This is a genomic window from Pseudomonas siliginis, assembly GCF_024072275.1.
Classification (GTDB): domain Bacteria; phylum Pseudomonadota; class Gammaproteobacteria; order Pseudomonadales; family Pseudomonadaceae; genus Aquipseudomonas; species Aquipseudomonas siliginis.
Genome location: NZ_CP099598.1, coordinates 4814272 through 4871165, shown reverse-complemented (window position 1 = coordinate 4871165; position 56894 = coordinate 4814272). Strand labels below are relative to the sequence as shown.

Below are 56894 nucleotides of genomic sequence, written 5' to 3'. Positions count from 1 at the left end.
GGGCTACGCAGAAAATTCCTACCGTTCGCTGTTCGCCGGCTTCGGCCCGATGAGCGATCCGCGTTACGCCATTGTTGTGGTGATTGATGAGCCAACCAAGGCCGGTTACTTCGGTGGTCTGGTGTCCGCGCCGGTATTCAGCCGTGTGATGTCCGGCACCCTGCGCCTGATGAACGTGACCCCGGACAACTTGCCGACCACGCAACAGGCCAACGCCACCCCGGTCGTTCCGCTGAAAGCCAATGGAGGGCGCGGCTGATGTCATTAAGTCTGAACAAGATATTCCCCCACGCCGGCCACGATCTGTTGATCCGTGAACTGGCGCTGGACAGCCGCAACGTGCGCGCCGGCGATCTGTTTCTCGCCGTGCCCGGCGGCCGTTTCGATGGCCGTGCGCACATCGCCGATGCCTTGCAACGCGGCGCAGCTGCCGTGGCGTATGAGGTCGAAGGCGCCACCGTATTGCCGATCACTGACGTGCCGCTGATCCCGGTCAAGGGTCTGGCGGCGCAACTTTCGGACATTGCCGGGCGTTTTTACGGTGAGCCGAGTCATCACCTGAACCTGATCGGTGTCACCGGCACCAATGGCAAGACCAGCGTGACCCAATTGGTCGCGCAGGCGCTGGATCTGCTCGGCCAGCATTGCGGCATCGTCGGTACGCTGGGTTCCGGTTTCTACGGCGCGCTGGAAAGCGGCCTGCACACCACGCCGAACCCGATTGCCGTGCAAGCGACCCTGGGTGACCTGAAAAAGGCCGGCGCGAAAGCCGTGGCCATGGAAGTGTCGTCCCACGGTCTGGATCAGGGCCGGGTCACCGCGCTGGCCTTCGACGTGGCGGTGATGACCAACCTGTCCCGCGATCACCTGGATTATCACGGCACCATGCAGGCGTACGCCGAGGCCAAGGCCCGGCTGTTCGCCTGGAATGACCTGAAGTGCCGCGTGGTCAACCTCGACGACGATTTCGGCCGGCAACTGGCGGCGGAAAAACGCGAGTCGCGTTTGATCACCTACAGCCTGCTCGACAGCAGTGCCTACCTGTTCTGCCGCGAAGCGCAGTTCGACGACCATGGTGTACGCGCCACGCTGGTCACGCCGCAGGGCGAGCATCACCTGCGCAGTACGCTGCTTGGTCGTTTCAACCTGAGTAACGTGCTGGCCGCAGTCGGCGCCTTGCTCGGTCTGGATTACGCCCTCGACGAAATTCTCAAAGTGCTGCCGAAGCTCGAAGGCCCGGCCGGTCGCATGCAGCGTCTGGGTGGTGGTACGCAGCCGTTGGTGGTGGTCGATTACGCCCACACCCCGGATGCACTGGAAAAAGTTCTCACAGCACTGCGCCCGCACGTAAAAGGCCAACTGCTGTGCCTGTTCGGCTGCGGCGGTGATCGCGATCGCGGCAAACGTCCGTTGATGGCCGAAGTGGTCGAGCGTCTGGCTGACCAAGTGTTAGTCACCGACGACAACCCGCGCACTGAAGATCCGGCAGTGATCTTCGACGACATCCGCGCCGGTTTCACCGCTGTGGATAAAGTCACTTTCGTCGCCGGTCGCGGCCAGGCCATCGCGCAACTTATCGCTGGCGCGACCGCTGACGACGTGATTGTTCTCGCCGGCAAAGGTCACGAGGACTATCAGGAAATCAACGGCGTGCGCCATGCCTTTTCCGATCTGGTCGAGGCCGATCATGCCCTGACCGCGTGGGAGGTGGCCCATGCTTAAGGCCCTGACACTCAGTGAACTGACCAACGCCCTCGAAGCCCGTTTGATCGGCGCTGACGCGAGTTTCGACGGCGTCAGTATCGACAGTCGTGCGATCCAGCCCGGCCAGTTGTTCATCGCCCTGACCGGCCCGCGTTTCGACGGTCATGATTATCTGAACGACGTTGCCGGCAAAGGCGCCGTCGCTGTATTGGTCGAGCGTGAAGTCGCCGACAGCGCGTTGCCGCAATTGCTGGTCAAGGACACCCGTCAGGCGCTGGGCCAACTCGGCGCGTTGAACCGTGCTGCGTTCACCCAGCCAGTGGCGGCGGTGACCGGTTCCAGTGGCAAGACCACGGTCAAGGAAATGCTCGCGAGCATCCTGCGCACGCGCGGTCCGGTGCTGGCGACCCGTGGCAACCTGAACAACGACCTCGGCGTACCGCTGACCCTGATCGAACTGGCGCCGGAACACACCTCGGCTGTCATCGAACTGGGCGCTTCGCGTCTCGGTGAAATCGCCTACACCGTCGGCCTGACCAAGCCGCACGTAGCGATTCTGAACAACGCCGGCACCGCTCACGTCGGTGAGTTCGGCGGTCCGGAAAAAATCGTCGAAGCCAAAGGCGAAATCATCGAGGGTCTGGCCGCCGATGGCATCGCCGTGCTCAACCTCGATGACAAGGCCTTCGGTATCTGGAGGGCCCGCGCTGCCGGTCGTCAGGTGCTGACCTTCGCTCTCAGCAACAGCGAGGCGAATTTCCACGCCAGCGATCTGGCCACCGATGCCCGTGGTTGCCCGGCGTTCAATCTGCACACGCCTGAAGGTAGCGAGCGCGTGCAACTGAACCTGCTCGGTACTCATAACGTCGCCAATGCCCTGGCTGCCGCCGCTGCTGCTCACGCCTTGGGCGTGTCGCTGTTCGGCATCGCCACCGGCCTCGGTGCGGTGCAACCGGTCAAGGGGCGCACCGTCGCGCAACTGGCGAAAAACGGCATGCGCGTGATCGATGACACCTACAACGCAAACCCCACCTCGATGTGCGCGGCCGTTGATATACTCGCCGGCTTTTCCGGCCGCACCGTCCTGGTGCTCGGCGATATCGGCGAGTTGGGCGACTGGGCGGAGCAGGGGCACCGCGACGTGGGCGAGTACGCCCGAGGCAAGGTTTCCGCGCTTTACGCGGTCGGGCCGAACATGGTCCACGCGGTAAACGCTTTCGGTGAGCAGGCGCAGCACTTCGGCACACAGGCCGAGCTGATCCAGGCCCTCGCCGCCGAGCAGGACACAAACACCACCATTTTGATCAAGGGTTCGCGCAGCGCAGCGATGGAAAACATCGTTGCGGCTCTGTGCGGGTCCAGTCTGGAGAAACATTAATGCTGCTGCTGCTAGCGGAGTATCTGCAACAGTTCTACAAAGGCTTCGCGGTCTTCCAGTACCTGACCCTGCGCGGGATTCTCGGTGTGCTGACCGCGCTGGTCTTGTCGCTGTGCTATGGCCCGTGGATGATCCGTACTCTGCAGAACCGTCAGATCGGCCAATCGGTGCGCAACGACGGTCCGCAATCGCACCTGTCCAAATCCGGTACGCCGACCATGGGTGGCGCGCTGATTCTGTCTTCGATCGGCGTCAGCACCTTGCTCTGGGCTGACCTGAGCAACCGCTACGTCTGGGTGGTGCTGCTGGTGACCCTGCTGTTCGGCGCCATCGGCTGGGTCGACGATTACCGCAAAGTCATCGAGAAGAACTCCCGTGGCCTGCCGAGCCGCTGGAAGTATTTCTGGCAGTCGGTGTTCGGCCTCGGCGCTGCGATCTTCCTTTATATGACTGCCGCGACGCCGGTGGAAACCACGCTGATTCTGCCGATGCTCAAGGACTACAGCATCCCGCTGGGCGCCGGTTTCATCGTGCTGACCTACTTCGTCATTGTCGGTTCGAGCAACGCGGTCAACCTGACTGACGGCCTCGACGGCCTGGCGATCATGCCGACGGTGATGGTCGGCGGCGGCCTGGGGATTTTCTGCTACCTGTCGGGTAACGTGAAATTCGCCGAATACCTGCTGATTCCTTACGTGCCGGGCGCGGGCGAATTGATCGTCTTCTGCGGCGCGCTGATCGGCGCTGGTCTGGGCTTCCTGTGGTTCAACACTTATCCGGCGCAAGTGTTCATGGGCGATGTCGGTGCACTGGCACTCGGCGCGGCACTGGGCACCATCGCGGTGATCGTTCGTCAGGAAATCGTCCTGTTCATCATGGGCGGCGTGTTCGTGATGGAAACCCTGTCAGTGGTCATTCAGGTTGCCTCCTTTAAGCTGACCGGTCGCCGCGTGTTCCGCATGGCGCCGATCCACCACCACTTTGAACTCAAGGGCTGGCCCGAGCCGCGCGTGATCGTCCGTTTCTGGATCATCACCGTGATTCTCGTCCTGGTCGGCCTTGCCACCCTGAAGCTGAGGTAGAACGAGTGTCTCTGATCGCTTCTGACCACTTCCGCATCGTTGTCGGCCTCGGCAAGAGCGGCATGTCCCTGGTTCGCTTCCTGGCGAACCGGGGCACGTCGTTTGCTGTGGCCGACACGCGGGAAAATCCACCGGAACTGGCCACGCTCAAGCGTGACTATCCGCACGTGGAAGTGCGTTGTGGCGAGCTGGACGTCGAATTCCTCTGCCGTGCCGACGAGCTCTACGTGAGCCCCGGCCTGGCGCTGGCGACCCCGGCCCTGCAAGCCGCAGCAGCCCGTGGCGTGAAAATGTCCGGCGACATCGAGTTGTTCGCGCGTAACGCGCGGGCGCCGATCGTCGCGATCACCGGTTCCAACGCGAAAAGCACCGTCACTACTCTGGTCGGCGAGATGGCGGCTGCGGCCGGCAAGCGCGTCGCCGTTGGCGGCAACCTAGGCACGCCGGCGCTGGATCTGCTCAGCGACGATGTCGAGTTGTACGTCATGGAGTTGTCGAGTTTCCAGCTGGAAACCACCGACCAGCTCAACGCCGAAGTCGCCACCGTACTGAACATCAGCGAAGACCACATGGATCGCTACAGCGGTCTGCCAGCCTATCACCTGGCCAAGCACCGGATCTTCCGGGGCGCGAAGCAGTTTGTGGTCAACCGTCAGGACGCCCTAAGCCGTCCATTGATCGGCGAAGGCCAGCCATGCTGGACCTTTGGCCTGAGCAAACCGGATTTCAAAGCGTTCGGCATTCGCGAAGAAGACGGCGAGAAGTACCTCGCCTTCGAATTCCAGAACCTGATGCCCGTGCGTGAACTGAAGATTCGCGGTGCGCATAACCAGTCCAACGCGCTCGCCGCATTGACACTGGGTCACGCGGTGGGCCTGCCGTTCGACGCCATGCTCGCGGCGCTGCGCACGTTTGCCGGGCTCGAACACCGCTGCCAGTGGGTGCGCGATCTCGACGGCGTGGCTTATTACAACGACTCCAAAGCCACCAACGTTGGCGCCGCTCTGGCCGCGATCGAAGGCCTCGGTGCGGACATCGACGGCAAGGTCATTCTGATCGCCGGCGGTGACGGCAAAGGCGCCGAATTCAACGATCTGCGCGATCCGGTGGCGGCCAACTGCCGCGCTGTGGTCCTGATGGGCCGCGACTCCGACAAGATCGGCGCAGCCCTTGGCGATGCCGTGCCGCTGATCCGCGCGACCTCGCTGGTCGACGCCGTCGCGCAATGCCGCGCAGCTGCCCAGCCGGGTGACGTGGTGCTGCTGTCTCCGGCCTGCGCCAGTTTCGACATGTTCAAGAATTACGAAGACCGTGGTCACCAGTTCGTCCGCGCTGTGGAGGAACTGGCATGAACTTGAGAAACATCATCAAGCCGTACCCGTCGCCGCTGATCACCGGGCGTGGCATCGACCTCGACTTCCCGATGCTCGCCGGTTGCCTGGCGCTGCTCGGCCTGGGCCTGATCATGATCGCTTCGGCGTCCACCGAAGTGGCGGCGGCGCAGTCGGGCAGTCCGCTGTATTACATGATTCGCCACCTTATCTATGTGGTGCTGGGCCTGGGTGCGTGCATTGTCACCATGATGATCCCGATCGCCACTTGGCAGCGCCTCGGCTGGATGATGCTGATCGGTGCGTTCGGCCTGTTGGTGATGGTGATCATCCCCGGCATCGGCCGCGAAGTGAACGGTTCGATGCGCTGGATCGGTTTCAGCTTCTTCAACGTGCAGCCGTCGGAAATCGCCAAGGTGTTCGTGGTGATCTACCTCGCCGGTTATCTGGTGCGCCGGCAGAAAGAAGTGCGCGAGAGCTGGATGGGCTTCTTCAAGCCGTTCATCGTGCTGCTGCCGATGGCGGGTCTGTTGCTGATGGAACCGGACTTCGGTGCCACCGTAGTCATGATGGGCGCGGCGGCGGCGATGCTGTTTCTTGGCGGGGTCGGACTGTTCCGCTTCTCGCTGATGGTAGTGCTGGCGGTTGGCGCGGTGGTTTTGCTGATCCAGATGCAGCCGTATCGAATGGCGCGTCTGACCAACTTCGCCGACCCGTGGGCCGACCAGTTCGGTGCCGGCTATCAGTTGTCGCAGGCCTTGATCGCTTTCGGTCGCGGCGAGTGGCTGGGCGTCGGCCTGGGCAACAGCGTGCAGAAGCAGTTCTACCTGCCGGAAGCGCATACCGACTTCGTGTTCTCGGTACTCGCCGAAGAGCTCGGTGCGGTCGGTTCGTTGTGCACCGTCGCGCTGTTCGTGTTCGTGTGTATTCGCGGCATGTACATCGGCCTGTGGGCGGAGAAGGCCAAGCAGTTCTTCGCCGCTTACGTGGCTTACGGCTTGTCGTTCCTGTGGATTGGTCAGTTCCTGATCAACATCGGTGTGAACGTCGGCCTGCTGCCAACCAAGGGTCTGACTTTGCCCTTCCTCAGTTACGGCGGCAGCTCGCTGGTGATCTGCTGCGCCTGTCTGGGCCTGTTGCTGCGCATCGAGTGGGAGAGTCGGACCCACCTGGGCAGCGAAGAGATGGAATTCCAGGAGAGCGACTTCGCCGAGGAGCCGACTCATGGGCGCTAACGTATTGATCATGGCCGGCGGTACCGGCGGCCACGTGTTCCCGGCGCTGGCCTGTGCCCGCGAGTTTCAGGCGCGCGGCTACACCGTGCACTGGCTCGGCACGCCACGGGGGATCGAAAACGAACTGGTCCCGGCGGCTGGGCTTGAACTGCACCGGATCAACGCCAGCGGTCTGCGTGGCAAGGGCAAGCTGTCGCTGCTCAAGGCGCCGCTGATGCTGCTGAAATCGGTGTGGCAGGCGCGGGCGATCATGCGCCGTCTGAAGCCGGTGTGCGTGGTTGGCTTCGGCGGTTATGTGACCGGCCCTGGTGGTCTTGCCGCGAAACTGGCTGGCGTGCCGGTGATCGTTCACGAGCAGAACGCTGTCGCCGGCACCGCCAATCGGTTGCTGGTGCCGTTCGCCGCCCGAGTGTGTGAAGCGTTCCCCGACACCTTTACTCTGTCGGACAGCCGCCGTACCACCGGTAATCCGGTGCGCAGCGAGCTGTTCCTCGACACATCGCGACCGGCGCTGGCCGGGCGCAAAGCGCGTTTGCTGATCCTTGGCGGCAGCCTGGGCGCAGAACCGTTGAACAAATTGCTGCCTGAAGCCCTGGCCCAAGTCGCTGCCGACCTGCGCCCGGAAGTGTTTCATCAGGCCGGTAAAAACCACGATGAAGTGACTGCCGAGCGTTACCGCGCCGTGGGCGTGGAGGCGCAGGTGCAGCCGTTCATCAAAGACATGGCCCAGGCCTATGGCTGGGCTGACCTGGTGGTGTGCCGCGCTGGCGCGTTGACCATCAGTGAGCTGGCGGCCGCCGGTCTGCCCTCGATGCTGGTGCCCTTGCCCCACGCGATCGACGATCACCAGACCCGCAACGCCGATTATTTGGCCCGCGAAGGCGCTGCCTTCCTGATGCCGCAAAGAACGACTGGTGCCGCGGATCTTGCCGCGCGCCTGACAGAGGTCTTGATGCAACCGCAACGACTCGAAGCAATGGCCCAAGCGGCCCGCCGACTGGCCAAACCCGATGCCACCCGTAGCGTGGTCGATACCTGTCTGGAGGTGGCCCATGGTTGAGAATCAGAAAGCCATGCCACAACCGGAAATGCGCCGCATCCGTCGCATCCACTTCGTCGGCATCGGCGGCGTGGGCATGTGCGGTATCGCTGAAGTGTTGTTGAACCTGGGCTATCAAGTCTCCGGTTCCGACCTGAAAGCCTCGCCGGTCACCGAGCGCCTGGAATCCTTTGGCGCGCAGATCTTCATCGGTCACCGTGCCGAGAACGCCGCTACCGCCGACGTGCTGGTGGTGTCGAGCGCAGTGAACACGTCCAACCCGGAAGTGGCGACTGCCCTTGAACGCCGCATTCCAGTGGTGCCGCGTGCAGAAATGCTCGCCGAGCTGATGCGCTATCGCCACGGCATCGCCGTCGCCGGTACCCATGGCAAAACCACCACCACCAGCCTGATCGCTTCGGTGTTCGCGGCCGGTGGTCTGGACCCGACATTCGTGATTGGTGGTCGTCTGAACGCAGCGGGCACCAATGCCCAGCTCGGCACCAGCCGTTACCTGATCGCCGAAGCCGACGAAAGCGATGCGAGCTTCCTGCATCTGCAGCCGCTGGTGGCCGTGGTCACCAACATCGACGCCGACCACATGGCGACCTACGACGGTGACTTCAACAAACTGAAGAAAACCTTCGTCGAATTCCTGCACAACCTGCCGTTCTACGGTTTGGCGGTGATGTGCCTGGACGATCCGGTGGTGCGCGAAATCCTGCCGCTGGTCAAGCGTCCGACCGTGACCTACGGCTTCAGCGAAGACGCCGATGTGCGCGCGATCAATGTCCGTCAGCAGGGCATGCAGACCTTCTTCACCGTCCTGCGCCCGGATCGCGAGCCGCTGGACGTGTCGGTGAACATGCCCGGCAACCACAACGTGCTCAACTCGCTGGCGACCATCTGCATCGCCACCGACGAAGGCGTCAGCGATGAAGCCATCGTTCAGGGCCTGTCAGGCTTCCAGGGCGTCGGTCGACGCTTTCAGGTCTACGGCGAGCTGCCGGTGGACGGCGGCAACGTGATGCTGGTCGACGACTACGGTCACCACCCGACCGAAGTCGCTGCCGTGATCAAAGCCGTGCGCGGTGGCTGGCCGGAGCGTCGTCTGGTGATGGTCTACCAGCCGCACCGCTACAGCCGCACCCGTGATCTGTACGACGACTTCGTCAATGTACTGGCCGACGCCAACGTGCTGCTGCTGATGGAAGTCTATCCGGCCGGCGAAGAGCCGATCCCTGGCGCCGACAGCCGCAAGCTGTGCAACAGCATCCGTCAGCGCGGTCAGCTCGACCCGATCTACATCGAGCGGGGCGTCGACCTGGCGCCGCTGGTCAAGCCGCTGCTGCGCGCCGGCGACATTCTGTTGTGCCAGGGCGCTGGTGACATCGGCGGTCTCGCGCCGAAGCTGTTGAAAAGTGAATTGTTCGCCGGCGCCGTGGCGGCGCCGGTCGAGGGGAAGTTGAAATGACTGCTGCCTACGCCAAGCTGTTCTCCACCATCGCGCCGAAAGACTTCGGCCGCGTCGCCGTGCTCTTCGGTGGCCTGAGTGCCGAGCGTGAGGTTTCGCTGAAATCCGGCAACGCCGTGCTCGAGGCGCTGCAAAGCGCTGGCGTCGATGCGTTCGGCATCGATGTCGGTGAAGACTTCCTGCAGCGTCTGCTCAGCGAAAAGATCGACCGCGCGTTCATCATTCTCCACGGTCGCGGCGGTGAAGACGGGAGCATGCAGGGCCTGCTCGAGTGCGCCGGCATCCCTTACACCGGCAGCGGCATTCTTGCTTCCGCACTGGCGATGGACAAACTGCGCACCAAGCAGGTCTGGCACAGTCTCGGGATTCCGACGCCGCGTCACGCCGTGCTGTGCAGCGAAGCCGATTGTATTTCCGCAGCGACGGAACTGGGCCTGCCTTTGATCGTCAAACCGGCGCATGAAGGTTCAAGTATCGGGATGGCCAAAGTGAATTCTGCGTCCGAGTTGATCGACGCATGGAAAGCGGCCAGTACCTACGATTCGCAAGTGTTGGTCGAGCAATGGATTCAAGGTCCGGAGTTCACCATCGCCACCCTGCGTGACCAGGTGTTGCCTCCAATCGCCCTGGGTACACCGCACACATTTTACGACTACGACGCCAAGTACATCGCCAACGATACCCAGTACCGCATTCCGTGCGGGCTGGATGCGGCCAAGGAACAGGAACTTATGGAACTCACGGCCAAGGCCTGTGAGGCGCTGGGTATCGCCGGTTGGGGCCGGGCGGACGTGATGCAGGACGCCGACGGGCAGTTCTGGTTCCTCGAAGTCAATACCGCACCGGGCATGACCGATCACAGCCTGGTGCCGATGGCGGCGCGGGCTGCCGGTCTGGATTTCCAGCAACTGGTTCTGGCCATTCTGGCCGCCAGCGTTGAAGACGCAGGCGCAACAGAGGCGCGAGGTTAAGACCATGCAAGGCGCTCATCTCAGACATCAGCCACCCGCACCCGGCCGCAAGCCGGTGCCGCGGGGTGCCAGCCGAATGGTGGCGAAAGAGCCGATGTCCGCGCGCCTGCCGAAAGCCAATTTCAGCTTTCTGAAAAGCCTGTTCTGGCCAGTGCTGCTGGTGGCGCTGGGGTTTGGCACCTACGAAGGCGCGCAGCGTCTGCTGCCGTACGCGGACCGGCCGATCAGCAAGATCGCGGTGCAGGGCGACTTGAGCTACATCAGCCAGCAGGCGGTGCAGCAGCGGATCGCGCCGTTCGTGGCGTCGAGCTTCTTCACCATCGACCTCGCCGGTATGCGTACCGAGCTCGAGCAGATGCCGTGGATCGCCCATGCCGAAGTGCGTCGGGTGTGGCCGGATCAGGTGGTGATCCGCCTGGAAGAGCAATTGCCGGTGGCGCGTTGGGGCGACGAGTCGTTGCTCAACAACCAGGGCCAGGCGTTCACGCCCAAGGAACTGGCGAACTACGAACACCTGCCGCAGCTGTTCGGCCCACAACGGGCTCAGCAGCAGGTGATGCAGCAGTATCAGGTGCTGAGCCAGATGCTGCGCCCGCTGGGTTTTTCGATTGCACGCCTGGAATTGCGTGAACGCGGCAGCTGGTTCCTGACCACCGGTGCCGGCAGTTCCGGCCCCGGCATCGAGTTGCTGCTGGGACGCGGCAACCTGGTGGAAAAGATGCGCCGCTTTATCGCCATCTATGACAAGACGCTGAAAGAGCAGATTACGAACATTGCGCGCATCGATCTGCGCTACGCCAACGGCCTCGCTGTTGGCTGGCGGGAACCCGTAGCGCCGACGACAGCCCAACCCGCTGTCGCAAAGAATTAAGAAGAGGCAGGACCCATGGCAAACGTGCAAAGCGGCAAAATGATCGTCGGTCTGGATATCGGCACCTCCAAAGTGGTGGCGCTGGTAGGCGAGGTCGCGGACGACGGCCAGCTGGAAATCGTCGGGATCGGCACGCATCCGTCCCGCGGCCTGAAGAAGGGCGTGGTGGTCAACATCGAATCCACCGTGCAGTCGATCCAGCGCGCGATCGAAGAAGCCCAACTGATGGCCGGCTGCCGCATTCACTCGGCGTTCGTCGGCGTTGCGGGCAATCACATCCGCAGCCTGAACTCCCACGGCATCGTCGCGATCCGTGATCGCGAAGTCAGCTCGGCTGACCTTGAGCGTGTGCTCGACGCCGCTCAGGCCGTGGCGATCCCGGCTGACCAGCGCGTGCTGCACACCCTGCCGCAGGATTACGTGATCGATAACCAGGAAGGCGTGCGCGAGCCTCTGGGCATGTCCGGCGTGCGTCTGGAAGCCAAGGTTCACGTGGTCACCTGCGCCGTCAACGCTGCACAGAACATTGAAAAATGCGTGCGTCGCTGCGGTCTGGAAATCGACGACATCATCCTCGAGCAACTGGCCTCGGCCTACTCGGTGCTGACCGACGACGAGAAAGAACTGGGCGTGTGCCTGGTCGACATCGGCGGCGGCACCACCGACATCGCGATCTTCACCGAAGGCGCGATCCGTCACACCGCCGTGATCCCGATTGCCGGTGATCAAGTGACCAACGACATCGCCATGGCGTTGCGCACCCCGACCCAGTACGCCGAAGAGATCAAGATCCGTTACGCCTGCGCCCTGGCCAAACTGGCCGGTGCCGGTGAAACCATCAAGGTGCCGAGCGTTGGCGACCGTCCACCGCGTGAGCTGTCGCGTCAGGCCTTGGCCGAAGTGGTCGAGCCGCGTTACGACGAACTGTTCACCCTGATCCAGGCCGAGCTGCGTCGCAGCGGCTACGAAGACCTGATCCCGGCGGGCATCGTGCTCACCGGCGGTACGTCGAAAATGGAAGGCGCCACTGAACTGGCCGAAGAAATCTTCCACATGCCGGTGCGCCTCGGTGTACCGCATGGCGTGAAAGGTCTGGATGACGTGGTGCGCAACCCGATTTATTCCACTGGCGTCGGTTTGTTGATGTACGGCCTGCAAAAGCAGTCCGACGGAGTTTCGTTCTCCGGCATCGGCAGCCGCGACAGCTACAGCAGCGAAGAGCCTCAGGCGCCGCTGCTGGACCGCTTGAAAAAGTGGGTTCAGGGCAATTTTTAAAAGCAGCTCGAAGCGACAAGCTTCAAGCGGCAAGCAACTGCAGCAGATACACCGCTACAAACAGCAGTAGGCGAAAAAACTAGAGAATGTAAGGAGAGGGAAAATGTTCGAACTCGTAGACAACATCCCCGCAAGCCCGGTAATCAAAGTTATCGGTGTCGGCGGTGGCGGCGGCAACGCTGTCAATCACATGGTCAAGAGCAACATCGAAGGCGTTGAGTTCATCTGCGCCAACACCGATGCTCAAGCGCTGAAAAACATCGGCGCGCGGACCATCCTGCAACTGGGCACCGGCGTGACCAAGGGCCTGGGTGCCGGCGCCAATCCTGAAGTCGGCCGTCAAGCCGCTCTGGAAGACCGTGAGCGCATCGCTGAAGTCCTGGCTGGCACCAACATGGTGTTCATCACCACCGGCATGGGCGGCGGTACCGGTACCGGTGCAGCGCCGATCATCGCCGAAGTGGCCAAGGAAATGGGCATCCTGACCGTTGCGGTCGTGACCCGTCCGTTCCCGTTCGAAGGCCGCAAGCGTATGCAGATCGCCGACGAAGGCATTCGCATGCTTTCCGAAAGCGTCGACTCGCTGATCACCATTCCGAACGAAAAACTGCTGACCATTCTCGGCAAAGACGCAAGCCTGTTGTCGGCTTTCGCCAAGGCTGACGATGTACTGGCCGGTGCCGTTCGCGGTATCTCCGACATCATCAAGCGTCCGGGCATGATCAACGTCGACTTCGCCGACGTACGCACCGTGATGAGCGAAATGGGCATGGCGATGATGGGCACTGGCTGCGCCAGCGGTCCGAACCGTGCACGTGAAGCTACCGAAGCGGCAATCCGCAACCCGCTGCTGGAAGACGTCAACCTGCAAGGCGCGCGCGGCATTCTGGTGAACATCACCGCCGGTCCTGACCTGTCCCTGGGTGAGTACTCCGACGTGGGTTCGATCATCGAAGCCTTCGCTTCCGAGCACGCGATGGTCAAAGTCGGTACCGTTATCGATCCGGACATGCGCGACGAGCTGCACGTGACTGTGGTTGCCACCGGTCTGGGCGCGAAAATCGAGAAGCCTGTAAAGGTCATCGACAACACCGTTCACACCTCGATGGCTTCGGCGCAGGTGCAACAACCGGCTCCGGCCCGTCAGGAGCAGCCAGCGGTGAACTACCGTGATCTGGACCGTCCGACCGTCATGCGCAACCAGGCTCAGGCCGGTGCTGCGGCTGCCGCGAAGATGAATCCGCAGGATGACCTGGATTACCTGGACATTCCGGCATTCCTGCGTCGTCAGGCCGATTGATGGAATGTATCAGGGCTATGAAGGTGATTGGTGTTCAGCAAAGGCATGGTCTGCTATCATCGCCAGCCTTTGTTGATACCAGTTCGCAATTTGCGCTGAAGCGGCCCAAGCCATGATTAAACAACGCACACTGAAAAATATTATCCGTGCCACAGGTGTAGGCCTGCATTCCGGCGAGAAGGTCTATCTGACCCTCAAGCCTGCGCCTGTCGACACTGGCATTGTGTTTTGTCGCGCTGACCTCGACCCTGTGGTGCAGATTCCTGCCCGCGCGGAAAACGTCGGTGAAACCACTATGTCGACGACGCTGATCAATGGCGACGTCAAAGTGGACACGGTAGAGCACTTGCTCTCGGCCATGGCTGGCCTGGGCATCGATAACGCCTACGTCGAGCTCTCCGCGTCCGAAGTCCCGATCATGGATGGCAGCGCTGGACCCTTCGTATTCCTGATTCAATCGGCAGGCCTGGAAGAACAGGACGCCGCCAAGAAATTCATCCGCATCCTGCGTGAAGTGACAGTGGAAGACGGCGACAAGCGCGCCACTTTCGTCCCTTTCGAAGGCTTCAAGGTGAGCTTCGAGATCGATTTCGATCACCCGGTATTCCGGGACCGCACCCAGAGTGCAAGCGTGGATTTTTCCAGCACTTCGTTCGTAAAAGAAGTCAGCCGCGCCCGTACCTTTGGTTTCATGAGTGACATCGAGTACCTGCGCAAGCACAACCTCGCACTCGGCGGCAGCGTGGAAAACGCGATCGTGGTCGACGCTGATGGCGTGTTGAACGAAGACGGTCTTCGTTATGAAGACGAATTCGTCAAACACAAGATCCTCGACGCGATTGGCGACCTGTACCTGCTGGGCAACAGCCTGATTGGTGAGTTCAAAGGCTTCAAGTCCGGTCATGCACTGAACAACCAGCTGCTGCGCAAATTGATTGAGCAGACAGATGCTTGGGAAGTGGTGACGTTCGAAGACGCCAGCACAGCACCGATCTCTTACATGCGCCCGGTTGCGGCGGTGTAAGTAAAAAACCTCTCTAGTTTTTTGAAGGCCATCCTCGGATGGCCTTTTTTTATGCCCTTTAAAAGATCAAAAGATCGCAGCCTTCGGCAGCTCCTTGTATCTCGACTAACGCTCCGTCAGGAGCGATAGTTCTCGACTGATCATCGAGGGAGGGACTTGGAAGCCGCGCAGCTCCTTAGGCTTTTTGCCTGTGACGTAGATCGTGCTCCAGCCCTCCACACTCACTCGTACAGTTCGCACGGTATCTTGGGCCCGCCTGCGGCGAGAGCCCGCATTCGCAAGGTTGGACAGAGTGACGTGATGATCGCAACAGGGAACAAGTGGAGAAACGATCATGTCCGGTTTCGTTGGCGTCGACATCGCAAAGAACACCTTTGATATCGCTACACACCAGCCCAACGGCAAGCACAAAACCAAGGCCAAGCTGGCCAACGATCCAAAGGGCTTTAAAGAGTTTGAGGCGTGGCTAGAAAAAAACGCCGAGCGTTCGGCCCTGATCGTGATGGAAGCCACCAGCGTCTACCACTTGGAGCTCGCGGAATTCGTTTACAACAAAGGCTTCCGGGTCTGCGTCGTGAACCCGGCTACGACCAAAGCGTACGCTGACAGCGAACTGCGCCGCATCAAGACCGATAAAAGCGATGCCAAACTGATCGCCGACTTTGCCCGGGAAAAGGATCAAAAACTTCACCCATGGGCGCCTGAGCCGCTGAAATACCGCCAGTTAAAAGCAATGGTGCGCCGCCTGGATGACCTTCAGGAAATGGAACAAATGGAGCTTAATCGTCTGGACGTTTCCGACGAAAAGGTCAAAGACTCGATCAACTCCGTTCTGCGCCATATCGAAAAAGAGATCGTAGAAACGCATAAGGCGATCAAAAAACACATCGATGACGACCCGGATATGCGTCAGATGCGGGATCTCATCGTAACCATCGACGGCATCGGACAAAAAACGCTTGAACGATTGCTCGCCGAACTGGGTGACCTGCGCAAATACAGTGATCCTCGCCAACTGGTCGCTGCCGCAGGGCTCAATCCAAAGCTGCAGGAATCAGGAAAGCTCAAAGGTCACACCCTGATCTCAAGAGTAGGGTCAGCACGGCTGCGTGCAGGCCTTTACATGCCTGGCATGGTGGCGCTGAAACACAATAAGGCGATCAAGGCGATGAAAGAACGCCTGGAAGCCAATGGCAAGGCCCCCAAGCAGATCATCTGCGCAGCAATGCGCAAGCTGCTGCACTTCATTTACGGAGTGCTCAAGTCAGGACTGCCATATGACCCGAAACTTGCGCTTGCCCGGTGAGGCTCAAGACGGTATCTACAGGGATACCGCATTCCAGATGTAGGAGCTGCCGAAGGCTGCGATCTTTTGACTTTAAATTGACACTACAACGCGATTGCGCCCGCCTTCCTTGGCCTGATACAGCGCCTTGTCCGCTGCAAACAGCAGCTGCTCAAGTGTCATCTCGCTCGCCGATGTCCATGTCGCGATGCCGATACTCACCGTCATCGCCCGCTCAGCGCCTTCAACCCATGGCAAGTTTTCCACAGCCCGGCGAATCTGCTCGGCGATCTGCTGCGCCCCGGCGCTGTCGGTCTCGGCAAGAATCACCGAAAACTCTTCACCGCCATACCTCGCGACCAGATCCGCCGGGCGCCGCACGTTCGCGGTGATTACCTTGGCCAGTTCGCGCAACACCTGATCCCCGGCCTGATGGCCATGGCGATCATTGAAGGCCTTGAAGTGGTCAGCATCGATCATCATCACCGACAGCGGCTGGCCGGAGCGCTGCGCGCGGAACCATTCGTGGCGCAGGGTCTGGTCGAGCATGCGTCGGTTGGCAACGCCGGTCAGATCATCGGTGGCAGCCAGTTGCGCCAGTTCGCGTTCGGCGCGATGGCGCAAACGCAGTTCCCGAGCGAGCAGCCAGGTCAGCCACAACAGCCCCAGGCACAACACGCCGGTGGCGCCGCTGATCAGAATCGCTGTGCGGCGCCAGGTGCCGAACACCTCCTCGCTGGACAGCGCGACCATCACCGTCAACGGCAGATTGCCGACCCGCGAGTAGGTATAGAGCCGGCGTTGTTTATCCATGCTCGAGGTACTGGTGAAACTGCCGCTGCCATCGCGATCGTTGAGAATCCGCACGACGTTGGGCCGGTTGCCGAAACTCTTGCCGACCGAATCGCTTTGCAAATAGGGCTTCTGCGCGAGCAGCACGCCATCGCTGTTGATGATGTTCAATGTGCTGTCGGTGCCGATGTCGAGGCTTTTGAACAGGTCGTCGAAGTAGTCGAGTTTCAGCGACGCCACCGCTACGCCGAGGAATTCACCGGTCTGCGAGGAGATGCGCCGGCTGAAGCTGATGCGCCACTGATCGGCTTCTTCACAATCGCAACGGGTCTTGAACGGGCGGCTGATGAACATGCCCATGTCACGGTTGAACGCATGGGCGAGGAAATAATCGCGGTCGGCGAAATTGCCCGGTTTCGGTTCGATGCGCGAGGAGTCGGCGATCACCTCGCCATGCTTGTCGAGCAGCAGGATGTCGCCTTTGAAACGCGCGGTGGCAGAGCGATCGAACAGGGCCAGATGACGGATCTGCGGCGAGACGTTCTGCAGGTCGTCACGCTGGGCGGCGGCGATCAGCCCTTGCAGCGTCAGGTCGTACAGCTCGACGGTGCGCAGCACATCGGCGTCGATCAATTGCGCGATGGTCGTGGCGCGGCGCGTGGCGACTTCCTGCGCACTGGCGTACTCGCGGATCAGCAGAAATGTGACGATGCACACCATCGCAATCACCGTCAGCAGGCTGCCGAGGATCAGCAGGCGCTCGGGGCGACCGGTAAGGCCTGTGATGGAAGGCGTGCGGCTGGTGATCATGATGGGCTGTCGGTAGGAGTGGTTTCGTAAGCTTAGTAGGGCTGACGCCGGACAAACCTGTGGGAGCGAGCCTGCTCGCGAAAGCGGTGTGTCATTCAACACAGATGTTGACTGACAATCAGCTTTCGCGAGCAGGCTCGCTCCCACAGGGTAGATCACAGGATCTGAAAAACGCAGCGCCGATCTTAGAAGACGTTGACCGGGTAGTCGATGATCACGCGGTATTCATCTGTATCCGAATCAATCGCGCCGTAGCCGTTGCCGCCACGGTTGGTCGCCCATTGCAGGCGTACCGCGAGATCCTTGGCCTGGCCGCTTTGCACGACGTACTGCAAATCGATGTCGCGTTCCCAATGCTTGGCGTTATGGCCGTCGGCGCTGTACCAGCTGGAATAGCCTGCGCTGTTCGGGTCGGCTTTGGTCAGGTCCACCGTGCCGCGTGAATAGGACAGCGCCGAGGTCAATCCGGGCATGCCGAGGCCAGTGAAGTCGTAAGCGTACTTGAGCTTCCAGGAGCGTTCGTTCGGACCGTTGAAGTCCGAATACTGCTGCGAGTTGTCTAGATAAACGCTGTCGCCCTGGCTGATGTAGTCGAACGGCGTATTACCGTTGACCCGCTGAAAGGCGGCGGTAACGCTGTGATGACCGACGCCAACGGTGAAGTGCAGGCTGTAGGTGTTGTTGTCGATATCGCCGAGCAGCGCATCACCGGTGTCTTGCGTGTGATAGAAGTGCAGGCCCGGGTTGAGGCTGACCAGATCGTTCAGTTGCCAGGTGTAGTCGAGGTCGTAGTAGTACTGGTTCCAGATGTCCTTGAGCTCGGACGCGTAAAGGCTGCTGGTCAGGCCCTCAACGCCGCTCCAGGCCACACCGGCCCAGTTCAGGTGGCGGCTTTCGTCACCGTCGCTGAGGGTGCCGTACGACGTACCAATTCGCGTATGACCGCTCTGGTTATAGGGCTTGGTGAAACGGGCCTGGCCACCTTCGATCAGCCAGCCGTCGAAGCTGCGGTTACTCAGGCTGATGCCACGAAAGGTCTGCGGCAGCATCCGCGTGTCGCCGCCGGCAATCACCGGGTTGGTGAGGAACAGGTCACCGGCCTTCAGTTCGGTATCGAATGCTCGCAGCTTCAGGGTCCCGCCGGCGGTTGAAAACGAGCCCGGCGCTTTGCCGTTGCCGTCGCTGATCGGCAGGATGCTCGAACCGTCGGTACCGCCTCCGCCATCGAGTTTCAAGCCGAGCATGGCATGAGCATCGACGCCGAAGCCGACCGTGCCTTCGGTATAACCCGATTCGAAAACCCCGAGAAAACCTTGCCCCCATTCAATGTTGTCGTCCGCTTTCTGCAAGCGGTTGCGATTCATGTAGTAGTTGCGGGCATTGAGGCTGAGGCTTGAGCCTTCGACGAAACCTTGTTCAGCGGGCTCGTCGGCGTGGGCGGCGGGAGCAATCGTTGCGGCAATTGCAATGAACAGCGGGGTGAGGCAGGCAGGGTAAAACACGTGCGGTGGAGCTCCTTGGGTCAGCGGGCCGCTCTGGTTCATGAGCGGCTTGATGTTTCTTGTTTTTTCAGACGCGCCAGACGGCTTTCAGACCACAACGAAAAAAGGCCGCTGAATGGCAGCGGCCTGGAGTGACGACGGTTGAACGGGAAGAGCCAAACAACCGCGTCGAGGGAAACCTTTCGCGGTGAGACTCAGCTGTCTTTCTCGAGCGCTTGAGCCTGGGAAGTAGCGGCCTGCGGGGATTGCGTCGCGTCTTGAGCCTTGGCCATCACTTCGGCCTGATGCTGATCGAATGCCTGTGCGCGCGCGACGTTGTGCGCCACGAACGCTTGCGATTCTTCAGCCATCGCCATCGGCGACAGGATCAATGAGGACAAAACGAATGCGCTGGCAATACCCATACTGTTGGACATCTTGAAAACCTTCTCGCTTGGCGAGTGCTGTTTGGTGCGGGCAAAGATAAGGTTGCCGAGGGTTGGGAAACAGCGCGATTTTCATAAATGACTGTTACAGCAAAAGCAAAGATCGGCACGGGTAACAACCCGGTCTGTGCGTGATGGTGGCCTGTGGCGAGGGGATTTATCCCCGTTGGGCTGCGAAGCGGCCCCAAGAATTCCAGCCTCAAAGATTCTTAGAGCTTGTGCACAGGATTTGCGACTGCTGCGCAGCCGAGCGGGGATAAATCCCCTCGCCACAGGGCTTGGCTGAGCATTCAGACCGGGAGATGGATGCCAAAGGTGTTCATGCCCCGATCACTGCGCACAAACACATCCCCGCCATGCATCAGCGCAATCGCCTTGACGATCGCCAGCCCCAGGCCGTGGTTATTGCCGCTGTTGCTACGCGAGGCATCGACCCGATAAAACCGTTCGAACAACCTCGGCAGATGCTCGCTGGCAATCGGCGTCCCGGGATTGGCCACGCCAATGCTCACCTGGTGTTCTTCAACCTCGATGCGCACCTCGATCACCTGGCCCGGATCGGTATGCTGCACCGCGTTGCTGAGCAAGTTGATCAACGCCCGGCGCAGGTGCGCGACCTCGATTTGCACTTGCGCATCGCCGCTGACCTGCACTTCAACCTGCGCGTCCTCAAGAATGAAATCCAGATAGTCCAGTGTCGTCGCCACCTCATCAGCCAGTGACGTCGAGGTCAGTTTGGTCGCCTTGTTGCCCTGATCGGCGCTGGCCAGAAACAGCATGTCGTTGATGATCGAGCGCAGTCGCTCAAGCTCTTCGAGATTGGATTGCAGCACTTCGAAATAGTGTTCGGCGGAGCGCCCGCGAGTCAGTGCGACCTGGGTCTGGCCGATCAGGTTGGTCAGCGGCGAACGCAGTTCATGGGCGACGTCGGCGTTGAACGATTCCAGCCGCGAATAGGCCAGTTCAACCCGTTCCAGAGTTGAGTTGAACGATTCGACAAACTGCTCCAGTTCCGGCGGCAGCGGCGACAGGCGCAAGCGTCCGGCGCGCAGTGGTGGGGCCAGACGCTGGGCTTCCTGCGACAGCTTGATCAACGGCTTCAGACCGATTCTTGCGACCCAATAGCCCAATGCCGAGGCCAGCAGCACCCCGACAATCGCCAGACTGATCAGGGCGATGAGCAAGTGATGCTGGGTCTGATGCAATGTCTCGGTGTCGATGCCGATCATGAAGCGCAGCGGCGGGCGCTGGTCCTTGGCCGGGAACTGACTGACCAGCACTTTCAGCGGGTAGGGCTGATCGGGCAGTTGCAGATCGTGCATGCCCAACGGGCCGTTGATGGCCGCGCGAATCTGCGGCGTAAGGTTGCCGTACTCGTAGCGCGGATCACCGCTGCTGATCCAGAAACTGATGCGCTTGTCTTCCTCACCGAGCAGTTTGAGCTTGTTGTTGATCTTCACCCAATGCTCCGGCGTGCCGTAACGGCCAACGGTGGATTCGAGCACGCTGTACCGCGCATCCAGCTCGGCTTCGGGCAACAATCCCAAGCCCTTGTCGACCTGTTGATACAGCGCGCCGCCAATCAACAGAAACACCACCAGCGCCACCAGCGTGAACATGCCGCTCAGGCGCAAGGCAATCGAGTTACTGGACACCACGGCTCTCCAGCACATAACCCATGCCGCGAATGGTGTGCAGCAGTTTTTCGTTGAACGGCCCGTCGAGCTTGGCGCGCAGGCGTTTGATCGCGACTTCGACGACGTTGGCGTCACTGTCGAAATTGATGTCCCAGACCATTTCCGCGATGGCGGTTTTCGAAAGGATTTCGCCCTGGCGACGGGCCAGCACGCTGAGCAGGGAGAACTCTTTCGCCGTCAGGTCCAGGCGCGTGCCGGCGCGGGTGGCCTTGCGGCTGATCAAATCGATCCACAGGTCGGCGATGGTCACTTGCACCGGTTCGTGGCCGCCGCTGCGCCGGGTCAGCGCTTGCAGGCGGGCGACCAGTTCGAGAAAGGAAAACGGTTTGCCGAGGTAATCGTCGGCGCCGTCGCGCAGGCCCTTGATGCGATCTTCGACGCGCTCGCGGGCGGTGAGCATGATCACCGGGGTCTGCTTGCGCGCACGCAATGCGCGCAGTACGCCGAAGCCATCGAGCCCCGGCAGCATGACGTCGAGGACGATCACGGCGTGGTCGCATTCCAGCGCCAGATGCAGGCCTTCGACACCGTCGCGGGCAAGGTCGACGGTGTAGCCCTGTTCGGTCAGGCCACGGTGCAGATAGTCCGCGGTTTTTTCTTCGTCTTCGATAATCAGAACGCGCATGACCGCCTCAGTCTGTGGTCGCCAGTGCCGTTGCGGGCGTTGGGGCTGGTGGGTGTGAGTGCCGGTGAAACAGCCGCTCGAGCCATAAGTATATGACCGGCGTGGTGAACAGCGTCAGCATCTGGCTGACCAGCAAACCACCGACCACGGCAATGCCCAACGGCTGGCGCAATTCGGCGCCGGTGCCGTAGCCGAGCATCAGCGGCAACGCACCGAGCAGGGCGGCGAGGGTGGTCATGATGATCGGCCGGAACCGGGTGATGCACGCCTCGAAAATCGCCTCCTGCGGCGGCAGGCCACGCTGGCGCTGCGCCTCGAGCGCAAAGTCGATCATCAGGATGCCGTTCTTTTTGACGATGCCGATCAGCAGCACCAGACCGATCAACGCCATGATCGAAAAGTCCTGGCCGCAGATCCACAGCATGATCACCGCGCCGAGGCCTGCTGCCGGCAGGGTCGAAATGATCGTCAGCGGATGCACGAAGCTTTCATAAAGCACGCCGAGAATGATGTACACCGCCACCAGCGCCGCCAGAATCAGCCATGGCTGGCTGGCCAGCGAACTCTGGAACGCCTGCGCCGCGCCCTGGAAATTGCCGCTGATCGCGGTGGGCATGCCGATCTCGGCCTTGGCCTGATTGAGCTGAATCACCGCATCGCCCAATGCCACGCCGGGGGCGAGGTTGAATGACATGTTGGCGGCGGGGAACATGCCGTCATGGGCAATCGACAGCGGGCCGATGGTCGGCGCGTCGAATCGGGCCAGAGCCGAGAGCGGCACCATTTCCCCACTGAGTGGTGAGCGCAGGTAAAAATAGTTGAGGCTTTCGGCCTTGCCGCGTTGTTTGGTATCCAGTTCCAGAATCACGTTGTACTGATTGACCTGGGTCTGGAATTCATTGATCTGCCGTTGGCCGAACGCATCGTACAGCGCCTCGTCGACATCGCTTGCCGTCAAGCCGAAACGCGCCGCTGCGCTGCGATCGATGCTGATGTGGGTGATGCTGCCGCCCAGTTGCAGGTCATTGGAAATGTCGCGGAATGCCGGGTTGCTGCGCAGTTTCTCGGTCAGGCGCTGGGTCCAGGTGGCGAGGGTCGCGCCGTCATTGCTCTTCAGTACGTATTGGTACTGCGCACGGCTGGGGCCGGAGCTTAGGTTGATGTCCTGCCCGGCGCGCAGATACAGGACGATGCCGGGGACTTTCATCAGTTGCGGGCGGATGCGATCGATGAACTGGCTGGCGCTGACATCGCGATCGCCACGTTTTTTCAGGGCGATCCAGAAGCGCCCGTTGGCGATGGTCTGGTTGCTGCCGGAAACCCCGACCGAGTGCGAAAACGCCTGCACCGCCGGATCGGCTGCAACGATTTCGGCCATCGCCAAGTGTTTTTTCACCATGTCGCCGTAGGAGATATCCGCAGCGGCTTCGGTGGTGCCGAGGACAAATCCGGTGTCCTGCACCGGAAAGAAACCCTTGGGAATAAAGATGTAACCGGCAACAGCCAGCGCCAGCGAAAGACCGAACACACCAATCATCAATTTCTGATGATCAAGGGCGCGGCGCAGGCCTTTTTCGTACCAGCCGAGCAAGCGCTCGCTGAAACCCGGTTTGGCGCTGGCGTGATGCACCGGTTTGCGCATGTACAGCGCAGCAAGGGTTGGCGCCAGCGTCAGCGAGACCACCACGGAAATCATGATGGTCGATGTCGCGGTCAGGGCGAATTCCTTGAAAAGGCGCCCGACCACACCGCCCATGAACAGCAGCGGAATGAATGCCGCCACCAGCGAGAAACTGATCGAAACGACGGTGAAGCCAATCTCGCCGGCTCCCTTGATCGCCGCCTCGCGCATATCGTCACCGGCCTCGAGATGCCGATGAATGTTTTCCACCACCACGATCGCATCGTCCACAACGAAGCCGACCGCGACGACGATCGCCACCAGCGTCAGGTTGTTCAGGCTGAAGCCGAGGACGTACATCAGGGCGAAACTGGCGATCAGCGAGACACCGAGCACCGCCGAGACAATCAGCGTCGCCGACAACTGGCGCAGGAACAGCGCCATGACCGCGACCACCAGCAGGATCGCGATCAGCAAAGTGATTTCCACTTCATGCAGCGAGGCGCGAATGGTCTGCGTGCGGTCGATCAGGGTTTTCACCTGCACCGAGGCCGGCAGCATCGCTTCGAGGCCGGGCAGGGCGGCTTGAATGCGGTCGACGGTTTCAACGATGTTGGCGCCGGGCTGGCGGAAAATCACCAGATTCACACCAGGTCGATCTCCGGCCCAGGCCTGCACGTAGGCATCTTCCGCACCGTTGACGACTTTGGCGACATCGCGCAGGTGAACCGGGGCGCCATCCTTGTAGGAAACGATGAGTTGGCTGTAGTCCTCGGGGTGGAACAACTGATCGTTGGTCGACAGCGTCGAGATGCTCGATTCGCCGTACAACGCACCTTTGGCCAGGTTGAGGCTGGTCTGCTGAATCGCCAGCCGAATGTCGGCCAGCGTCAGGCCAATCGCCGCGAGTTTGTCCGCCGAAGCTTGTACGCGAATCGCCGGGCGTTGCTGACCGGTGATGTTGATCTGGCCGACGCCGTCGATCTGACTGATCTGACGCGAGAGCAGGGTTTCCACCAGGTCGCTGAGTTCGGTGCCGGGCATTTGCGTCGAGCTGACGCTGAGGATCAGCACCGGGCTATCGGCCGGGTTGACCTTTTTCCATGTGGGCAGCGTCGGCATGTCTTTGGGCAACTTGCCGGCGGCGGTATTGATCGCCGCCTGCACTTCCTGGGCGGCGGTGTCGATGCTTTTGTCGAGAGTGAACTGCAAGGTCAGCAGGGTTGAGCCCAGCGCGCTGCTCGAGGTCATCTGGGTCATGCCGGGGATGGCGCTGAATTGCACCTCCAGCGGCGTCGCCACCGAGGAAGCCATGGTGTCGGGGCTGGCGCCGGGCAACTGCGCCGACACTTGAATTGTAGGAAACTCCGCTTCCGGCAGTGGCGCAATCGGCAAACGCGGGAAGGCAATTACGCCGACCAGTACCAGAGCGAACGTCAGCAAAATCGTCGCTACCGGGTGATCGATGCACCAGGTCGAGATGCCTTTATGCGAGTTCATGGCTTGGGCTCCGCCTGCACCACTTGCGGCGGCTCGCTCATGATTTGCACGCTCGACCCCGGCTTGAGCCGCGACTGCCCGTCGGTCACCAGTACGTCACCGGCGTTGACGCCTTTGATGATGTCCTGGCCGCTGCCCTGATAAACCATTTGCACCGGCACTGCCTCGACCTTGTCGTCCTTCACGCGGTAAACGAAGTGTTGTTCGAGGCCTCGCTGTACGACGGTGGGCGGAACCACCAGCGCGTCTTTATCCACAGCGGTCTGAATTTTTACCGTCACCAGCAAACCCGGCCAGAGCTTCTGGCTGGCATTGGCGAATTCGGCCTTGGCGCGGATGGTGCCGGTGTTGGCGTTGATCTGGTTGTCGATCAGGGTCAGCTGACCTTCGCCGAGCAAATTGCCGGTTTCGCCATCGGTGTCGGCGCCGATGTAAGCCTTGACCGGGGCGCGTTGCGGGTCGCTGATCAGGCTTTGCAGGGTCGGCAGCATCTGCTGCGGCAGGGAGAACTCGACGGCGATCGGGTCGATCTGCGTGACGGTGAACAGGCCCTGGGTGTCGGTCATGCGCAGGAAGTTGCCTTCATCGACCGTACGAATACCGACGCGCCCAGTAACCGGAGAGCGAATCTGCGTGTAGGACAGTTGCACCTGCGCCGCATCGATCGAGGCCTGATTGCCTTGCGCAGTGGCTTTGAGCTGATTGACCAAGGCCTGTTGCTGGTCGAAGGTCTGTTTCGATACGCCGTCGTCGACGCTGAGCAGTTTGTAGCGCTTGAGATTGACCAGCGCGACCTGCAACTGCGCCTGACTCTCGCCCAACTGCGCCCGGGCCTGGTCGAGGCTGGCGCGGATCGAGCGGTCGTCAATGGTCGCGAGCAGGTCGCCTGCTTTGACCCGTTGGCCTTCCTTGACCAGAATTTTCGTCAGAATGCCGTCGATCTGCGAACGCACCACCACGCTGTGCAGCGAAAGCACCGAGCCGATGCCGCTGGTGTAGCGCGGCACGTCTTTGGCGCTGACCGTTACGACGCGTACCGGGATGGCGGTCGGTGTAGCCAGTTTGGCCGGCGCCGGTTTCAGCGCGAACCACAGGCCGGCGGCTGCCAGCAGAATCAGGAGAGTGGCCAGCAGGATTTTGTTTTTCTGGATGGACATGCGCGGCGCCGAAGTCTGGAGTTTGGGCAGATTGACCAGTTATAAACCGGTCAGGCGGTCGGCAGGGTGACGGCTGGCTGTCAGGATTGTCAGTTTCGTTTGTATAGATGGGGAGTAGCAGTGTGCGGCGATGGTCTTGTGTTGGATTCGCCCCTCACCCCAGCCCTCTCCCCAAGGAGAGGGAGCCGATTTGTGGGCTTTTCGAACCTGAGTTCGACTCGGTATCCCATGTCGGCGGACCTCGAGTAAACACCTCGGTCTGTCCCCTCCCCAGGGCGAGGGTTACGGTGAGGGGAAACCATTCAGCGCACCGTGCAAATCTTCAGATGCCGAGCCACAGCGCACAGGTATACTGCGCGCCTTTGCGGCTCACTGATCGGGCCGACTTTATGTTCCCGGAGCTTTTATGACTTCCCCGACCCAACCGCCGGTTGACGACGCTGTGAGCGACGTCCCGGCTGAAGTGGCTGACGCCAGCGAAACCAAGGCCGAGATCCCGGCGTTCAAGTTCCCGTTCAAGCCGGGCGAGCTTGCCTCGGCGAAAGGCTCGAATCAGCCGTGGTACAAGAATGGCGCGAAGAATGGCCACACCAAAACCCCGGGCATGGCGCCGCCGGGGACGCGTCGGTCGATGGGTAAGCGCTGACATCGGAAAGTGATGGTGCTTGTGCTGGCCTCTTCGCGAGCAGGCTCGCTCCCACAGGTTTTGTGTTTGGCGCAGATCCAATGTGGGAGCGAGCCTGCTCGCGAATGCGACAGCCGCTACAGCACAAATGTCAGATCAAGCCGCGCGCAATGAAATGAACGCATAAGTCTGCGCCGGTTCAGTCACCACCAGCCCACCCGCAGCCAGCACCTGTCCGGCCACGTCATCGCCGGACAAATGAAACAGCCATTCACTGGTTTGCGCCGCTAGCGGTTGCGCGCTCACTTGGTCGATCACTGCCGCAAAGGCATCCATGTTCGGCAAGTACGCGGTGAACCCGTCGCCCTTGAGCGCCGTGGTGCGAATTCCCAGGGTTGCGCAGATCGCATCCTTGAGTTTGATCTCATCCCGATCCGCCTGACGCGAACGCTGAATCAACTCAACCAGTTCCCGATCAACCAACTCGCCCCCCACAATCAGCTCCGGTCCCTGTTCCCAGGACTCCGGTGGGCAATCCTTGGCAGCAGGATTGAGCGGGATGTGCGGATTGATTTCCGCCGGGTAAATCCGGCACACCAGCGGGCGACGCTCGTAGATCCGGCAGCGCTTTTCGTCGTCAAGATTCCGGCAGGGGCCGACGTTGTAGGCGGCAAAGGTGATCGCCACGTGAGCATCAGTAGTGCCACTGCGGACCACCGCCGAACGGCGCTCGGCATGTTCGCGCTGTTGCGCTGGCAGCCCCAGGCCATTGCCGAGAAAAGCCTCGGCCAGCACGATCACCTGACCGCCATCCGCCGCCCACATGCGGGCTTCGGCGAGCGTCAGCGGGACATGGTGATCGGTGCAGCATTTGCCGCAACCTACGCAGGAAAACGTCGTATTCATTGAGCGATCTGTCTTCAATCAGGGTGTGAAACGGTGGCGGAAAACCACCGCACAGGGCCGGGTCGAAGCAAGTTGTGCGCCATTCACTGAGGTTTGGCGGTCGGGCGAATCGAATCCCACTCGGTGACGTACGCGGTTTTCGACTGTTTGTTGTACAGGCACAGCTCGCTGCCTTGCTGGCCTTTCATGTGTTTTTGCGGGTATTGGCCTTGCAGCAGAACGGCGGTGTAACCGACGCGGTCGTCGAATTGCGCCGGTGTGCCGACCGGTTTGACGTTTTTCAGGCCGCTGGCCTTGGTGCAGCTGGCGAGGACGGTCTTGTCATAGGCAGCCCAGGCGTCGGGGCTGGAGGCATGGGCCTGGGAGGCGAGGGCGATGAGGCTGAGCAGCGCCAGGGTGATGGCTTTCATGGTTGGGGCATCCTTGGTTATGGCCAAGGTTGGAGTCTGTCGGATAGCGGAAGTTGCCAGTGCTGCCCTTCGCGAGCAGGCTCGCTCCCACAGTTTGAAATGCAATCCACCTGTGGGAGCGAGCCTGCTCGCGAAAGCGGTAGATCAGTCGGGCACAGGCTCGCGCCGAACCACAACCATCCCGGCATTTTCATACAACCGCCGCGCCCGCAGGTTGTCCTCCAGAACCCTTAAATCGACAAATCCCTCGCGCCGCTGTTGAAAGACGCTGAAGGCATGCAGCAACAACGCGCGTCCAAGCCCCCGGCCCTGCATTCGCGGGTGCACCACCAGATTCTTGATATACGCACTGGTCCAGCACTGCGCCACGCCCACCACACCCTCGGCATCGCGGGCGACGAAACACAGCGCTGGATCGTATTCAGGGTCGCTGGCAAAGCGCCGCTGCCAATCGTCCAGTGACGGCACTCGACCGCCACCTTCCAGATGTCCGAGGTACATCAACTGATGCACCGCCGGCGCCAGTTCCTCGCGGTAGACGGACAGCTCAATCCCGTCCGGCCACTGAGCATCCGGCAGAGGTCCACTCAAGTCGCGGCGCAGCAGAAAGCAAAACGTCTCGGCCAAGACTCAGTGCCCGTTGGCCGCGACGTGCTTGGCGGCTTCGATCAGGCGTTGGGTCAGCTCCGGCGAGGAGAACTTGGTCAGCACCGCGTTGGCACCGGCCAGGCGAGCTTTTTCACTGTTCATCGCGCTGTCGAGCGAGGTATGCAGCAAGACGTACAAGTGAGCGAAATCCGGGGTTTCGCGCAGGGTACGGGTGAAGGCGTAGCCGTCCATTTCCGACATTTCGATGTCGGAGACGATCAGATTGATCTGCTGCGCGGTGCCTTGCAGGTCGAGCAGGCAGTCGATGGCTTCCTTGGCACTGCGCGCGGTGTGGCATTGCAGGCCGAGGTTGCGCAGGGTGTGCACCGATTGCTGCAGGGCCACCTGGCTGTCATCGACCACCAGAATGCGCGCGTTGCCGAGCACTTCGGCGTCTTCCATGGTCAGGTCGGTCGGCGCCATTTCGATCTGCGCCGGGGCGATGCTGTGGATGACTTTTTCGATATCCAGCACCTGCACCAGCGTGCCGTCCACCGAGGTCACGCCGGTGATGTAGGCGCGCGAGCCGCCGGAGCCGAAAGGTGGTGGCTTGATGTCGGTGGTCAGGCAATGGACGATCTTGCTCACCGCCTGCACATGCAGACCCTGCTTGGAACGGCTGACATCGGTGACGATCAGGCAGCCACCGTTGGGATCCTCCAGCGGCCGTTCGCCGATCGCGCGGCTGAGGTCGATCACCGACAAAGAGGCACCGCGCAGGGAGGCGATGCCTTTGACGTGCGGGTGCGACTCCGGCAGCTTGGTCAGCGGCGGGCAGGGGATGATTTCACTGACTTTCAGCAGGTTGATCGCCATCAGCTTGCCGCTGCGCAAGGTAAACAGCAGAAGCGAAAGTGAATCTGCGCGGGCTTTGGTGGAGGACATAAGAACCTTCTGTGGGGCGAGAGTGGAAATCGCCAGAAACCTTTGATGCCGTGTTATCGGCGTTAAAGGGGTGGGCTTTAGGTTAGTTGTCGGGTAGTCGGCTTGAGTTGATCGCTGTTCTCTCTATCACTGCCCCTCACCCCAGCCCTCTCCCAGAGGTAGAGGGGGCCGACGCAGGTGTCTGGCGTTTTACACCGACCTGAACGACCGAGTCGATTATGGATTCGGAAGAAATCTTTTACGTCAGTGGAGTTCTTCAATATCCCCCAATCAGTCCCCTCACCCAGTGGTAGAGGGGGCCGACGGAGGTGTCTGGCGTTTTACACCGACCTGAACGACCGAGTCGATTATGGATTCGGAAGAAATCTTTCACGTCAGTGGAATTCTTCAATATCCCCCGATCAGTCCCCTCTCCCAGAGGTAGAGGGGGCCGACGGAGGTGTCTGGCGTTTTACACCGACCTGAACGACCGAGTCGATTATGGATTCGGCAGAAATCTTTCACGTCAGTGGAATTCTTCAATATCCCCCCATCAGTCCCCTCTCCCTCTGGGAGAGGGCTAGGGTGAGGGTGTGCTTTTAGCTCTTCATGCCTAGTCGTTTGGCCATGCGCCCCAGATTCGCCCGATCCACCCCCAACTCCCGCGCCGCACTTGCCCAGTTATCCTGATGACGCTCCAGCGCTGCACCGATCAACCGCCGCTGAAACTCATCGGTGGCACTGCGCAAATCACCACCGATCATCGGCATCACGTTGACCAAGTCTGCATTGGCAGGCGCAACCACGTTATCCACAACCTCACGGGGCAAATCCAGATCCGCCGCGCTCAGACTCAGAATCTTCGGCCGCACTTTGCAGTTACCCAGCGCCTTCAGCGCACTGCGCCCGATCAAATGCTCCAGCTCCCGGACATTCCCCGGCCAGGTGTAGGCCAGCAGCGCCTCCTGAGCATCACTGTTCAAGCGCAGGCTGTTGAGGCCCATGCGCGAGCGGTTCTGCTCGAGAAAGAAACCACTGAGCAACAACACATCACGCCCACGATCGCGTAGCGCCGGCACTCGCAGCGGATACACGCTCAAACGGTGATAGAAGTCGGCGCGGTAGCGACCGCTGCGCACTTCTTCGGCCAGATCGCGATTGGTCGCGGCAATCAGACGCACGTCGACCTGGTGCTCCTTGTCCGAGCCCAAGCGCTGCAATTGACCGCTCTGCAATACGCGCAGCAACTTGGCCTGGACCGTCAGCGACAGCTCGCCAACTTCATCAAGAAACAGCGTGCCGCCATTGGCCAGTTCGAACTTGCCACGCCGATCGCTGGTGGCGCCGGTGAAGGCGCCGCGCACGTGGCCGAACAGTTCGCTTTCGACCAGCGTGTCGGGCAGGGCGGCGCAGTTGAGGCTGATGATCGGTTTGTCGGCGCGCGCGGAGGCGGCGTGGATCGCTTGGGCCACGAGCTCTTTGCCGACCCCGGTTTCGCCGGTGATAAGAACAGTCAGATCGCTGCCACCGACAAGATTGATTTCTTCCACCAGACGTTTGTGCGCCTTGCTCTGGCCGATCATTTCGCGGTGCTGCTGGCCGCTGGCCTGGCGGTAGACCTCGGCGCGCTGATGCTCGTCTTCGGCGCGGTTGGCCAGACGTTCGATGCGTTCGGCCGCATTGACCGTGGCCGAGGCTAGGCTGGCGAAGGCTTGCAGGGCGTCGAGTTCGATCGGCTCGAAACGCTCCGGGTCCAGCGCGTCGAGGGTGATCAGGCCCCAGAGTTTTTCATCGACGAATAAAGGACAGCCGAGGCAGTCGTGAACTTCAAGATGATCGTCGAGGCCATCGACCAAACCGTCATAAGGATCGGGCAGGTCGCTGTCGGCAGCGAAGCGCGTCGGCCCGGCGCCGGCCAGCAGGATTTCAAAACGCGGATGCTCGCTGACCTTGAAGCGGCGGCCGAGGGTATCCGTACTCAAACCATCCACCGCCAGCGGCACCAATGATTCGCCATCCAGACGCAACAACGCGGCGGCATCGCAAGGCAGCAAAGCGCGCATGGCTTCGAGCAGGCGCCGATAGCGCTCGCCCTCGGGCAGTTCGCGGGAGAGGTCAGCGACCAGAGGCAGCAGGGCGGTAAGCAGGGATTTAGCGGTCATGGTTACGTAGTCAAAGAGACAAGGTGTAGTCGCGATGACTATACGTTCATTTGTGTCGAAATGACTATGAAGGTTTCAAGCTATTGAATTTAATAGATTAATTAGTTGGCATGAAAGCTGATATCCCTAAGGCAATCTTTCCAGAAAGCCCAGGAGTCACCTTATGCTTAGCGTCCAGGATCGTGCCATCATCAAATCCACCGTGCCTCTGCTGGAAAGCGGCGGCGAGGCGTTGATCACGCATTTCTACCGCATGATGCTCTCCGAATACCCGCAGGTGCGCCCGCTGTTCAACCAGGCGCATCAGGCCAGTGGCGATCAGCCGCGTGCCTTGGCCAACGGCGTGCTGATGTACGCCCGGCACATCGATCAGCTCGACCAGTTGGGCGATCTGGTGGCGAAGATCATCAACAAACACGTCGCCCTGCAGATTCTGCCGGAGCATTACCCGATCGTCGGCAGCTGCCTGCTGCGCGCCATTTCCGAAGTGCTCGGCGAAGAGATCGCCACGCCTGAGGTGATGAGTGCCTGGGGCGCTGCGTACGGGCAACTGGCCGACATCCTGATCGGCGCGGAAACCGCGATCTATGACCAGAAGGAACAAGCGGTCGGCGGCTGGCGCGGTGCGCGTGAATTCATCGTCGCGGCGAAGGTGCAAGAGAGCGCGGAAATCACCTCGTTCTACTTCGAACCGGCGGACAAAGGGCCGATTCTTGCGGCCGAACCGGGTCAGTACATCGGCATGAAGCTGATGCTCGACGGCGAAGAAATCCGTCGCAACTATTCGCTGTCGGCACTGGCCAACAATGGTCAGTACCGCATCAGCGTCAAGCGTGAACCGAACGGTCGCGCGTCAAACTACCTGCATGATCAACTGCACGTCGGCGCGAGCATCCAACTGTTCCCGCCGTCGGGCGAATTCACCCTGGCGGCCAGTGACAAGCCGCTGGTGCTGATCAGCGGCGGCGTCGGCATCACCCCGACGCTGGCGATGCTGGAAGCAGCGCTGGCAACCGAGCGTCCGGTGCACTTTATCCACTGCGCGCGCAATGGCAGCGTCCACGCATTCCGTGACTGGGTCGATGGGCTGGCGGCGCGTCATCCGCAGCTCAAACGCTTCTATTGCTACGCCGAAGAAGATGGCGTCAGCCCGGCGGCGGACAAGGTTGGGATGCTCAACCAGGAGCTGCTCGGCGAGTGGCTGCCGGCGCAGCGTGATGTCGATGCTTACTTCCTGGGGCCGAAAGGGTTCATGGGCGCGATCAAACGGCACCTGAAAGCGTTGGGCGTGCCGGAGAAGCAGAGCCGTTACGAGTTCTTCGGCCCGGCTGCTGCTCTGGAGTGATCCGAGACCGAGTTGTCTCGTTCGCGAGCAGGCTCGCTCCCACAGGAATTGCGTGCGACGCAGATCCATTGTGGGAGCGAGCCTGCTCGCGAATCTTCTGCGCGCCGCAAAGCCATGTTGGTTAATCATTCCTTAACCGCTCTATCGTTTATTGCCCCGGTGTAGACTTGCGACAATTTCAGCCGCCGGCCGGCTGGACCATGGACTTACAAAGGAAAGGCAATGAGCGAGGAAACGATGCGGTTGGGGCGTGAGCGGCGCTATCTGGTGTTGCTGGGGATCATCTGCCTGGCGTTGATCGGCGGCGCACTTTACATGCAGGTCGTGCTCGGCGAAGCACCTTGCCCACTGTGCATTCTGCAGCGCTATGCACTGTTGCTGATTGCAGTGTTCGCCTTCATCGGTGCGGGCATGCGCAGCCGTCGCAGCATCACCGTGTTCGAGACACTGGTAGTGATCTGTGCGATCGCCGGGGCCGGTGTGGCCGGGCATCACGTCTATACGCAGTTCTATCCGGCGGTGAGTTGTGGCGTCGATGTGCTGCAACCGATTGTCGATGATCTGCCGTTGGCGAAAATTTTCCCGCTGGGCTTCCAGGTCGACGGTTTCTGCTCGACGCCGTATCCGCCGATCCTCGGCCTGTCGCTGGCACAGTGGGCGCTGGTGGCGTTCGTGCTGGTGGTGATTCTGGTGCCGTTGCTGACCTCGCGTAATCGAAAAGCGCTGCGCTGAGTCAACTTCTCGGCAGAGCTGCCGATAAACAAAACGCCCCGATTTTCGTTGATGAAAATCGGGGCGTTTTGCATTTCAGAGCGTTTGTGAAAACACCGTGACGAACGGCAATGAAGCGTGCGGCAAATGTGCGACATGTTGTCACACAGGGGCTGTCGCAGGGACTCGGGATGCGGCGGATTGGCCGCCTGTTACATAAAAACATTGGCCAGTTTTAGTGTTTTCGGGCTTGAGCACGGACGTACCAGAGCAGGCAGTTTTAACAGGCGCCGGCAGATGGACGAAGCCCTTGGAACATCGGGCTTTGCGCCGCTCCAGCGCTTGTAGATCGGGTGCAGAGCTGTCTGATTTGAGGCGGTTACGCTGGCAGATTTTGCCGCTTTTATTGAGAAACGCTTTCGATAACTTGCGCAACTTTTGCAAAAATGGCGATGGATTGTTGCTCTGAGTGATAAAAATTATTTCGGGATAAGACATGGTGTATAGGGCGCTACCTATCTACAATCGCCCGCACTGAATTCCCGACGCTGTTCAGCCTTTATCAAGGAACTGATCAGGAGGTCGGGTGTCGAGCGAGCCGCGAGGCTTTCGAGACACCCTGGTGTCGGTGCCTTTCCAATTTTCCGCACCAAATGGAATTGGTCTGTAACAAGGCCTTTGACCACGAATTCGAATAAGAACTGAACGCTGTCCCAAGGTTTTGTCGAGCGTGAGACGCGCGACGGGCGGTCCTTATTCAATCCAAAGAAAATGCCAACCCTTGGCAGGGTGAAGTGTTGGCGATCAAAACCCAACTGCATTGCGCAAGCTGCTTTAGAGGTCGTGAGATGAGTAAAAACAGGTACCCCAGATTACTAGGCCTAGTGCCGCTGCTCGGCACGTTGCTGCTGGGAGGCTGCAACATGACCTTGCTCAATCCAACGGGCCAGGTCGGCCTGGAACAGCGCAACCTGATCATCACCGCCACGCTGCTGATGCTGTTGGTCGTCGTGCCGGTCATCGTCATGACCTTCCTGTTTGCCTGGAAGTACCGCGCTTCGAACAAGAACGCCGTCTACACGCCGAAGTGGTCGCACTCGACCAAGATCGAAGTGGCCGTCTGGACCATCCCGGTGCTGATCATCATCGCCCTGGGCTACATCACTTACATCTCGACTCACGAGCTGGACCCGTATCGTCCGATCGAGTCTGACGTCAAGCCGGTGACCATCGAAGTCGTCGCGCTGGACTGGAAGTGGCTGTTCATCTACCCGGAACAAGGCATTGCCACGGTCAACAAGATCGTGTTCCCGGCGCACACGCCAATCAACTTCAAGATCACCTCCGACGCCGTGATGAACTCGTTCTTCATCCCGGGCCTGGGCGGCCAGATCTACGCGATGGCGGGCATGCAGACCAAGCTGCACCTGATCGCTGACCGCAACGCTGAAATGGACGGTATCTCCGCCAACTACAGCGGTGCCGGTTTCACCGGTATGAAATTCAAGGCCATCTCCACCACTCAGGAAGATTTCGACGCCTGGGTAAGTGAAGTCAAGAAGTCGCCTAAACAGCTTGATCAGGCTGAATACGCGGCCCTGGCCAAACCGAGCCAGAACAACCCAGTCGAACTCTACTCGTCGGTCACGCCGAACCAGTTCCAGATCATCGTCGACAAGTACGAAGGTATGAAGCCGGGCAAGCCGCTGAAGCACGAGAAGAAAGAGAAAGAAGTGGCGGCCACGGATATTGACGCGGGTTCGCATTCAGCTGCCGGGGCAGAGGAGTAAACGATGTTTGGTAAATTAAGTTGGGAAGCAGTCCCATTCCACGAGCCGATCGTGATGGTGACCATCGCCATGATCGCCCTCGGTGGTCTGGCGCTGTTCGCTGCGATCACTTACTTCAAGAAGTGGACGTACCTGTGGACCGAGTGGCTGACTTCGGTCGACCACAAGAAAATCGGCGTGATGTACATCATCGTCGCCATGGTCATGCTGCTGCGCGGCTTTGCCGACGCGATCATGATGCGTACCCAGCTGGCCATGGCCACCGAGGGTTCGCCTGGCTACCTGCCACCTGAACACTATGACCAGATCTTCACCGCTCACGGTGTGATCATGATCATCTTCATGGCGATGCCATTCTTCACCGGCCTGATGAACCTTGCAGTGCCGCTGCAGATCGGCGCGCGTGACGTTGCGTTCCCGTTCCTGAACTCCCTGAGCTTCTGGCTGCTGGTGTCCGGCGTTGTGCTGATCAACCTGTCCCTGGGCGTCGGCGAGTTCGCCAAGACCGGTTGGGTTGCGTATCCGCCACTGTCGGGTCTGCAATACAGTCCTGGCGTGGGTATGGATTACTACATCTGGGCGCTACAGCTATCCGGATTGGGTACGACGTTAACCGGGGTCAACTTCCTCGCGACCGTACTGAAAATGCGTACCCCTGGCATGAAACTGATGGACATGCCGATCTTCACCTGGACCTGCACCTGGGCAAACGTTCTGATCGTGGCTTCGTTCCCGATCCTGACCGCTACCCTGGCACTGCTGACCCTTGACCGTTACATGGATTTCCACATTTTCACCAATGAACTTGGTGGCAATCCAATGATGTACGTCAACCTGTTCTGGGCCTGGGGCCACCCTGAGGTTTACATCCTGATCCTGCCGGCATTCGGCATCTTCTCGGAAGTGATCTCGGCGTTCACCGGCAAGAAACTGTTCGGCCACCACTCGATGATCTACGCCTCGGGCGCGATCTCGGTACTGGGCTTCATGGTCTGGCTGCACCACTTCTTCACCATGGGTTCGGGTGCGAGCGTCAACGCCTTCTTCGGTCTGGCGACGATGCTGATTTCCATCCCGACGGGTGTGAAGCTGTTCAACTGGCTGTTCACCATCTACCAGGGCCGTCTGCGCTTCACCAGCCAGGTAATGTGGACACTGGGCTTCATGGTGACCTTCGCCATCGGCGGCATGACCGGCGTACTGCTGGCCATCCCGGGTGCTGACTTCGTGCTGCACAACAGCCTGTTCGTGATCGCGCACTTCCACAACGTGATCATCGGCGGTGCGGTATTCGGTTACATCGCTGGCTTCGCGTTCTACTTCCCGAAAGCGTTCGGCTTCAAGCTGCACGAAGGCTGGGGTAAAGCAGCGTTCTGGTTCTGGATCTCGGGCTTCTTCGTCGCGTTCATGCCGCTCTATGCACTGGGCTTCATGGGCATGACCCGTCGTCTGAACGCCACCACCAACCCTGAGTGGGTACCGTACCTGTACGTTGCCATGTTCGGTGCGGTGATGATTGCTGTGGGTATCGCCTGCCAACTGATCCAGCTGTACGTCAGTGTGCGCGACCGCAACAAGCCAGAGAACGTTTGCGATCACGGTGACCCGTGGAATGCACACACCCTGGAATGGTCGACCTCGTCGCCACCACCGTTCTACAACTTCGCTGTGCTGCCTAAGGCTGACTGCATCGACCCGTTCACCGAAGCCAAGGAAAACGGTACTGCGTACCAGCGTCCGGCCAAGTACGAGCCGATCCACATGCCGAACAACACCGCCACTGGCGTGGTGATGGGCGCGCTGTTGACCGTCTTCGGTTTCGCGATGATCTGGCACATCTGGTGGCTGGCGATCGCGAGTCTGGTGGGCACCGTCGTTTACTTCGTGATCCACGCTGCACGTGACGACCAGGGCTATATGGTTCCGGTTGAAACGATCGAGCGTATCGAAGCCGAGCAGCACAAGCGTCTGGTCGCGGCAGGGAAAATCCCGGCCAATGCCACCCGTGTTGAAACCTCGTTGGAACAGGCTTAAACCATGTCGAACTTAGTGACCAATGTTGGACACGCCCATGGTGACCATGGGCACGATGACCATCACCACGACTCGGGCGAGATGACCGTATACGGTTTCTGGCTCTACCTGATGACCGACTGCATTCTGTTTGCGTCGATCTTCGCGGTGTATGCAGTACTGGTAAACAACGTTGCCGGTGGCCCGTCGGGCCACGAGATCTTCGAACTGCCTTACGTGCTGGGCGAAACCGCTCTGCTGTTGTTCAGTTCGATCACCTACGGCTTCGCCATGCTGGCGTTGTACAAGGGCAAGAAGCAGGCGGTCCTGGGCTGGTTGTTCATGACCTTCCTGCTCGGCGCGGGCTTCATCGCCATGGAGATCAACGAGTTCCACCTGCTGATCTCCGAGGGCTTCGGTCCTAGCCGTTCGGGCTTCCTGTCGGCGTTCTTCACCCTGGTCGGTACCCACGGTCTGCACGTTTCGGCCGGTCTGATCTGGATGGGCATCATGATGTATCAGGTCAACAAGCATGGCCTGACGTCGACCAACAAGACCCGTCTGAGCTGCCTGAGCCTGTTCTGGCACTTCCTGGACGTGGTCTGGATCTGCGTCTTCACCGTTGTTTACCTGATGGGGACTCTGTAATGGCTAATGCACACTCCCATGACAGCCACGATGCTGGCCACGGCAGCGTCAAGTCGTACGCCATCGGCTTCATCCTGTCGGTAATCCTGACCGTCATTCCGTTCGGTCTGGTGATGTACCCGACCCTGCCGAAGTCGACGACGCTGGCAATCGTTCTACTGTTCGCAGTGATCCAGGTGATCGTTCACCTGTATTACTTCCTGCACCTGGACCGTTCCATTGCACAGCGTAACAACGTGATCGCGTTCGTCTTCACGGCGATTGTGATCGTGCTGCTGGTTGGCCTGTCGCTGTGGATCATGTTCAGCATCCACACGTACATGATGGCGAAGTGAGGTAGACCCGATGTCGCTCAAGCACTTTATCCAAATCACCAAACCGGGGATCATTTTCGGTAACGTGCTTTCTGTGGCAGGCGGGTTCTTCCTGGCCTCGAAAGGGCATGTCGATCTGGCGGTGTTTCTGGCCGCCATGATCGGTACTTCCCTGGTCGTGGCCTCCGGTTGCGTGTTCAACAACTGCATCGACCGCGACATCGACCTGAAGATGGAACGCACCAAGAACCGTGTGCTGGTCCAGGGCCTCATCTCCCTGAAACTGGCCCTGGTTTACGCGACCATTCTGGGTGTTCTCGGCGTTGCCTTGTTGTACAAGGTGGCCAACCCGTTGGCTGCCTTGTTCGCAGTAATCGGCTTCATCATCTACGTCGGCTTCTACAGCCTATACCTCAAGCGCAAGTCGGTTCACGGCACGCTGGTGGGCAGTCTGTCGGGCGCCATGCCGCCAGTGATCGGTTACGTTGCCGTGACCAACAGCTTCGACATGGCCGCACTTACCCTGCTGGTGATGTTCAGCCTGTGGCAGATGCCGCATTCCTACGCCATCGCGATTTTCCGTTTCAATGATTACCTGGCCGCATCGATTCCGGTGCTGCCAGTGAAACGCGGCATTCAAGTGGCGAAGAAGCACATCCTGCTCTACATCCTGGCGTTCCTCGTGGCGACCTTGATGCTGACCTTCAGCGGCTACGCCGGCATGAGCTACCTAGCCGTCGCCGCCGCCATGGGCATGTACTGGCTGTACATGGCCTGGACCGGCTACAAGGCAGTCGATGACACCGTCTGGGCACGCAAGCTGTTCGTGTTCTCGATCTTCACCATCACTGCGTTGAGCGTCATGATGTCCCTGGACTTCAAGGTGCCGACAGAGCTGTTGCTGACGTACGCGCCGTAAGGTTTGCAAGCTTCAGGAAAAACCCCGCACGTTGAGAGATGTGCGGGGTTTTTTGTTTATTCGAGCAGCGATTTGTTGATAGGCTGTCTATAGTCAAGCTGCTTATAGTTTGGCTATGCGAACAATCTTTTTTGAAACAACGATATTTACCAAAAGCGTTGGTCGCTATCTGACGGACGACGAATATCGAACATTGCAGAACTACCTTCAGAGCAATCCGCTTGCGGGCGATGTAATGCCTCGAACGGGTGGCTTCCGTAAGCTGCGCTGGGCTGACTCTCGCCGTGGCAAGGGAAGACGAGGCGGCTTGCGGGTTCTCTACTATTGTCTTATGAATGATGGTCAGTTCTGGATGTTCGCCATTTACGACAAAGATGAGCTTGAGAAGCTGACTGCCGAGCAAGAGAGGGCACTCAGGACAGCCATTGATAAAGAGTTGAAAAAACGAGGTACCCCATGAAAAAACGCGACCTGTTTGCAGAGTTAATGCAGGGCGTTGATGAGATGGCGGCTCAACGCGAGGGCAAGATCACACTGCGCAATACAGTGCTTGAGGACAAGCCTGTACCTGAAGTGGGCGCACAGGAAATTGTTGCTCTTCGAGAAAAACTGCATATGTCTCAAGCTGTTTTTGCCAGTCGAATCAGGACAAGTCCAAACACCCTTCGAAATTGGGAGCAGGAAAAGTCGAAGCCCAATGCTCAAGCAGCCTTATTGATACGACTGGTTGAAAAATTTCCAGATATGGTTGAGCGCTTGAACACTGTTTGAGCGCCGCTGAAGACCAGCTTGTGGTCCGGGGCATCCGAAAGGTTTAGGGCCTTTTGTTCCATCTACGCTGGTTGCACAACTTAGGCAAACGCCATAGATTTGGATCCAACCTCGACAGTAGTAGCTCCAAGCCATCCTTCGGTGCTCGACTGTCCTAACCCGTGCATTGATCAAAAGGCTGGGCGCAATGACCGAACGGATGACCTGCGATGAGCGTTTTATCGCCCTGGCCGAAGAACTCAACTACGACATCTATGGCGAGAACACCGCCGGTGGCAATTACGCGCCGCTGATCCGTCATCACGACGAGCTCTACATCAGCGGCATGGTGCCGCGGGTCAATGGCAAGATCCTCTATCCCGGTCGCGTGGGGCTGGAATTGAACCTCAAGGATGCGCAAGCCGCCGCAAGCATCAGCGCGATGCGTTGCCTGGCGCTGATCGTCGATGCGGTGGGTTCACTGGACAAGATTCGTGCGTTGTTGCGGGTCACGGTGTATGTGAAATCGACCGCCGACTTCGTCGACCTGAGCGAAGTGGCCAACGGCGCTTCGGATGTGTTCAGCCATGTGCTGGGCGATGCCGGGCGGCATACGCGCACGACCATCGGCGTGTATCAGTTGCCGAAGAATGCGGCGATTGAAGTGGACATGATTGCGGCGTTGCATCCTTCGGCTTGAGGGGGGGGTAGCGGTTTGCCCTCACCCTAACCCTCTCCCGGAGGGAGAGGGGACTGACTGAGGGGCTTTCAAGATATACGCCGACCTGAAATACCGAGCCGAACTCAGGTTTGAAAATCACACAAGTCGGCTCCCTCTCCCTCGGGAGAGGGGACTGACTGAGGGGCTTTCAAGATATACGCCGACCTGAAATACCGAGCCGAACTCAGGTTTGAAAATTACACAAGTCGGCTCCCTCTCCCTCGGGAGAGGGCTGGGGTGAGGGGCGACGATTTTCGCCTCCTCACGAATCACAAGCCGGACAACAAAAAGCCCCGCCTGAATCTCAGTGCGGGGCTTTTTCGTACAGCGGCTGCGCTATTACTGCGCCGCGATACTGTAACCATCAAACGCGGTCTGCTGCTGCAGGGCGGTGATGATGTTCTTGCGGTTCACCGCCTGTTCGGTACCGGCGTTATCGACGAAGGTTTCGCTTTCCAGCTCGGCTTCATCGCCTTCACCCACGAAAGTGAAACCGAGGAATTCCAGTGCCTCACGATCTACGTTCAGACGCGAACGCGGGGTGCGCATTGGCAGGGTCACGCTGGCGCCGTCCTTGCTGATGGTGAAGATTTCCACTTCTTTTTTCTTCGCAGCTTTGCTCTTGCCGCCGCTCGGGTTGCTGATCGCCTGATGGGTCTGATTCAGCACCTTCAGCGCCAGGCCATAGACGATTTCCTGGAATGCCGGATCGTCCTTGAAGCTGGACAGAATGCGTCCGATCGAGAACTTGCTGCTCAGGTCTTCCAGCGCGGCGATGTCGGCTGCCTCGGCGTCTTTCAGGCGCTTGAGTTCGCCCATCAGCTCGTACGCCTTGTCGTCATCAAAACTGTCATGCGCCTGACGGATCGCCGCACGCAATTCACGGATCTGGTCGCTCTCGCGGGTCGACTGGAACGCGTCCAGGACCATCTCGCTGATGATTTTGGCTTGAGGCAGGTGTTGTGAAAGATTGATGGAGTTTTCGTATTCCGCTTTGGACGACTGGGTGACTACGGATTCAGCGGTGTTGAAATCGGACATTGAAATTTCACTACTTTTTAACTTGAGTTGAGGCGAGAAAGCACGAGGTCTTTTTCAGGCCGACTAATTTAGGGGAGCGGGGCGGCGTTGTCACGGAGCAACGGTCTGGTGGTCGGGATTTTTCCCGGCGTGCGTTATATTCCGAGCATGGCGTCAGCGGGTTTCCCCCACGTACGCATCGCAAACTCGACAAAGCGTCTCAGCTTCGGCAATCGATAGCGATCCTGCGCATACAACAGATGCATCGGCCTGCTCGGCGGTTGGTAGTCCGTCATTACCCTGACCAGTTTACCGTCGCGCAGATCCTGCTCCACCAGCGCGTCGGGCAGCATCATGATGCCCATGCCGTTGCGCGCTGCCTGGTGCAAACCGGCGGAGCTGTTGATCAACATCGGCCCGCTGACGTCGACGAGGACTTCGCCTTCCGGACCGCTCAGACGCCAGCGTTTTTCCACCGATTGCCAGTCATCCCCAGCCGGATAGGCGAAGGATAGGCAATCGTGCTGCTGCAAATCCTGGGGCGTGTGCGGCATGCCGCGCCGCGCGATGTATTGCGGGGAGGCGCAGACGGTCAGGGTGTAGTCGATCAAGGGCCGGGCGATCAGGTTGGACTGGTCGAAATTGCCTAAACGGAAGGCAACATCGAGGCCGTTTTCCAGCAGATCCGGGCGGCTGTTGGTCAGCACCACGTCGAGTTTCACTTGCGGATACAGCAAGGAATATTCGCTGAGCGCCGGGGTCAGTCGTTCGACGCCGAAGGTCAGCGGCGCGGTGATACGCAGCAAACCGCGCGGCTCGTCCGACGCTTGTTCGGCAAGGCGTTCGGAGTCTGCCACCAGGCCGAGCACTTCCAGGCAGCGCTGATAATAGACGCTGCCGAATTCGGTCAGGCGCTGGCGGCGCGTGGTGCGTTGCAGCAGTTGCACGCCGAGCCGTTGCTCCAGCGCGCGCAGATGATTGCCCACCATCGTCGTCGACATTTCGCACTTCGCAGCGGCGGCCGTCATGCTCCCGGTTTCGACCACTTTGACGTAGACGCTCATCGACTGAAACAAATCCATTATCAAGCTCGGCTTTTAAATGATTGAAGTTTTTCCGGGTTTATCCAGTTCAGGTGGCTAACCATACTGCAAAAACACCGACCTGCAATGGAGTTTCACGTCATGACCGCCGCCCTGATGAACACCTACCAACCACTGGCCCTGAGTTTCACCAAGGGCCTGGGCACGCGCCTGTGGGATCAGGCGGGGCGCGAATATCTGGACGCTGTTGCCGGTGTGGCAGTGACCAATGTCGGCCACTCGCATCCGCGCATCGTCGCGGCGATCAGCGAGCAAGCGGGGCTGCTGCTGCACACCTCAAACCTGTACAGCATCGACTGGCAGCAACAACTGGCCAAACGGCTGACGGTGTTGTCGGGCATGCAGCGCGCGTTCTTCAACAACTCCGGCGCCGAAGCGAACGAGACGGCACTGAAACTGGCGCGTCTGTACGGCTGGCGCAAAGGCATCGAGCAGCCGCTGGTGGTGGTCATGGCCAACGCGTTTCATGGCCGCACCCTTGGCACCTTGTCCGCCAGCGATGGCCCGGCGGTGCGGCTGGGCTTCAACGAACTGCCAGGGGACTTCGTCAAAGTGCCGTTCGGCGATCTCGCCGCGCTGGAGCAAATACAACGCAAACACGGCGCGCGCATCGTGGCGATTCTGGTCGAGCCGATTCAGGGCGAAAGCGGCGTACAAGTCGCACCGCCGGGTTATCTCAAGGCCCTGCGCGACCTGTGCAATCGCCACGCGTGGCTGCTGATGCTCGATGAAATCCAGACCGGCATCGGCCGCACCGGGCAGTGGTTCGCCTTTCAACACGAAGGCATCGTGCCCGACGTCATGACCCTTGCCAAAGGCTTGGGCAATGGCGTGCCGATCGGCGCCTGCCTGGCCCGTGGCCGCGCGGCCGACCTGTTCACCCCGGGCAGCCATGGCAGCACTTTCGGCGGCAATCCACTGGCCTGCCGGGTCGGCTGCACGGTGCTGGACATCATCGAAGAACAAGGCCTGCTGGCGAATGCGCGGGTGCAGGGCGCACGGCTGCTGGAACGCTTGCGCGCCGAATTGGCAGACAACCCGAACGTGCTGGCAATCCGGGGGCAGGGCCTCATGATCGGTATCGAACTGAAACAACCGGTGCGCGACCTGACGCTGATCGCTGCGCGGGATCACGGCTTGTTGATCAACGTGACTCGTGGCAAGACCATCAGGTTGCTCCCGCCGCTGACGATTGATGAGCGCGAGGTGGGGATGATTGTCAGAGGGGTTGGGCGGGCTCTGGCCGCACATTGATTGGTCTGCGCAAAACCCTGTGGGAGCGAGCCTGCTCGCGAAAGCGGTCGACTATTCACAGTAGGTGTCGACTGAAATTGCGCCTTCGCGAGCAGGCTCGCACCCACAGATCAGCGCATGGCTTTAGTCCGGCGCATTTGCAAACTCCGGCGCCAGCATCCTCGTCTTCTCCGCCCCATTCGAGTTGTGCTGAACAATCTCGCTCGGCTGCCCCTGTTCATTGAAAAACACCTGTCCGATCCCCGCCGAATTCCACAGCCGTTCCCCGGCCTCGGCATGTTCCGGCGTGTACGGGACGATGCGCATCAGGCGGCGTTTGGTGAACCAGTTCAACGGTGAGCGTGGTGAGTAGAGCCAGCGGTTGAGGCGGTCGAACCATTCCAGCAGGGTCGGTGGGAATTCGTTCTTGATGCCGCTGCTGGTGATCTGCCAGATCCGTGGGCCGGCCTTGCGGTGGCGGATCAGGACTTCGTAGACGAAGGAATAATGCACATCGCCGGACAGCACCACGTAGTTTCCGGGTGTGCGCGAGTGTCGGAAAATGTTCAGTATCACCTGCGCCGCGCCGCGATGGGCCATCCAGTTTTCCGCGTCGACCAGCAGTGGATAACCGCACCAGCTGAACACCTTCTGCACGGTTTCAATCAGCTTCACCCCGAAGATCGGCGCCGGCGACACGATGATCGCCGAAGGGTGATCGAGCAGTTCCTGTTGCAGTTCGCTCAAGGCTTCCCAGTCGAGCAGGCCCGACGGTTGCTTGAGGGCCATCTCGCTGCGCCAGCGCCGGGTGCGCGTGTCGATCACCACCAGCGCCGGACTGCTCGGCAGCACAAAATGCCACTGCTGAAAACGCAGCAGCTGATCAATCAGATCATCCTGCACCGGCATGTCCAGATAGCCGTCATCACCGCTGGCGCTCAGTTGTGCGGTCTGCTCCAGCATTCCTTTGAAAGCGTCCGGATTGTTGCCCCAGCCCTGACACAACAGATAAGCAATCAGCGCGTTGCCGATAATGCGCTTGGAAAACGGATGGCCGTAGGCGGTTTCCTCCCACTGCGCAGAAAGATTCCAGTCATCGGTGATGTCGTGGTCATCGAAAATCATCAGGCTCGGCAGATGCGCCAGCGCCCGCGCGACGTTGCCCAGGCCCGTATTGAAGGCATCAATGCGCGTCTGCTCGAGGTGGTAGCGCTTGCGGCGTTCCGGCGTCAGCGTCGGCGCGCTCGGATTGATCAGCGACCACGGCGTCGGCGACCACACCAGCATGTACATGGCCATGACTTCGGCGAACGTCACCAGATGGTTGTCGGCACTGCTGCTGGTGAAAATCGGCTTACGCGCGCCACCGAAAAATCGCTCGCGCAAGGTCTCGTTGCTCTCTAGCGCCGGTAACAAATCCGCACGGTGGTAGTAGCTGGCCGGGTGTTGGTAGAGCTTGGCGCTGTCGCTGACCACGGCACCGTGAAGGTGCTCATCGAACAGACCCAGACGCTCGATCAAGGCATGAATCGCCCGCAGCATCGGCCCGGCAACATCGTCGGCATAGACCTGATCACCGCTCATCATCAGCAGCGCCGGGCGCCGTTGCGCATCGGTTTCGTCGGCCAGCAATTGATCGACGCAGAGCAAACCGTCGGTTGCCGGATGATGTGGCTTGCGGCAGGAACCGTGGAGCAATTGATCGATCCGCGAACGCACGACGAGGTTCGCGCAGCTGGCACCAGGGTAAAGCAGATGAGGCGCCCACTCAGCCATACCGATGGCGTCGTCGATCAGCAGGTCGTAATCGATAAACGTGTCGCAGGGCAGGGCGCTTTCAAGCTGAACGTCTATCAGATGCACGAACGCATGACGGCCTACGGCAATGACCGTGCATTTCTGCGAGTCGAGCGGAATATCTCCTACACCTTGCAGGCGCAAGGTCAGCGACAGTTCACGCGAGCCCACCAGCCACAGCACCACGCGCGTCGGCTCCAGCCGCCGCAGCAACGGACCGGCCAGTACAGGAGGCAGCGAGATCAGGTCATCAGGTGTTGAAAACATTGAGGGCAAAGTTCAAGGCGCACAGGCCGGCGATGATAGCGCAGCCGGCGCCCTGATCCCTTAAATCAGCCTTAAGAGTCGGCTTTTTGCAGTTTCAGCGCCAGCAGACGCCACTCCCCAGCCGTCGCATCAACCCGTGGCAATTCCTGCACGGAGCAATCGAAACGGTAGGTGACATCGTCGCCATTCATGTTGCGCGCAGTTACGCTGTTGCTGAAGCTGTAGACCTGATCCTTGTAGCGATGACTGACCAGCGCTTTGCTGTCAGCAAAACGCGCCGAAGCGGGATAACGCAGGGTGCTGGTGACAAACGGGCTGCACATGACATACGCGATCATCGACTTGTCGGCCTGTGTGTCGCCGCGCAACTTCTTGTTCAGCGCGGCGAGGGCCATGCGACCCTCGTAGTCGCTTTGATTCAGCACCGTTTGTACCGCCATTGATTTCGGCGCCCGGCTGACGTTATTCGGCAACAGTGCGGAGTCCGGCGGGGAAGGCTTGTCGTCCGCTTCGATGGCAGCAAAAACCGGCGCATCTTTCAGCTCGGTGACGGGCGTGACTGCCTCGGCTTCAGGCAACACAGAGGTCGACTCGACGACTGGCGTGTTTTGCGCCTGCGCCTCGTGATCGAACGACGAAGGAAACAGCGAAAAGGTGATCGACAACATCACCAGCCCGACAATGAACCCACCCGCCGCGCCAACGATGTTGCCGTAGAAAATATTCCAGCTGCCGCGGTTCTTCACCACCCAGCGCCACATGAAACCCCAGACAGCGACGAACGCCAGAAAACGCAGAAACTCCATTTGATCCTTTCCTTACCTTTCAACAATCCAAGCGCGGCGCGAGACGATCAGCGAGCACCGACGATGCGCGGCAAGATAGCAAAATAGACGCGCCGTCCGGCTACGGCTGCGGAAAATAATTCGCCGCCAGAAAAATCAACGTGACCATGCCGGCGGCAACGCCACAGACCCCCGCGAGCAGTTGACGTGCAACCGGATGCGCCGGCTGACGACGCTTGGCGATCCACAACCACACACCCGCCAGAACGCCCGCGCTGGTCATGAACACCACCAGGCTGTTATGCAGTCCCGGCGCTGCCATGGTGGTGCCGAACAGACCGTCATAAAGCAGTGTGAAGACAATGCCCGCCACCACAGCGCTGCCCGCTCCGGCGAGGTTTGCCAATAACAGATTCCAGTGCCCACGCTGTCGCACCACCCAGAACCACATTGCCGCCATGACCACTAAACACAACACAGCATCCATCGGATTTCTTTCCTTGCCACGAGACAGAGGCGACAACTTGTTCGCCTGTTGAGAGTGGACGGAACGATAGCAAAATAGTAGCGTCGCGCCATGCCTTCTCTGTAATGGACTACCCATGTTTTCCACAACCCGTTTGCTGCAACTGCTCGGCGCTCTCACCCTTGCCGTCTCCGTTACCCCAGCCTTCTGCTTCGCGAAAGAACACCCGCAAGCCAGCTGGGATTACTACCTCGCCAATTGCCAGCGCATGCAGGAGACAATCGCCGACGTCCAGAGCGGTCGCGTCTCCGCTGCCTATGCACTAACGTCCGGCCTGCAAGACAGCCTCGCCTCCATGAACGAGCGCCGCCTGAACCTGCTCCCGCAACACCTCGACTCCAGCGAGTACGCCCACTGCGAAAACGTCGCCGCCCACGCCGAGGCAACCCTGGCCCAAGGCAAAGCCGAGTTCGCCGCGCAAATGCAAAGGGGTGTGGAGGAGGGCCGTATTGCGCACCAGAATTCCCCCGCCTACCAACGCGCCCGTTCCCTCGGCTACAGCGACGTCGGCGATATCTCCTTCCTGAAACTGCACGAAGACACCGAAGGCGAAGCCCGCCTGAAAACCATGCTGATTACCGTCGACGAAATCTGCGGCCAATACTTCCGCGCCACGCAATACGTGAAGCCCTATGTGATCTACACGGTGCGACCGTCGGATGGCGGCTGTGGCGAAGTGAAGCGTGTTGCGATAGTTGGCGGAGGGCAACCAGAGAAGGGCGACTACATTGATCCCAACGGCGAATTTCAGTACATGGGCTGGAAAAAGCTGGTGGGCGCTGACGGCTTCCCAACAGATATTCGGGTGCTTAAAGCACGTCGCTGATCAGGAGAGATACCGGCATGGCTGTAGCGCGGCACTCAAAGAATGTCGCGCAGATACCCCTTCAGTGCGAGCAGCGGCTGCCCCAGCTGCTCCACCGACCGCGCCTGAGCCAACTCCGCCGACAACTTGCGCAACTCCCGCCCCAAGGGCTTCTCGACCCCACCCAAGGCATCCAGCGCCAGGTTCAGGCATGCGTTCATCTTGAACTGAATGGTCTCGACATCGCCGCGTTTCACCAGTAACTCGAAAACGTCTTTCTGATAATCGCCCATGACCATGTCATCGCGCAGGATCGGGCTCAGGCCCTCTTCTTCGTAGGCGAGTTTGAGGGAGAAGAGGGCGACGGTTTCCAGTGAGGTTTCCATGGGGATGTCTGTCAATGAAGTGAAGGGCTTGAGCCCGATGTGCGAAGTACCAGCGGAAGTCTATTTTGCGGGCGCGATTATACGGGCGGTCATCGCATGCGAGGCAACCAGCAATCGGCCATCTAAACTCTCAAGCTCGCGCAGCATTGACATCCACTTTGATACGACGCTTTGATTACAAAAACTGAACATCAGCGGAGTGACCATCATGGAATACGACATGAAACTGATCGACGACGCCGTCCTTGCTCTCCTGGCTGCCTATAGCTCCGACGACGGCAATGCGTGGAAGGGCTATGACTTCGAAATCATGAACCGCTTGCACGAACAGGGTTTGATCAGTAATCCGGTGAACAGGAACAAGTCGATATGGTTGACGAAGGAAGGGATGGAGCGGGGGCGGGAGATTGCTGAGCGGATGTTTGGGGCTAAGGAATAGGTTGGGCAAGCGCCCGATTCTGGACTTGAGCTGTTGCTCGGCAAGATGACGTCAGTTTTGGCCCTGGCTCGCCATAGCGATATGCATACGATTGTCGTCGGTGCGGTTACACGCAGATCTGCAGACGAAACGGTAGCGAGTTACTGGATAAGGAATCGGAGGATTTTTGCATTGGGACATCATCTGAATGAACCACAACTGACTAGGGTCAGAGATGCCTTATCGGAGCCTTTCAATCATTTCCCCACTGATTACGACTACGTCGTTCGTCAGCTCAAGGGCGTTGATCCAGCGGTGCTCTACAAGATTTTTTATTCAGAAGTAGCACCAGTGTGTTTCACAAACATTGCTGCAGTTCTGCCCACTGTATGGACTGGGTTTGACCCTGAATGGCTCAGAACCGAGATAGAGGAGAGGCTCGCGGCGCGACGGCGCAATTGGTTTCGCAGGCAGTACGACAGATTATTGGTGCGTTGGTTGGAGTACAACTATGACTACATGTGGAAGGAGATAGCCTCTAGGCTATGAGGACGGTTGCATGCGGTTTGGTATTCCTCGATGGTAAAAGCCACCTTTTGTTTCACCTATGCGGTGATTCAGGTCGCTTCAAGCTCAATCGTCGGGCGGGGCTTTAGTGGTCGGCATTGCACCAACCACTTTCCACCAGACGAAAAAAAGGCCCTGCTTTCGCAAGACCTTTTTCTCTGTGTTGGTGCCCCGAGGGAGACTCGAACTCCCACTCCTTTCGAAAACGGATTTTGAATCCGCCGCGTCTACCAATTCCGCCATCAGGGCTCAATGGCGGCGAAGTATAGAGAGGTGATTACCGTTGGTCAATCACGTTTCATGGTCAATTTTTGATATTTCCGCTAGACTTTCCGGCCCTGCTAGACGAACCCCATCATGCGCGTTGCTGACTTTACTTTCGAGCTTCCTGATTCGCTGATCGCCCGCCATCCGTTGGCCGAGCGTCGCGGTAGTCGCCTGCTGACCCTTGATGGGCCGAGCGGCGCCCTGGCACACCGTCAATTCACTGATTTGCTTGAGCATTTGCGCCCGGGCGATTTGATGGTGTTCAACAATACCCGGGTGATTCCGGCGCGGCTGTTCGGGCAGAAAGCGTCCGGCGGCAAGCTGGAAATTCTCATTGAGCGCGTGCTCGATGCGCACCGCGTGCTGGCGCATGTGCGCTCCAGCAAGTCGCCGAAACCGGGTTCGAAGATCCTTATCGACGGCGGTGGCGAAGCCGAGATGCTCGCGCGTCATGATGCGTTGTTCGAGCTGGGTTTTGCCGAGGAAGTGTTGCCGCTGCTCGACCGCGTCGGGCACATGCCGTTGCCTCCTTATATAGACCGCCCGGATGAAGGCTCGGATCGCGAGCGTTATCAGACCGTGTACGCTCAGCGCCTGGGCGCGGTGGCGGCGCCGACGGCGGGGCTGCATTTCGATGAGCCGCTGATGCAGGCGATTGCTGCCAAGGGCGTCGAGACTGCGTTCGTGACGTTGCACGTCGGCGCGGGGACATTTCAGCCGGTGCGTGTCGAGAAGATCGAAGATCACCACATGCACAGCGAGTGGCTGGAAGTCGGCCAGGATGTGGTCGACGCGGTCGCTGCGTGCCGTGCGCGGGGCGGTCGGGTGATTGCGGTCGGCACCACCAGCGTGCGTTCGCTGGAAAGTGCGGCGCGCGATGGTGTGCTCAAGCCGTTCAGTGGCGACACCGACATCTTTATCTATCCGGGCCGGCCGTTTCATGTGGTCGATGCCCTGGTGACCAATTTCCATTTGCCGGAATCCACGCTGTTGATGCTGGTTTCCGCGTTTGCCGGTTATCCCGAAACCATGGCCGCCTATAAGGCCGCCGTCGAAAACGGTTACCGCTTTTTCAGTTACGGGGATGCGATGTTCATCACCCGCAATCCCGCTCCAACTGCCCCTGAACAGACAGGCCCAGAGGAAACAGAATGAGTCGCGAATGTCGAATGTCCTTTGAGCTGCTGGCCACCGATGGCAAGGCTCGTCGTGGTCGCCTGACCTTTCCCCGTGGCACCGTCGAGACCCCGGCGTTCATGCCGGTCGGCACCTACGGCACGGTCAAGGGCATGCTGCCGCGCGACATCGTCGCCACGGGCGCGGAAATCATTCTGGGCAACACCTTTCACCTGTGGCTGCGTCCCGGCACTCAGGTGATCAAGGAGCACGGCGACCTACACGATTTCATGCAGTGGAAAGGCCCGATCCTCACCGACTCCGGCGGCTTCCAGGTGTTCAGCCTCGGCGCGATGCGCAAGATCAAGGAGGAGGGCGTGACCTTCGCTTCTCCGGTTGACGGCGCCAAAGTGTTCATGGGCCCGGAAGAGTCGATGCAGGTGCAGCGCGATCTCGGTTCCGACATCGTGATGATCTTCGACGAATGCACGCCGTATCCGGCTGACGAAGACGTCGCGCGCGTATCGATGGAATTGTCGCTGCGCTGGGCGCAGCGTTCGAAGAATGCCCACGGCGACAACACCGCGGCGCTGTTCGGCATCGTCCAGGGCGGCATGCATGAAAACCTGCGCATGCGCTCGCTCGAAGGCCTCGACAAGATCGGCTTCGACGGCCTCGCCATCGGCGGTCTGTCGGTGGGCGAACCGAAGCACGAAATGATCAAGGTGCTGGATTATCTGCCGGGCCAGATGCCCGCTGACAAACCTCGTTACCTTATGGGCGTTGGCAAACCGGAAGATCTGGTTGAGGGTGTGCGCCGCGGGGTGGACATGTTCGATTGCGTGATGCCAACCCGTAATGCCCGCAATGGGCATCTGTTCATCGATACCGGTGTGCTGAAGATCCGTAACGCGTTCCATCGCCATGATGAATCGCCGCTGGATCCGACCTGTGATTGCTACACCTGCCAGAACTTCTCGCGCGCTTATCTGCATCACCTGGACAAGTGCGGCGAAATGCTCGGCAGCATGCTCAATACCATCCATAACTTGCGCCATTATCAGGTGCTCATGGCTGGTTTGCGCGAGGCTATTCAACAGGGTACATTGGCCGCCTTTGTCGATGCCTTCTACGCCAAACGCGGACTTCCCGTTCCGCCTTTGGACTGAGTTTTCTGACCCCAAGATTCAACATTTGCAACTGGAGTGCTAAATGAGCTTTTTTATCTCTAACGCCATGGCTGACGCAGCTGCACCGGCTGCTGCAAGCCCAATGGGCGGCGGCTTCGAGTGGATTTTCCTGGTCGGCTTCCTGGTCATCTTCTACCTGATGATCTGGCGTCCACAGGCCAAGCGCGCCAAAGAGCAGAAGAACCTGCTGAGCAGCCTGCAGAAGGGCGACGAAGTCGTGACCACTGGCGGCATCGCCGGCAAGATCACCAAGGTTGCCGATGATTTCGTGGTTCTGGAAGTTTCCGACACCGTGGAAATGAAGTTCCAGAAAGGCGCCATCGCCGCCACGCTGCCAAAAGGCACGCTGAAAGCGATCTAAGAGCAACAACTTCTACTCAATCGACGGGGCGCGCAAGGCGCCCCGCGTTCATAACGGGCGGCGTGATGCTGAACAAATACCCTCTGTGGAAATACATTCTGATCCTGGCGGTGCTGGCGATCGGTCTGATTTATTCCGCTCCCAATCTTTACCCCGATGACCCGGCCATTCAGATCAGCGGCGCCAGCACGGCTCTGCAGGTCAATGACGCCGATCTGGCTCGCGTCAGCACAGCGCTGAAAGAGTCCGGCATCAACGTCAAGGCGGCTACGCTGACGGCGGGCGGCAAGGGCGGTCTGATCCGTCTGAGCAAGGCTGAAGATCAGCTGCCTGCCAAGGACGTTGTACGCAAGGCATTGGGTGATGACTACGTCGTCGCGCTGAACCTGGCACAGACCACCCCGCAATGGCTGCGCAACCTCGGTGCGCACCCGATGAAGCTGGGTCTGGACTTGTCCGGTGGTGTGCACTTCCTGCTCGAAGTGGACATGGACAAAGCCCTCGATGCGCGCCTGAAAGTCTACGAAGGCGACGTCAAGAGCCTGCTGCGCAAAGAGAAGCTGCGCTATCGCAGCCTGCCGCAACTGGGCGGTGCCATTCAGTTGGGCTTCAGCGATGAAGATTCCCGCGAACAGGCCCGTGCGCTGATCCGCAAGAACTTCAACGATTTCGACATTGTTCCGGCCGACCTCAACGGTCAACCGGTGCTGCGTCTGGCGATGACCCCGGCCAAGCTGGCGGAAATCCGTGAATACTCCATCAAGCAGAACCTGACCACGGTACGTAACCGCGTCAACGAGCTGGGTGTTGCCGAACCGATCGTGCAGCGTCAGGGCGCCAACCGCATCGTGGTTGAGCTGCCGGGCGTGCAGGACACTGCCGAAGCCAAGCGTATTCTCGGCAAGACGGCCAACCTCGAGTTCCGTCTGGCCGCCGAGCCGGGCGCTTCGAAAGCCACTTCCGAGTCGTTCGAATTCCGCGAAGGCAACCGTCCGCCAGCGCAGATCGAGCGTGGCCTGATCATCACCGGTGACCAGGTCACCGACGCCAAGGCCGGTTTCGGCGAGCACGGCACGCCTGAAGTGAACATCCGTCTGGATGGCCACGGTGGCGAGCTGATGAGCCGCGCGACCCGTTCCAACGTCGGTCGCAGCATGGCGGTGATCTTCATCGAACAGCGTCCGGTCACCACTTACACCAAGCAAGTGGTTGATGGTGTCGAGAAAGACGTTGCGGTGCAGACGTTCAAGGAAGAGAAGAAGATCATCAGCCTGGCGACCATTCAGTCGCCGCTGGGTGCGCAATTCCGCATCACTGGCCTGAACGGTCAGGGCGAGTCGTCCGAGCTGGCGCTGCTGCTGCGTGCCGGTGGTCTGGCTGCACCGATGTACTTCGCTGAAGAGCGCACAATCGGTCCGAGCCTGGGTGCTGACAACATCACCAAAGGTATCGACGCTTCCCTGTGGGGCATGCTGTTCGTATCGCTGTTCATCATCGCCATCTACCGCTTCTTCGGCGTCATCGCCACCGTCGCGCTGGCGGTGAACATGGTGCTGCTGCTGGCATTGATGTCGCTGTTGGGCGCCACGCTGACCCTGCCGGGTATCGCCGGTATCGTCCTGACCATGGGTATGGCGGTCGACGCCAACGTACTGATCTTCTCGCGGATTCGTGAAGAGATCGCCGCCGGCATGACTGTGCAGCGGGCAATCAACGAAGGCTTCGGCCGGGCATTTACTGCGATTCTCGATGCCAACCTGACCACCTTGCTGGTCGGCGGCATTCTCTTCGCCATGGGCACCGGCCCGGTGAAGGGTTTCGCAGTGACCATGTCCCTCGGGATCTTTACCTCGATGTTCACGGCCATCATGGTGACCCGCGCAATGGTCAACCTGATCTTTGGCGGACGTGACTTCAAGAAGTTGTGGATTTAAGGGGCTGCCATGTTACGTACAATCAACTTCATGGGCGTTCGCAACTTCGCGTTCGGCGTCACCGTGTTGCTTACCGTCATTGCCTTGTTCAGTGTCGCCACCAAGGGCATGAACTGGGGTCTGGACTTCACCGGCGGTACGCTCATCGAGCTGACCTACGAGCGTCCGGCCGATGTCACCAAGGTGCGCGAGCAACTGGCGACTTCCGGTTATCACGAAGCTGTGGTGCAGAACTTCGGCGCCACTACTGACTTGCTGGTGCGCATGCCGGGTGAAGACCCGCAGCTGGGCCATCAGGTCGCAGACGCATTGCAGAAAGTCGGCGGCGACAACCCGGCGACGGTCAAGCGTGTCGAATTCGTCGGCCCGCAGGTCGGTGAAGAACTGCGCGACCAGGGCGGCCTCGGCATGCTGCTGGCGCTCGGCGGCATCCTGATCTACCTGGCGTTCCGCTTTCAGTGGAAGTTTGCGGTCGGCGCCATTGTGTCGCTGATCCACGACGTGATCGTGACCGTGGGTATCCTCTCGTACTTCCAGATCACCTTCGATCTGACGGTGCTGGCGGCGGTGCTGGCGATCATCGGTTACTCACTGAACGACACCATCGTGGTCTTCGACCGGGTGCGTGAGAACTTCCGTGTGCTGCGCAAGGCGACGCTGATCGAGAACATCAACATCTCGACCACCCAGACCCTGCTGCGCACCATGGCGACGTCGATCTCCACGCTGCTGGCCATCGCGGCACTGTTGTTCTTCGGCGGCGACAACCTGTTCGGCTTCTCCATCGCGCTGTTCATCGGTGTACTGGCGGGTACCTACTCGTCGATCTACATCGCCAACGTGGTGTTGATCTGGCTGAACCTGACCACCGAGGATCTGATTCCTCCGGCTAACACCGATAAGGAAGTCGACGACCGTCCATAACGGCCAGCGATTTTCCGGCTGTCAGCCAACAAAAGGCGCGAGTTGAACTCGCGCCTTTTTTTGTGCTCCAAGGCTGGGAGAAGCGCGGGCGCGTCCCGCATGTGATGGTCAGGAGGTTCATGTGAACAAGTCGTTGCTGGTTGGTGCGGTATTGGGTGCTGTCGGTGTCACAGCCGGGGGTGCTGTTGCCACCTACAGCCTGGTTAAAAGCGGCCCTGAGTATGCGCAAGTATTAGCCGTTGAGCCGGTCAAGACACAGATCAAGACTCCACGTGAAGTATGCAAGGATGTAACCGTGACCCGGCAGGCGCCGGTCAAGGATCAACACCAGATTCTCGGCACGGCGATCGGTGCCGTAGCCGGTGGTTTGTTGGGTAATCAGGTGGGCGGCGGTACCGGCAAGAAGATTGCCACCGTGGCCGGTGCAGTTGGCGGCGGTTATGCCGGTAACAAGGTGCAGGAAGGTATGCAGAACCGCGACACCTACACCACTACGCAAACTCGCTGCAACACGGTCAATGACATCAGCGACAAGGTCGTCGGCTACGACGTGCGTTACTCGCTCGATGGCAAGGAAGGCAAGGTGCGGATGGATCGCGATCCGGGCAACCAGATTCCGGTCGACAAGGAAGGCAAGCTGATCCTGTCGCAGAATGAGCCGGCTCAGTAAGGATTTACGGTTGTGAAAAGAAGCACCCTGCGGGGTGCTTTTTTTGTACCCGCGATTCAGGGCAGCGCGCGATTCTCACCTGTGGGAGCGAGCCTGCTCGCGAATACGGTCTAGCAGTGGATATTTTCTTTGCTGACACGCCCCATTCGCGAGCAGGCTCGCTCCCACAGGGAATTGTGCTGTTTGGAATTGCAGGCATAAAAAAAGCACCCCGGAGGGTGCTTTTTGGTTTCGCGGAAAGCTTAGCGCTTCAGCGAGGCCGGCAGGTGCGGCTGGATCGCCGTCAGCACTGCCTTGAAGCATTTGGTGTTGCCGGCAACGATGTGGCCTTTCTCAAGGAAGTCGTGACCACCGGTGAAGTCGCTCACCAGGCCGCCGGCTTCTTGAATCAGCAGGGCGCCTGCAGCCATGTCCCACTCGGACAGGCCCGACTCCCAGAACGCATCGAAACGACCGGCAGCCACGTAAGCCAGGTCCAGGCTCGCCGAACCGGCGCGGCGGATGCCGGCAGTCTGGCCAACCAGGGCGCGGAACATGCCCAGGTAGTTGTCGAGGTTGTCCATCTGATCGTCACGGAACGGGAAGCCAGTGCCGAGCAGGG

The 56894-nt window shown here is 59.9% G+C and carries 54 protein-coding genes and 1 tRNA gene (2 of these 55 only partly in view); 35 read left to right on the top strand and 20 right to left on the bottom strand.

Annotated features, from left to right (window positions below):
• The 14 genes from NF676_RS22295 to NF676_RS22230 all read left to right on the top strand — a co-directional run.
• Positions 1-259, top strand: the final stretch of a protein-coding gene (locus NF676_RS22295) for a peptidoglycan D,D-transpeptidase FtsI family protein (RefSeq protein ID WP_174823877.1). Its footprint begins 1481 nt before the window's first position; the window shows 259 of its 1740 coding nt (coding positions 1482-1740); the start codon falls outside the window, past its left edge; its stop codon occupies positions 257-259.
• Positions 259-1722 (top strand): UDP-N-acetylmuramoyl-L-alanyl-D-glutamate--2,6-diaminopimelate ligase, encoded by a 1464-nt coding sequence (locus NF676_RS22290; RefSeq protein WP_016773271.1) that lies wholly within the window; start codon positions 259-261, stop codon positions 1720-1722. The genes NF676_RS22295 and NF676_RS22290 overlap by 1 nt, the downstream gene beginning before the upstream one ends.
• On the top strand, positions 1715-3082 hold the full coding sequence (locus NF676_RS22285; protein WP_252886785.1) for a UDP-N-acetylmuramoyl-tripeptide--D-alanyl-D-alanine ligase: 1368 nt from the start codon (positions 1715-1717) through the stop codon (positions 3080-3082). The genes NF676_RS22290 and NF676_RS22285 overlap by 8 nt, the downstream gene beginning before the upstream one ends.
• On the top strand, positions 3082-4164 hold the full coding sequence (gene mraY / locus NF676_RS22280; protein ID WP_016773275.1) for a phospho-N-acetylmuramoyl-pentapeptide-transferase: 1083 nt from the start codon (positions 3082-3084) through the stop codon (positions 4162-4164). The genes NF676_RS22285 and mraY overlap by 1 nt, the downstream gene beginning before the upstream one ends.
• Positions 4165-4169: 5 nt before the next feature.
• A complete protein-coding gene (murD, locus tag NF676_RS22275; RefSeq protein ID WP_252886784.1) occupies positions 4170-5516 on the top strand; it encodes a UDP-N-acetylmuramoyl-L-alanine--D-glutamate ligase in 1347 nt (448 codons plus the stop codon).
• Positions 5513-6730 (top strand): putative lipid II flippase FtsW, encoded by a 1218-nt coding sequence (gene ftsW / locus NF676_RS22270; RefSeq protein WP_016773276.1) that lies wholly within the window; start codon positions 5513-5515, stop codon positions 6728-6730. The genes murD and ftsW overlap by 4 nt, the downstream gene beginning before the upstream one ends.
• Positions 6720-7790, top strand: coding sequence for an undecaprenyldiphospho-muramoylpentapeptide beta-N-acetylglucosaminyltransferase (gene murG, locus NF676_RS22265; protein WP_016773277.1), 1071 nt, complete (start codon positions 6720-6722; stop codon positions 7788-7790). Before ftsW ends, murG begins: the two co-directional genes overlap by 11 nt.
• The gene (gene murC, locus NF676_RS22260; RefSeq protein ID WP_039761387.1) at positions 7783-9243 is read left to right on the top strand and encodes a UDP-N-acetylmuramate--L-alanine ligase; all 1461 of its coding nucleotides are present in this window, start codon (positions 7783-7785) and stop codon (positions 9241-9243) included. Before murG ends, murC begins: the two co-directional genes overlap by 8 nt.
• On the top strand, positions 9240-10214 hold the full coding sequence (locus tag NF676_RS22255) for a D-alanine--D-alanine ligase (RefSeq protein WP_016773280.1): 975 nt from the start codon (positions 9240-9242) through the stop codon (positions 10212-10214). Before murC ends, NF676_RS22255 begins: the two co-directional genes overlap by 4 nt.
• Before the next feature lie 4 nt (positions 10215-10218).
• The gene (locus tag NF676_RS22250) at positions 10219-11085 is read left to right on the top strand and encodes a cell division protein FtsQ/DivIB (RefSeq protein ID WP_039761388.1); all 867 of its coding nucleotides are present in this window, start codon (positions 10219-10221) and stop codon (positions 11083-11085) included.
• A 15-nt stretch (positions 11086-11100) separates the two neighbouring features.
• Positions 11101-12360 carry a cell division protein FtsA gene (gene ftsA, locus NF676_RS22245; RefSeq protein ID WP_016773282.1) on the top strand — a complete coding sequence of 420 codons (1260 nt, stop codon included), beginning with the start codon at positions 11101-11103 and terminating at the stop codon, positions 12358-12360.
• Positions 12361-12463: 103 nt separating this feature from the next.
• Positions 12464-13660, top strand: coding sequence for a cell division protein FtsZ (gene ftsZ / locus NF676_RS22240; protein WP_016773283.1), 1197 nt, complete (start codon positions 12464-12466; stop codon positions 13658-13660).
• Between the two features lie 112 nt (positions 13661-13772).
• Positions 13773-14684, top strand: a complete 912-nt coding sequence (gene lpxC / locus NF676_RS22235; RefSeq protein WP_007916984.1) for a UDP-3-O-acyl-N-acetylglucosamine deacetylase — start codon at positions 13773-13775, stop codon at positions 14682-14684.
• A 334-nt stretch (positions 14685-15018) separates the two neighbouring features.
• Positions 15019-15990, top strand: a complete 972-nt coding sequence (locus tag NF676_RS22230; RefSeq protein ID WP_252867835.1) for an IS110 family RNA-guided transposase — start codon at positions 15019-15021, stop codon at positions 15988-15990.
• Between the two features lie 72 nt (positions 15991-16062).
• On the opposite strand, the gene NF676_RS22225 is transcribed toward NF676_RS22230, so the two are convergent.
• The 7 genes from NF676_RS22225 to NF676_RS22195 form a co-directional block, all read right to left on the bottom strand.
• On the bottom strand, positions 16063-17571 hold the full coding sequence (locus NF676_RS22225; protein ID WP_252878869.1) for a sensor domain-containing diguanylate cyclase: 1509 nt from the start codon (positions 17569-17571) through the stop codon (positions 16063-16065).
• Positions 17572-17756: 185 nt separating this feature from the next.
• A complete protein-coding gene (locus tag NF676_RS22220) occupies positions 17757-19073 on the bottom strand; it encodes an OprD family porin (protein ID WP_252886783.1) in 1317 nt (438 codons plus the stop codon).
• 194 nt (positions 19074-19267) lie between these two features.
• Positions 19268-19489, bottom strand: a complete 222-nt coding sequence (locus NF676_RS22215) for a hypothetical protein (protein WP_016773285.1) — start codon at positions 19487-19489, stop codon at positions 19268-19270.
• 299 nt (positions 19490-19788) lie between these two features.
• Positions 19789-21153, bottom strand: coding sequence for a heavy metal sensor histidine kinase (locus NF676_RS22210; RefSeq protein ID WP_252868270.1), 1365 nt, complete (start codon positions 21151-21153; stop codon positions 19789-19791).
• Positions 21143-21820, bottom strand: a complete 678-nt coding sequence (locus tag NF676_RS22205; protein ID WP_110646176.1) for a heavy metal response regulator transcription factor — start codon at positions 21818-21820, stop codon at positions 21143-21145. The genes NF676_RS22210 and NF676_RS22205 overlap by 11 nt, the downstream gene beginning before the upstream one ends.
• Before the next feature lie 7 nt (positions 21821-21827).
• A complete protein-coding gene (locus NF676_RS22200; protein ID WP_150638551.1) occupies positions 21828-24941 on the bottom strand; it encodes a multidrug efflux RND transporter permease subunit in 3114 nt (1037 codons plus the stop codon).
• Positions 24938-26098, bottom strand: a complete 1161-nt coding sequence (locus NF676_RS22195; protein ID WP_252886782.1) for an efflux RND transporter periplasmic adaptor subunit — start codon at positions 26096-26098, stop codon at positions 24938-24940. Before NF676_RS22195 ends, NF676_RS22200 begins: the two co-directional genes overlap by 4 nt.
• Before the next feature lie 406 nt (positions 26099-26504).
• Here NF676_RS22195 and NF676_RS22190 point away from each other — a divergent pair, with 406 nt between their 5' ends.
• Positions 26505-26744, top strand: a complete 240-nt coding sequence (locus NF676_RS22190) for a hypothetical protein (protein WP_016773292.1) — start codon at positions 26505-26507, stop codon at positions 26742-26744.
• 135 nt (positions 26745-26879) lie between these two features.
• Here NF676_RS22190 and NF676_RS22185 read toward each other — a convergent pair whose 3' ends face one another.
• The 5 genes from NF676_RS22185 to norR all read right to left on the bottom strand — a co-directional run bounded on the left by NF676_RS22185 (position 26880) and on the right by norR (position 31713).
• On the bottom strand, positions 26880-27629 hold the full coding sequence (locus NF676_RS22185; RefSeq protein WP_252886781.1) for a YkgJ family cysteine cluster protein: 750 nt from the start codon (positions 27627-27629) through the stop codon (positions 26880-26882).
• 83 nt (positions 27630-27712) lie between these two features.
• Complete coding sequence (locus NF676_RS22180) at positions 27713-28039, bottom strand: hypothetical protein (RefSeq protein WP_056790191.1); 327 nt, start codon at positions 28037-28039, stop codon at positions 27713-27715.
• 144 nt (positions 28040-28183) lie between these two features.
• The gene (locus NF676_RS22175; RefSeq protein WP_252886780.1) at positions 28184-28666 is read right to left on the bottom strand and encodes a GNAT family N-acetyltransferase; all 483 of its coding nucleotides are present in this window, start codon (positions 28664-28666) and stop codon (positions 28184-28186) included.
• A gap of 3 nt (positions 28667-28669) precedes the next feature.
• A complete protein-coding gene (locus NF676_RS22170; protein WP_016773296.1) occupies positions 28670-29572 on the bottom strand; it encodes a chemotaxis protein CheV in 903 nt (300 codons plus the stop codon).
• A 578-nt stretch (positions 29573-30150) separates the two neighbouring features.
• Entirely contained in the window at positions 30151-31713 is a 1563-nt protein-coding gene (gene norR, locus NF676_RS22165; RefSeq protein ID WP_252886779.1) for a nitric oxide reductase transcriptional regulator NorR, read from the bottom strand.
• Positions 31714-31876: 163 nt separating this feature from the next.
• Here norR and hmpA point away from each other — a divergent pair, with 163 nt between their 5' ends.
• The 10 genes from hmpA to NF676_RS22115 all read left to right on the top strand — a co-directional run bounded on the left by hmpA (position 31877) and on the right by NF676_RS22115 (position 40903).
• Entirely contained in the window at positions 31877-33058 is a 1182-nt protein-coding gene (gene hmpA / locus NF676_RS22160) for an NO-inducible flavohemoprotein (RefSeq protein WP_252886778.1), read from the top strand.
• A gap of 222 nt (positions 33059-33280) precedes the next feature.
• On the top strand, positions 33281-33790 hold the full coding sequence (locus NF676_RS22155) for a disulfide bond formation protein B (RefSeq protein WP_041479949.1): 510 nt from the start codon (positions 33281-33283) through the stop codon (positions 33788-33790).
• Between the two features lie 827 nt (positions 33791-34617).
• A complete protein-coding gene (cyoA, locus tag NF676_RS22150) occupies positions 34618-35559 on the top strand; it encodes a ubiquinol oxidase subunit II (protein ID WP_024014231.1) in 942 nt (313 codons plus the stop codon).
• A 3-nt stretch (positions 35560-35562) separates the two neighbouring features.
• Positions 35563-37593 (top strand): cytochrome o ubiquinol oxidase subunit I, encoded by a 2031-nt coding sequence (cyoB, locus tag NF676_RS22145; protein WP_041479948.1) that lies wholly within the window; start codon positions 35563-35565, stop codon positions 37591-37593.
• Between the two features lie 3 nt (positions 37594-37596).
• Positions 37597-38220 carry a cytochrome o ubiquinol oxidase subunit III gene (gene cyoC, locus NF676_RS22140; protein ID WP_024014230.1) on the top strand — a complete coding sequence of 208 codons (624 nt, stop codon included), beginning with the start codon at positions 37597-37599 and terminating at the stop codon, positions 38218-38220.
• Positions 38220-38555 carry a cytochrome o ubiquinol oxidase subunit IV gene (cyoD, locus tag NF676_RS22135; RefSeq protein ID WP_011335842.1) on the top strand — a complete coding sequence of 112 codons (336 nt, stop codon included), beginning with the start codon at positions 38220-38222 and terminating at the stop codon, positions 38553-38555. Before cyoC ends, cyoD begins: the two co-directional genes overlap by 1 nt.
• Positions 38556-38565: 10 nt before the next feature.
• Entirely contained in the window at positions 38566-39453 is an 888-nt protein-coding gene (cyoE, locus tag NF676_RS22130) for a heme o synthase (RefSeq protein WP_016773305.1), read from the top strand.
• 115 nt (positions 39454-39568) lie between these two features.
• On the top strand, positions 39569-39913 hold the full coding sequence (locus NF676_RS22125) for a toxin (protein WP_252886777.1): 345 nt from the start codon (positions 39569-39571) through the stop codon (positions 39911-39913).
• A complete protein-coding gene (locus NF676_RS22120; RefSeq protein ID WP_041479944.1) occupies positions 39910-40224 on the top strand; it encodes a helix-turn-helix domain-containing protein in 315 nt (104 codons plus the stop codon). The genes NF676_RS22125 and NF676_RS22120 overlap by 4 nt, the downstream gene beginning before the upstream one ends.
• 187 nt (positions 40225-40411) lie before the next feature.
• Positions 40412-40903, top strand: coding sequence for a RidA family protein (locus NF676_RS22115; RefSeq protein WP_016773306.1), 492 nt, complete (start codon positions 40412-40414; stop codon positions 40901-40903).
• Between the two features lie 360 nt (positions 40904-41263).
• Here the strand turns inward: NF676_RS22115 and NF676_RS22110 are convergent, their stop codons facing one another.
• On the bottom strand, positions 41264-41965 hold the full coding sequence (locus NF676_RS22110) for a hypothetical protein (protein WP_016773307.1): 702 nt from the start codon (positions 41963-41965) through the stop codon (positions 41264-41266).
• A 134-nt stretch (positions 41966-42099) separates the two neighbouring features.
• The gene (locus tag NF676_RS22105; RefSeq protein ID WP_252886776.1) at positions 42100-43026 is read right to left on the bottom strand and encodes a LysR family transcriptional regulator; all 927 of its coding nucleotides are present in this window, start codon (positions 43024-43026) and stop codon (positions 42100-42102) included.
• 102 nt (positions 43027-43128) lie between these two features.
• On the opposite strand from NF676_RS22105, the gene NF676_RS22100 reads away from it, so the two are divergent.
• Positions 43129-44301: an aspartate aminotransferase family protein gene (locus NF676_RS22100; protein ID WP_252886775.1), complete on the top strand. Its 1173-nt coding sequence runs from the start codon at positions 43129-43131 to the stop codon at positions 44299-44301.
• Between the two features lie 123 nt (positions 44302-44424).
• Here NF676_RS22100 and NF676_RS22095 read toward each other — a convergent pair whose 3' ends face one another.
• From NF676_RS22095 to NF676_RS22085, 3 genes are all read right to left on the bottom strand, one after another.
• A complete protein-coding gene (locus NF676_RS22095) occupies positions 44425-46344 on the bottom strand; it encodes an alkaline phosphatase D family protein (protein WP_252886774.1) in 1920 nt (639 codons plus the stop codon).
• A gap of 71 nt (positions 46345-46415) precedes the next feature.
• Entirely contained in the window at positions 46416-47150 is a 735-nt protein-coding gene (locus tag NF676_RS22090) for a hypothetical protein (RefSeq protein WP_056790172.1), read from the bottom strand.
• Between the two features lie 100 nt (positions 47151-47250).
• Positions 47251-47616 (bottom strand): hypothetical protein, encoded by a 366-nt coding sequence (locus NF676_RS22085; RefSeq protein WP_041479936.1) that lies wholly within the window; start codon positions 47614-47616, stop codon positions 47251-47253.
• A 115-nt stretch (positions 47617-47731) separates the two neighbouring features.
• Here NF676_RS22085 and NF676_RS22080 point away from each other — a divergent pair, with 115 nt between their 5' ends.
• On the top strand, positions 47732-48481 hold the full coding sequence (locus tag NF676_RS22080) for a hypothetical protein (RefSeq protein WP_252868255.1): 750 nt from the start codon (positions 47732-47734) through the stop codon (positions 48479-48481).
• 35 nt (positions 48482-48516) lie between these two features.
• Here the strand turns inward: NF676_RS22080 and NF676_RS22075 are convergent, their stop codons facing one another.
• The gene (locus NF676_RS22075; protein ID WP_150741862.1) at positions 48517-48846 is read right to left on the bottom strand and encodes a hypothetical protein; all 330 of its coding nucleotides are present in this window, start codon (positions 48844-48846) and stop codon (positions 48517-48519) included.
• 220 nt (positions 48847-49066) lie between these two features.
• Between NF676_RS22075 and NF676_RS22070 the strand changes: the two genes are divergently transcribed.
• Positions 49067-49285: a DUF6429 family protein gene (locus NF676_RS22070; protein WP_236708192.1), complete on the top strand. Its 219-nt coding sequence runs from the start codon at positions 49067-49069 to the stop codon at positions 49283-49285.
• Positions 49286-49456: 171 nt separating this feature from the next.
• On the top strand, positions 49457-49813 hold the full coding sequence (locus NF676_RS22065) for a DUF7079 family protein (protein ID WP_252887984.1): 357 nt from the start codon (positions 49457-49459) through the stop codon (positions 49811-49813).
• A gap of 182 nt (positions 49814-49995) precedes the next feature.
• On the opposite strand, the gene NF676_RS22060 is transcribed toward NF676_RS22065, so the two are convergent.
• Positions 49996-50080: transfer RNA gene (locus NF676_RS22060), tRNA-Leu, on the bottom strand.
• A gap of 108 nt (positions 50081-50188) precedes the next feature.
• Here NF676_RS22060 and queA point away from each other — a divergent pair.
• From queA to NF676_RS22030, 6 genes are all read left to right on the top strand, one after another.
• On the top strand, positions 50189-51253 hold the full coding sequence (gene queA / locus NF676_RS22055; protein WP_016773315.1) for a tRNA preQ1(34) S-adenosylmethionine ribosyltransferase-isomerase QueA: 1065 nt from the start codon (positions 50189-50191) through the stop codon (positions 51251-51253).
• A 14-nt stretch (positions 51254-51267) separates the two neighbouring features.
• Positions 51268-52383 (top strand): tRNA guanosine(34) transglycosylase Tgt, encoded by a 1116-nt coding sequence (tgt, locus tag NF676_RS22050; RefSeq protein ID WP_160768392.1) that lies wholly within the window; start codon positions 51268-51270, stop codon positions 52381-52383.
• Between the two features lie 43 nt (positions 52384-52426).
• Positions 52427-52765: a preprotein translocase subunit YajC gene (gene yajC, locus NF676_RS22045; RefSeq protein WP_016773317.1), complete on the top strand. Its 339-nt coding sequence runs from the start codon at positions 52427-52429 to the stop codon at positions 52763-52765.
• 65 nt (positions 52766-52830) lie between these two features.
• A complete protein-coding gene (gene secD / locus NF676_RS22040; protein WP_016773318.1) occupies positions 52831-54699 on the top strand; it encodes a protein translocase subunit SecD in 1869 nt (622 codons plus the stop codon).
• A gap of 9 nt (positions 54700-54708) precedes the next feature.
• Positions 54709-55623 (top strand): protein translocase subunit SecF, encoded by a 915-nt coding sequence (gene secF, locus NF676_RS22035; protein WP_041479932.1) that lies wholly within the window; start codon positions 54709-54711, stop codon positions 55621-55623.
• A gap of 121 nt (positions 55624-55744) precedes the next feature.
• Positions 55745-56293 carry a glycine zipper 2TM domain-containing protein gene (locus NF676_RS22030; protein ID WP_041479931.1) on the top strand — a complete coding sequence of 183 codons (549 nt, stop codon included), beginning with the start codon at positions 55745-55747 and terminating at the stop codon, positions 56291-56293.
• Between the two features lie 242 nt (positions 56294-56535).
• On the opposite strand, the gene suhB is transcribed toward NF676_RS22030, so the two are convergent.
• Positions 56536-56894, bottom strand: partial view of a type III secretion system regulator SuhB gene (gene suhB, locus NF676_RS22025; protein ID WP_016773320.1) — the end only. Its footprint extends 460 nt past the window's final position; the window shows 359 of its 819 coding nt (coding positions 461-819); its start codon lies beyond the right edge, outside the window; its stop codon occupies positions 56536-56538.

Excerpts from the sequence above, each read along its gene's own strand:
- NF676_RS22290 (WP_016773271.1), top strand. The coding sequence starts at position 259 with ATGTCATTAAGTCTGAACAAGATATTCCCCCACGCCGGCCACGATCTG.
- NF676_RS22285 (WP_252886785.1), top strand. The coding sequence starts at position 1,715 with ATGCTTAAGGCCCTGACACTCAGTGAACTGACCAACGCCCTCGAAGCC.
- mraY (WP_016773275.1), top strand. The coding sequence starts at position 3,082 with ATGCTGCTGCTGCTAGCGGAGTATCTGCAACAGTTCTACAAAGGCTTC.
- ftsW (WP_016773276.1), top strand. The coding sequence starts at position 5,513 with ATGAACTTGAGAAACATCATCAAGCCGTACCCGTCGCCGCTGATCACC.
- murG (WP_016773277.1), top strand. The coding sequence starts at position 6,720 with ATGGGCGCTAACGTATTGATCATGGCCGGCGGTACCGGCGGCCACGTG.
- murC (WP_039761387.1), top strand. The coding sequence starts at position 7,783 with ATGGTTGAGAATCAGAAAGCCATGCCACAACCGGAAATGCGCCGCATC.
- NF676_RS22255 (WP_016773280.1), top strand. The coding sequence starts at position 9,240 with ATGACTGCTGCCTACGCCAAGCTGTTCTCCACCATCGCGCCGAAAGAC.
- NF676_RS22250 (WP_039761388.1), top strand. The coding sequence starts at position 10,219 with ATGCAAGGCGCTCATCTCAGACATCAGCCACCCGCACCCGGCCGCAAG.
- ftsA (WP_016773282.1), top strand. The coding sequence starts at position 11,101 with ATGGCAAACGTGCAAAGCGGCAAAATGATCGTCGGTCTGGATATCGGC.
- ftsZ (WP_016773283.1), top strand. The coding sequence starts at position 12,464 with ATGTTCGAACTCGTAGACAACATCCCCGCAAGCCCGGTAATCAAAGTT.
- lpxC (WP_007916984.1), top strand. The coding sequence starts at position 13,773 with ATGATTAAACAACGCACACTGAAAAATATTATCCGTGCCACAGGTGTA.
- NF676_RS22230 (WP_252867835.1), top strand. The coding sequence starts at position 15,019 with ATGTCCGGTTTCGTTGGCGTCGACATCGCAAAGAACACCTTTGATATC.
- NF676_RS22225 (WP_252878869.1), bottom strand. The coding sequence starts at position 17,571 with ATGATCACCAGCCGCACGCCTTCCATCACAGGCCTTACCGGTCGCCCC.
- NF676_RS22215 (WP_016773285.1), bottom strand. The coding sequence starts at position 19,489 with ATGTCCAACAGTATGGGTATTGCCAGCGCATTCGTTTTGTCCTCATTG.
- NF676_RS22205 (WP_110646176.1), bottom strand. The coding sequence starts at position 21,820 with ATGCGCGTTCTGATTATCGAAGACGAAGAAAAAACCGCGGACTATCTG.
- NF676_RS22200 (WP_150638551.1), bottom strand. The coding sequence starts at position 24,941 with ATGAACTCGCATAAAGGCATCTCGACCTGGTGCATCGATCACCCGGTA.
- NF676_RS22195 (WP_252886782.1), bottom strand. The coding sequence starts at position 26,098 with ATGTCCATCCAGAAAAACAAAATCCTGCTGGCCACTCTCCTGATTCTG.
- NF676_RS22190 (WP_016773292.1), top strand. The coding sequence starts at position 26,505 with ATGACTTCCCCGACCCAACCGCCGGTTGACGACGCTGTGAGCGACGTC.
- NF676_RS22185 (WP_252886781.1), bottom strand. The coding sequence starts at position 27,629 with ATGAATACGACGTTTTCCTGCGTAGGTTGCGGCAAATGCTGCACCGAT.
- NF676_RS22180 (WP_056790191.1), bottom strand. The coding sequence starts at position 28,039 with ATGAAAGCCATCACCCTGGCGCTGCTCAGCCTCATCGCCCTCGCCTCC.
- NF676_RS22170 (WP_016773296.1), bottom strand. The coding sequence starts at position 29,572 with ATGTCCTCCACCAAAGCCCGCGCAGATTCACTTTCGCTTCTGCTGTTT.
- norR (WP_252886779.1), bottom strand. The coding sequence starts at position 31,713 with ATGACCGCTAAATCCCTGCTTACCGCCCTGCTGCCTCTGGTCGCTGAC.
- hmpA (WP_252886778.1), top strand. The coding sequence starts at position 31,877 with ATGCTTAGCGTCCAGGATCGTGCCATCATCAAATCCACCGTGCCTCTG.
- NF676_RS22155 (WP_041479949.1), top strand. The coding sequence starts at position 33,281 with ATGAGCGAGGAAACGATGCGGTTGGGGCGTGAGCGGCGCTATCTGGTG.
- cyoA (WP_024014231.1), top strand. The coding sequence starts at position 34,618 with ATGAGTAAAAACAGGTACCCCAGATTACTAGGCCTAGTGCCGCTGCTC.
- cyoB (WP_041479948.1), top strand. The coding sequence starts at position 35,563 with ATGTTTGGTAAATTAAGTTGGGAAGCAGTCCCATTCCACGAGCCGATC.
- cyoC (WP_024014230.1), top strand. The coding sequence starts at position 37,597 with ATGTCGAACTTAGTGACCAATGTTGGACACGCCCATGGTGACCATGGG.
- cyoD (WP_011335842.1), top strand. The coding sequence starts at position 38,220 with ATGGCTAATGCACACTCCCATGACAGCCACGATGCTGGCCACGGCAGC.
- cyoE (WP_016773305.1), top strand. The coding sequence starts at position 38,566 with ATGTCGCTCAAGCACTTTATCCAAATCACCAAACCGGGGATCATTTTC.
- NF676_RS22125 (WP_252886777.1), top strand. The coding sequence starts at position 39,569 with ATGCGAACAATCTTTTTTGAAACAACGATATTTACCAAAAGCGTTGGT.
- NF676_RS22120 (WP_041479944.1), top strand. The coding sequence starts at position 39,910 with ATGAAAAAACGCGACCTGTTTGCAGAGTTAATGCAGGGCGTTGATGAG.
- NF676_RS22115 (WP_016773306.1), top strand. The coding sequence starts at position 40,412 with ATGACCGAACGGATGACCTGCGATGAGCGTTTTATCGCCCTGGCCGAA.
- NF676_RS22110 (WP_016773307.1), bottom strand. The coding sequence starts at position 41,965 with ATGTCCGATTTCAACACCGCTGAATCCGTAGTCACCCAGTCGTCCAAA.
- NF676_RS22105 (WP_252886776.1), bottom strand. The coding sequence starts at position 43,026 with ATGGATTTGTTTCAGTCGATGAGCGTCTACGTCAAAGTGGTCGAAACC.
- NF676_RS22100 (WP_252886775.1), top strand. The coding sequence starts at position 43,129 with ATGACCGCCGCCCTGATGAACACCTACCAACCACTGGCCCTGAGTTTC.
- NF676_RS22095 (WP_252886774.1), bottom strand. The coding sequence starts at position 46,344 with ATGTTTTCAACACCTGATGACCTGATCTCGCTGCCTCCTGTACTGGCC.
- NF676_RS22090 (WP_056790172.1), bottom strand. The coding sequence starts at position 47,150 with ATGGAGTTTCTGCGTTTTCTGGCGTTCGTCGCTGTCTGGGGTTTCATG.
- NF676_RS22085 (WP_041479936.1), bottom strand. The coding sequence starts at position 47,616 with ATGGATGCTGTGTTGTGTTTAGTGGTCATGGCGGCAATGTGGTTCTGG.
- NF676_RS22080 (WP_252868255.1), top strand. The coding sequence starts at position 47,732 with ATGTTTTCCACAACCCGTTTGCTGCAACTGCTCGGCGCTCTCACCCTT.
- NF676_RS22075 (WP_150741862.1), bottom strand. The coding sequence starts at position 48,846 with ATGGAAACCTCACTGGAAACCGTCGCCCTCTTCTCCCTCAAACTCGCC.
- NF676_RS22070 (WP_236708192.1), top strand. The coding sequence starts at position 49,067 with ATGAAACTGATCGACGACGCCGTCCTTGCTCTCCTGGCTGCCTATAGC.
- queA (WP_016773315.1), top strand. The coding sequence starts at position 50,189 with ATGCGCGTTGCTGACTTTACTTTCGAGCTTCCTGATTCGCTGATCGCC.
- tgt (WP_160768392.1), top strand. The coding sequence starts at position 51,268 with ATGTCCTTTGAGCTGCTGGCCACCGATGGCAAGGCTCGTCGTGGTCGC.
- yajC (WP_016773317.1), top strand. The coding sequence starts at position 52,427 with ATGAGCTTTTTTATCTCTAACGCCATGGCTGACGCAGCTGCACCGGCT.
- secD (WP_016773318.1), top strand. The coding sequence starts at position 52,831 with ATGCTGAACAAATACCCTCTGTGGAAATACATTCTGATCCTGGCGGTG.
- secF (WP_041479932.1), top strand. The coding sequence starts at position 54,709 with ATGTTACGTACAATCAACTTCATGGGCGTTCGCAACTTCGCGTTCGGC.